The organism is Vibrio sp. 811 (genome assembly GCF_033339195.1).
The window spans coordinates 1-42,641 of the sequence record NZ_JAWOUB010000029.1; the positions used below are offsets into that span (position 1 = coordinate 1).

A 42,641-nucleotide genomic window follows, 5' to 3' on the forward strand; every position below is an offset into this window, starting at 1 on the left:
TTTGAATTGACTGTGCTGAATCTTTCGATTCAATGGTCACTTCGTTTCATTGAAACCTAATTTGATACCGAAGTATCTAATTGGATTATCATCAACGAGTGCCCACACAGATTGATAGGTCTATATTGTTAAAGAGCAACTCTTCTTTGTGATTGACATCACTTCAGAAGAGGCGGCCATTCTAGCGAGATAATTTATTGTGTCAAACACTTTCTTCAAATTATTTCGTTTTTCTTTTCAGCCTTGTCAACTTCGCTTAAACCCTTGTGAGGCCTTGCCCTGTCGACGAGGAGGCATTATAGAGATCGCGTTCACATTGGCAAGTGTTATTTTTCAAAAATTGCAAAAACAATGGTTAAACGATGAGTTTTCGATCAAACCTTTATTTATTCAACTTTACCCCAAACTATCACACAACTTATCCACAGGGTTGTTCTTTGAGACGTATTTTTCAAGTACCATAAATAAAGAAAGCTGCTTTATTGCAGCTATCTTTATTAAACTTAACCTAAACTCTATTTAAAGAGTATTATGGCTATATGCCAGACCCATCTTGTTCGGAGCCATCATCTTCGTGTAGGCCACATTCTCGCTTTAAGCCAAAGAATCGAGTTTCTTCCTCTGACATTCCCGGCTCCCATTTACGAGTGGTATGTGTATCACCAACTGAAAGGTAACCTTCATCCCACAATGGGTGGTATTTAAGGCCGTGTTGTTCCAAGTAGTAATGAACGTCTTTATTAGTCCAATCAATTACTGGTAGAAATTTAAACACACCGTTCTGAATTGATAGAATCGGTAAACCTGCACGAGATTTACTTTGCTCTCGACGCAGTCCAGAGAACCACGTTCCAACATTAAGCTCTTTTAACGCTCGACGCATCGGCTCAACTTTATTGAGCTTGTTGTATTTTTCAATTCCCTCTACACCCTGCTCCCATAATTTTCCATATCGAGCTTCTTGCCAATTCGCACTTTCTTTGGCTCGATAAACTTTTAAATTTAGGTTGAGAGCATCTGTCAGCTCATCGATAAATCGGTACGTCTCAGCAAACAGGTAACCAGTATCGGTTAGAATGACGGGGATGTCCGTTTTGGCGCGAGTAACTAAATGAAGCATAACCGCGGCTTGAATACCAAAACTAGAAGAAACCGCGAACTCGCCTTCTAGATTATCTAAAGCCCACGCTACTCTCTCTTGTGCTGAAAGCTTTTCGAGCTCGACATTAATTTGAGCAAGACGGAGGATTTGCTCCGTCTTTGTTAATGTCAGTAACTCTGTGAGCTCCAGCTTGGATGCTACAGAATCAAGCATGAAAGTCCCTCTTTGATACGAGCACTTCTTGGATAATGCCAGCACGAATAGTGAAATCGCCAAAGGCTTCGCCTTCTTCACGCTCTTTCGACCATCGGGCCACCAGCAGATCAATCTCTTCTAAGATTTGCTTATCCGTGATGTTCTCTTTATACATTTTTGGTACTCGAGTACCGGCACGGTTACCACCTAGGTGCAAGTTGTAACGACCCGGCGCTTTGCCAACTAGACCAATTTCAGCCAACATTGCGCGACCACAACCATTTGGACACCCAGTTACACGCAAAATGATGTTGTCATTTTCTGGTAGGTTGTGCTTCTCCAGAATCCCCTCAATATCAGTAACAAACTGAGGAAGGAAACGTTCAGCTTCTGCCATCGCTAGCGGACAAGTTGGAAAAGCAACACAAGCCATTGAGTTCTTACGCTGTTCACTTACGCCGTCGTCCATTAAGCCATGTTCACGAGCGATCTTTTCAATCTTCGCTTTTTCGTTTTTAGGTACACCCGCAACAATTAGGTTTTGGTTTGCTGTCATGCGGAAATCGCCTTTGTGGATTTTGGCAATTTCAGCAACACCCGTCTTAAGTGGTTTACCTGGAAAGTCTAATAAGCGACCATTTTCGATGAAAAGCGCTAAATGATATTTACCATCAATTCCTTCTACCCAGCCAATACGGTCACCACGTTCTGTGAATTCATATGGACGGCTTTGCTCAAACTTAACACCAGCACGTTTCTCGACTTCCGCTTTAAACACATCGCTACCTACACGATCTAACGTGTACTTCGTTTTCGCATTTTTGCGGTTTGAACGGTTACCCCAATCACGCTGAGTTGTTACTACAGCTGCGGCAACATCAAGTGTCTTGTCCAGCGGAATAAAGCCAAAGTCGTCAGCGCGGCGCGGATAAGTTGATGTATCGCCATGCGTCATCGCTAAGCCGCCGCCGACCAGGACGTTAAAACCAACCAGCTTGCCGTTATCTGCAATCGCTACGAAGTTGAGATCGTTAGCGTGTACATCTACGTCATTTTGCGGTGGGATAACCACTGTGGTTTTAAACTTACGTGGTAAGTAGTTCTTGCCTAGAATCGGTTCGTCTTCTTCTGTGCTTTCTACTTTTTCACCGTCTAGCCAAATCTCTGCATAAGCGCGCGTCTTTGGTAATAGATGCTCACTGATCTTCTTCGCCCATTCGTAAGCTTCTTGGTGTAACTCTGACTCCACTGGGTTAGTGGTACACAACACGTTACGGTTTACATCACCCGCGGTTGCAATCGAATCAATGCCAATACTGTTGAGCGTTTGATGCATCAACTTAATATTCGGTTTTAATACCCCATGAAACTGGAACGTTTGGCGAGTCGTCAGACGAATACTTCCATATAAAGAGTGCTCCGTTGCGAACTTGTCGATCGCTAACCATTGCGTTGGCGTGATGATGCCTCCAGGCATACGAGCACGAAGCATCACATTATGTAATGGTTCCAGTTTTTGCTTTGTGCGTTCATTACGGATATCACGATCGTCTTGTTGATACATACCGTGGAAACGAATCAACTGGAAGTTGTCGGCAGTAAAACCACCAGTAATACGGTCCTGTAAATCTTGCTCAATGGTGCCACGTAATAAGTTGCTTTCTCGCTTCAGGCGCTCGTTATCAGATAGCGGCCCTAACTCTTCACCTAATACAACCTGCTTATTATTGTCCGTAGAAAAAGTCATTAGTACACATCCCTCTGATAACGTTTCGCTTTACGTAGGTCATTAATAAATTGTTCTGCATCGTCACGCGGCATCTTGCCTTCTTGTTCAGCAACGATAACCAATGCGTCGTGCACATCTTTTGCCATACGCGTTGCATCACCGCAGACATAGATATAAGCGCCTTCTTGGATCCACTGCCACACTTGAGCTGCGTTTTCTAAAATGCGATGTTGTACGTAAACCTTTTCTACTTGGTCACGACTAAAGGCAACATCCAATCGGCTTAGTACTCCTGACTTGAGATACTTTTGCCATTCCACTTGGTACAAGAAGTCTTGAGTGAACGTGCGATCACCAAAGAACAACCAGTTTTTGCCTTCAGCATCGCGGTTTTCACGTTCCTGAATAAAGCTACGGAATGGTGCGATCCCTGTGCCAGGACCAACCATGATAATTGGAGTGCTATCATCTTCCGGCAGTTTAAAGTTGTTGTTATGCTCAACAAATACTTTAACTTCATCTCCCTCTTCGAGACGCTGTGCTAAGAAACTAGACGCACCACCATATCGTTTTTCGTCGTTTTGTTCGTACTCAACCAAAGCAACCGTTAGGTGTACTTCTTCATCGACCTCTTCTTGGCTTGATGCAATAGAGTAAAGGCGTGGAGTAAGACGACGAAGCAAACCAATCAACTCATCTGCGGTTAACTTGGTTTTCTTTTCTGCCAGTACATCAACGATTTGAGTATTTGCAGAGTACTCGCGAAGCTTATCTTTATCTTCAACTAACTTTTGTAGCTTCTTGCTACCGGATAACTCGGCAAACTTTGTGATGAGCTGCGGGTTAGATGTTGTGATTTCATATTTACTCACAAGAGCACTGTGGATTGACAAGCTTTCACCATCAACGTCAACAGTCTCAACCCCAGACAAACCGACCTTACCAAGAATGGCATTTGCAAGTTCCGAGCTATTTTCAAACCACACACCTAGTGCATCACCTGGCTGATACGTTAAGCCCGAGCCTTCTAAGTCGATTTCTATATGACGAACGTCTTTTCCAGAGTCACGGCCCGTGATTTTTTGACTGGTCAGTAACGTCGCAGTGTACGGATTTTGTTTATTGTAAGGAGAGTGCGCAGTCGCAGCTTGACCCACAGGAAGTTGAACCACATCCGCTTCAGAGCCAGAAGAAAGTGTATCTTTTACCTTGTCTAACGCATTCTTACGCCATTCAGTTGCGCGGGCTTCATAATCCACATCGCAATCAAGACGCTCGATAAATGGAGTCGCGCCTAGCTTTGATAGGTAAGTGTCGAAGTCTTTACCGGTCTGACAGAAGAACTCGTAGCTAGAATCTCCCAATGCAATAACACCATATTGCAGGTTTGGCAGCTTAGGAGCCTTCTTCGATTGCAAAAACTCATGTAGCTCAATGGCATTGTCTGGCGCTTCGCCTTCGCCGTTAGTCGATGCCACAATAATGACATGCGTTTCTTTGGCTAAGTTTTTACCTTTGTAATCGCTTGCATCAAAAAGTTCGACTGCAATTCCTTCTGCTTTTGCTTCCTGTTCCAGAGCTTCAGCAACACCTTTAGCATTGCCCGTTTGGGAAGCAAAAATAATACTCAACTTACCTGCTGGCTTCGCTGATACGGCTGCCGTTGCTTGTGCAATTGGCGTTACCGCTGTGTTTGGTTGATTTTGAGCTAATCCCCAAAAATACCCACTGACCCAAGCAAGTTGCTGTGAAGACAACTCAGAGACAGTTTGTTGGAGTGAGCTAATTTGTTGGTCATTCAGAGGGCTTGCGATTGGAGGATTTCCTCCTTGCCCATTATTATCTTCAGACACATTCTTGTGAGAATACTCATTCTTTTGAAAAGACATTATCACGACATCCCTATTCATTGCGTGACGATAGAGTACCCACTCTCCTTAATAACAAGAAAGAATAGAAGTGAATGTTTTATAACTTTTTGGAAGTAAGAACGGCTTACTTTTTGCTCATCGATCTTCAATGCGGACTTGTTGAAAGCCTACTGCCATTGCCGATTTTGACGCAGTATCCAAATCTTCATAAAGACATTCTTCGCCGTGACTGTCCGTTAGAAAAACAAAACCACCGCGCGCATGTCTGAACTCTACAACCCAACCACCCTCTTGGATTGCAGGCTCAATAATCGCTTCGATAAGCTGATTTTCACGGAATAGATGTCTTAGTTCATTTATTGTCATCGCTATCCCTGCTTTAACTTTCACATTGCTCCTAGGTAAGCATGGTCTAAGTCAGCCAAATAGGGAGAAATTTCGATTAGATATAATGAAGTGATATAAAAAAACGCCGCTTATAAAGCGACGTTTTAAGTAAATCGAATATCTAACATGGCTGAATTTAGAACGCGTATTCCGCACTCACAAAGAAGCCGTTAGCAAAAATAAACTCTTTCCCTAGATCCGACATGAATTTATCGGACTCTAAATCAATCACACGGTAACCTCCACGAAAAGCCAGTCGAGCTTTTTCGAGCGGTACATTGTATTGAACACCTGCCATGAAATCGGTGCTTTTGATACCTTTGTTGTCACCAAAGTTTATCTCACCAATCACATCAAAGTTTGTATCCGGAACTTGAATTTCTGCGTAACCATACCAAGCCCAAATCAGCTCATCAAATTCTTCTACACGCCAGCTTGAGCCAGCATCAATGTATTTAGTGTCACTTAAATTACTGAACGTGAGACCCGCATCAAAGTGCAATAAATCATGCTCTAGAACGTGGTAATACAAGGTTAAATCGAGCTTATCGAACCCCATGTAATCCGCATCAACACTTGAGTAACGAAGGCGCGCATTAGGGACATATTTAACATCATGTTCAATCGCCGCGTAAAAAGTGCCTGCGGTACTGCTATCTCGTCTCACTTCATTAACTTTAGTGTCGGCAGCCCATACCTCTGCGCCGACTTTTGTCGATACAGAGTACTCTGCAAAAACAGGAAAAGATACTGCCAACGATAATGCCGTTAAAGCGATGTTCGCTTTATTTGTCATGTAGTATTTACTCCGAGATAGCTGATATTCACGTAGAGGACGTGAGAGGAAATATACCATATTCTCACGCCTCTCCATCAACTAAATGATGTTACTCATTATTTATAGCGGGGCTGAGCAACGTAATTCTTGAAGAACCAAATACCCAATGCAATCACGATTAACCATGGTAATAGTTTGAGTACCGCTCCAACCATTCCCAGTAAAAACATCACAACTAACGCAATACCAGTTGCTGCGAATACGGTCATCATTGTGATACCCGTAACCAACAAGGTCGCCGCAAAGACTAAAATAAAGATTAGCTCCAACATAATCACTTCTCCATTTGTTTTCAATAAACAGAGCAGTTTCCATACCAACTTACAGAAATGAATTTAAGACTATGATTTTTAATAAAAAAACAAAGCCAGAGGCATTTCTGCACTCTGGCTTTATCATTCTTTAGTTGGTAATTTTAGCCATTCACTGGCGAATTTTACACATTCAATTCTTTTGGAATCTTAGCTAGCGCGTCTTGCAATACTTCTAGACCAGAACCTGGTTTGTGCGCATTTTCACTGATATGACGACGCCATTGACGAGCACCGGGCATGCTTTGGAACAAACCTAACATGTGGCGGGTAATATGACCAAGGTACGCACCTTTCGCTAATTGCGCTTCAATGTATGGGTACATCTCTTCAACAATTTCGCTGCGTTTCTTCACTGGAGCATTAGAGCCAAACAACTCTTGGTCTACCGATGCCAGTAAATATGGGCTTTGGTATGCTTCACGACCAATCATCACACCGTCAAGATGCTGAAGATGTGCTTTTGCTTCTTCTAATGATTTCACGCCACCGTTAATCGCAATCGTTAGGTGTGAGAAGTCTTGCTTCAATTGGTAAGCGCGTGGGTAATCCAATGGTGGGATCTCGCGGTTTTCTTTTGGGCTTAGACCACTTAACCATGCTTTACGTGCGTGGATAGTGAACTGCTCACAGCCACCCTTTTCTGAAACAATAGAAACGAAATCCGTTAGGAACTCGTAGGAGTCTTGATCATCAATACCAATGCGAGTCTTTACTGTTACAGGGATATCGACCACGTCTTTCATTGCTGCGACACAATCCGCAACTAACTGCGGTTCAGCCATTAGGCAAGCACCGAAGCGACCATTTTGTACGCGGTCAGATGGACACCCCACATTTAGGTTAATCTCATCGTAGCCACGCTCTTGCGCTAGCTTGGCACACGTAGCCAAATCTGCTGGGTTTGAACCACCAAGTTGAAGGGCTAACGGATGCTCTTCTTCGTTATAAGCCAGGAAATCTCCTTTTCCATGAATGATCGCACCTGTCGTCACCATTTCAGTGTACAGCAGGGTTTCTTTGGTCATTAAGCGATGGAAGTAGCGACAATGACGATCAGTCCAGTCTAACATTGGTGCTACGGAGAGCCTGCAAGAATGAGTCATGATATAAACACCCGTTTTTATGTTGCCAAGGTCGAGCGCAGCAGTACGCTCAAAAAATAAGTCGGGTATTGTATACCCAAGCACCTCTGGGTGCTAGTTTCAGCGAGAATGATTTGGTTGGCTGACTAGCCAAGTGCTTAGGAATACGCAGAAGTAATACGAATCTGTCATTCGTTGATTCATTCTGTGATGATTATTCCGCCTTCACACCACCACCGACTTGCTTTAATTCATGATTTTCGTTCTGATAGTGGGTAAAATGAAGCATTTCTAAACGAACTTCGTATAGAAATGATTTATCATAGAGCACGTCCGATAGTTATGGTGAAAGGTTTGAACCCAACAATCATTGAACAAATTGAAAGTATCTGCGCAGAGCGTGGAGTACGACTGACTCCGCAACGCCGACGCGTATTTGAACTCATTTGTTCTAATCGCCGCGCCTCAAGTGCGTATGAGCTATTGGAGCAACTAAAAGAGAGTGAGCCTCAGGCTAAGCCGCCCACTGTTTATCGAGCATTAGATTTTCTCCTAGAGCAAGGCTTCATCCACCGAGTGGAATCGACAAATAGCTTTATTACTTGTTGTTCTTTCAATACTCAGCAGCACTTTTTCCAATTACTAATTTGCGATAAATGTGGTGATGTCGTTGAACTCGAAGATGAGACGCTGATATCCTTGTTAGCCGAAAACGCCGAGAAGCATGGATTCAAACTGACCAACCAAGTTATTGAAACTCATGGTGAATGCCAGGCCTGTTCCTCCGAGACGAAAGAAAAAGTATAGAAGAACGTTATGCGCGCTGAATTTGTAAACCCGTTTTTAGCTTCTTTAATGAACGTGCTAAAAACTATGGCTTCTCTTGAGCTGAAGCCACAAAAACCGCGAATCAAAAAAGATGAGATCGCACGAGGTGACGTTTCTGGTCTGATTGGTATGGTAGGCCCACAAACTCGTGGTTCAATGTCGATCACCTTTGATGAAGCACTCGCCCTAGAAATCATGCAGAACATGCTTGGTGAACGTCCAAATGGGCTCAATGAAGAAGTGACCGATATGGTGGGTGAGATCACCAACATGGTTACTGGTGGTGCGAAACGCATTCTGGCAGAAAGTGGTTTTGACTTTGATATGGCAACACCGGTTGTGGTTTCGGGCCGAGGTCATACGATTCGCCACAAGTGTGAAGGCTCAATTATTATCATGCCTTTCTCTTCCCAATGGGGAAATGCCTTTATCGAAATTTGCTTCGAATAAAAGAGAAAAAATAGGTTGGCACTGGCCAACCTATTTTGTTTTTGCCTCAGGCAATAAAAAGGTCAGCATTTGCTGACCTTTTCTTTATCTATTCAAACATTAAGCTTTGAACGCTTTAAATGCGTTGATTAGACCGTTTGTTGAGCTGTCATGCGAGCTGATTTGAGACTCGTCTGCAAGCTCAGGTAGGATTTGGTTAGCCAGTTGTTTACCTAGCTCCACGCCCCACTGGTCAAAGCTGAAGATATTCCAGATAACACCTTGTACGAAAATTTTGTGTTCGTACATTGCGATCAAGTTACCTAGCGTACGAGGCGTGATTTGCTTCACTAGAATAGAGTTTGTTGGACGGTTACCTTCAAACACTTTGAATGGCGCAATCGCTGCCACTTCTTCAGCATTCTTACCTACTTTCACCAACTCTTCTTTCACGGTTTCTTCATTTTTACCAAACGCTAGAGCTTCAGTTTGCGCGAAGAAGTTAGACATCAGTTTTTGGTGATGATCGCTAGCTGGGTTGTGGCTAATTGCAGGTGCAATGAAGTCACATGGGATAAGCTTAGTACCTTGGTGAATTAGCTGGTAGAACGCGTGCTGACCGTTGGTACCTGGTTCACCCCAAATGATTGGGCCTGTTTGGTAAGTTACAGCATTGCCGTCACGGTCAACGTATTTACCGTTTGATTCCATGTTGCCTTGCTGGAAATATGCTGCAAAACGGTGCATGTATTGATCGTAAGGTAGGATAGCTTCTGACTCCGCACCGTGGAAGTTGTTGTACCAAATACCAATCAAAGCAAGAATCACTGGAATATTGCTTTCTAGATCTGTTGATACGAAGTGCTTGTCCATCTCGTGAGCACCATCAAGCAACTCAACAAAGTTGTCGAAACCTACTGCTAGTGCAATTGATAGACCGATCGCAGACCATAGTGAGTAACGGCCACCAACCCAGTCCCAGAATTCAAACATGTTCGCTGTATCGATACCAAATTCAGACACGGCTGTCGCGTTTGTTGAAAGCGCAGCAAAGTGTTTAGCCACATGAGCCTGATCACCCGCAGATTCTAGGAACCAATCACGAGCAGTGTGCGCGTTAGTCATGGTTTCTTGCGTTGTAAACGTCTTAGACGCGATCAAGAATAACGTCGTTTCTGGGTTAACTTTCTTCAACGTTTCAACGATGTGTGTACCATCAACGTTAGATACGAAGTGAAGGTTTAGATGATTTTTGTATGGCGCTAGAGCTTCCGTCACCATGTAAGGGCCAAGGTCAGAACCGCCGATACCGATGTTCACAATATCAGTAATTGCTTTGCCTGTGTAACCTTTCCATTCACCGCCGATAACGCGCTCAGTGAATGATTTCATTTTTTCTAGAACCGCGTTCACTGCTGGCATTACGTCTTCGCCGTCTACCATAACTGGAGTATTAGCGCGGTTACGTAGTGCAGTGTGAAGAACAGCGCGACCTTCTGTTTGGTTGATCGCTTCACCACTGAACATCGCTTCAATTGCAGATTTCAGCTCGGTCTCTTTCGCAAGAGCAAACAGGTGCTTCAGAGTTTCCTCATTGATGAGGTTCTTTGAGTAATCGACTAGGATGTCTGAGCCGAAACGTGCAGAGTATTTGTCGAAACGCGCTGCGTCTTGAGCAAACAGCTCTTTAAGATCCATATCTTGTGCAGATTCGAAATGCGCCGTTAGCGCTTTCCAAGCTTGTGTTTGCGTTGGATTGATATTTTTCAACATGGTCTTTATCCCGATGTTACAGTAGGTTCCATTCCTTACAGTCTAGCGAAAACTGTGGAATCCCCGATTTAGCAAATAGAATATAAATTAGATGTTTGGGCAAATTGCCACAAAACAAGTCTTTGTAATTTTTTTTCAGGCGCCAATTATGACCGAGAGCTTTTACACTCACATTGAGTTAGGTCACGTTCCCTGCCCTGAAATTGAACAATTCATTTACGATGACAAGAATCATATCATTTACTAATGACAGGCTCTAATTGGAATAGGATAGACGCCAATTTATAAATTTCCAAAGGAACACGTATGTGGGCACAAAAAACACTGCAATTAAAAGCGAGAAGCCGCGGTTTTCACCTGATAACTGATGAAATTGAACAACAATTACCACAAATAAACGAACTTTCAGTAGGTTTATTACACTTATTTATTCAGCACACCTCCGCCAGTTTGACCTTAAATGAGAATGCTGATCCAACCGTGCGTATGGACATGGAAGCGCACTTCAATAAGTTTGTGCCAGAGCGTGCTCCTTATTATCAGCACACCTATGAAGGTGACGACGACATGCCGGCACATATTAAAGCATCACTGCTTGGCAGTAGTGTGACGGTACCAATCCAAAATGGTCGATTAGCTTTAGGAACATGGCAAGGTATTTACTTGGGTGAGCATCGAGACTTTGGTGGCGGCCGCCGCGTTATTGCTACGATTAACGGTGAGTAGATAAAACAAAGGCTAACCTTGGGTTAGCCTTTCGTTGTTTACTTGGAGTATTCCATCTCGACGCGAGGCGTTAGCTTAGTCACGAGTTCATACGCAATCGTACCAATGTGACCCGCCACTTCTTCTACTGGGAGCTCTTTCCCCCAAAGAATCGCTTCGTCGCTGACTTTATCCGTTGCGTCTGGTCCCAAATCGACCGTCAGCATATCCATGGAAACTCGACCTGCAATAGGTACTTTACGGCCATTAACCCACACCGGCGTACCGTTTGGAGCACTTCTTGGGTAACCGTCGCCATACCCTACAGCGATGACCCCAACTTTTGTATCTCGCTCACTGGTCCAAATACCACCATAGCCAACACTTTCGCCCTTCTTCACTTCACGTACCGCAATAAGGTGGGATTTAAGTGTCATGACAGGCTGATACCCAAGATCTTGCGCCGTTTTGTCATCGAATGGCGACACACCATACATGATAATACCCGGACGAACCCAATCTAAATGGCTTTGAGGCCATGCCAATAACCCCGCAGATGCCGCCAGTGAACGTTCCCCTTGGCAACCAGAAGTCAACGATTTAAACAGCTCAATCTGTTGTGGGGTAATATCGCTATCCAGCTCATCTGCACAGCCAAAGTGGCTCATGTAACGCAACGGTTTCGCTACATTTGGACACTCCTTCAGCCGCGTTACAAACTCGTCATATTGTTCAGGACGAACCCCAAGGCGGTGCATGCCACTGTCAATCTTCAGCCACACGACAACCGGAGTTTCAAGGTCTGCTTGCTCCAAGGCGATAAGCTGCTCTTCACAGTGCACCACGGTTTGGATGTTGTTCGTCACAAGAACAGGTAAATCACCAGGAGAGTAAAAACCTTCTAGCAATAGAATCGGCTTTACTACTCCACAAGCGCGCAGTTGCAATGCTTCTTCAATGCGAGCCACGCCAAACGCATCCGCATGGTTAGCATGTTTTGCGACATGACGTAATCCGTGACCATAACCATTGGCCTTGACGACAGCCATCACTTTACTTTGTGGCGCTTGAGCTTTTACGCGCTGTAAGTTGTGCTGCAACGCAGACAAATCAATGCACGCCTTGGCCGCTTTCATATAGCTCATGGAATTACTCATCATCAATATCGAATGCAGGACCCGCGTAGTTGTCGAAACGCGAATGTTGACCTTGGAAAGTGAGGCGAACAGAGCCGATAGGACCGTTACGCTGTTTACCAATAATGATTTCGGCCGTACCTTTGTACGGACTATCTGGGTGATAAACCTCATCACGGTAGATGAACATGATCAAGTCGGCATCCTGCTCGATGGAACCGGATTCACGCAAGTCCGAGTTTACTGGTCGTTTATCCGCACGTTGCTCTAGGGAACGGTTTAGCTGCGACAGTGCCACAACAGGCACATTTAGCTCTTTTGCCAGCGCCTTAAGAGAGCGAGAGATCTCAGCAATCTCAAGAGTACGGTTATCGGTTAACGAAGGCACGCGCATCAACTGAAGGTAGTCGACCATGATCATAGATAGACCGCCATGTTCACGAGCGATACGGCGAGCGCGCGAACGCACTTCGGTCGGAGTTAGACCAGAGCTATCATCAATGTACATATTTTTCTTCTGCATCAGGATACCCATAGTAGAAGAAATACGCGCCCAATCTTCGTCATCTAGCTGACCCGTACGGATCTTGGTTTGGTCAACACGAGACAAAGAGGCCAACATACGCATCATCAACTGTTCAGCTGGCATCTCTAACGAGAAAATAAGTACGGGCTTTTCTTGTTGCATGGCCGCATTTTCACACAAGTTCATTGCAAAGGTCGTTTTACCCATCGATGGACGCGCTGCGACAATCACCAAATCAGAGCCTTGCAAACCTGCGGTTTTCTTATTGAGATCGGTGAAACCGGTATCGACCCCGGTAACACCATCTTGTGGCGTTTTATACAACAACTCGATACGTTCTAACGTCTTTTCGAGGATGTTGTCGACGTTTTGTGGTCCTTCGTTTTCACTAGTTCGAGACTCGGCGATAGCAAAAACTTTACTCTCCGCCATGTCTATTAAATCTTCAGAACTGCGACCTTGAGGGTCATAGCCCGCGTCCGCAATTTCATTCGCGACACCAATAAGGCCACGAACAATCGCGCGCTCAGCGACAATATCAGCATACGCATTGATGTTAGCTGCACTTGGCGTATTCTTCGCCAAGTCAGCGAGGTAAGCAAAACCGCCTACATCTTCTAACAACTCGTGACGCTCTAGATATTCCGATAAAGTAATAAGATCGAGAGGTTTACCCGCTTCAAGAATGGTTTTTACACCTTCAAAAATCAGGCGGTGTGGACGACTATAGAAATCACTGCTCACAACACGTTCGGCAACGGTGTCCCAACGTTCATTATCCAGTAAAAGACCACCAATTACTGATTGCTCGGCTTCTAGTGAGTGAGGTGGCACTTTGATTGCGTCGACCTGACTGTCTGAAGGTTTGCGATTTCTGTTTTCCGCCATGACTTTGCTCGATAACTACTATTGACCCACGATTATAACCTTAACCTAGCTGAGATGCTTCCCCGAAGCGACAATTACTTGTTAAGAAATCATCATGTGAACCATCCGGGTAATAGCCTGGTTCTTCCGCCTAGCTCTAATAAAAATTAACCTACCATTGACCCAACCAAATATCTGTATCAGTATCATGCCCCTCCTTTTTGATTACGTTCGAGGTTGATGTGTCCCGATACTGGTTACTTAGCTTTAGCCTACTGTGCGCTAGTGCATCGTATGCTGACGAATCAGTACAGCCAGAGCAAAATATTGATGTACCCGACCCACTAAAAACCGAGGTGGAGTTCGGCTATCAAGCTCACACAGGTAACACGGACTCTCGTTCCCTGAATGCTCGTTTGAGTGCTGAATATACGTCAGGTCGACACCGTTCTAATGGTGAATGGAAGTACTACAACTTGTACAAAGACGGTGAAGAAGACAAACGCTCATCCACCTACTCCCTACAGAGTGACTACAAGTTAGGCCCTAAGACATATTTGTATGGCAGCTTTAAAGGGGTGGATTCTCGCTACAGTGCTTATTTTAAAGACTATACGTTGTCAGGTGGTTTGGGTTACCAGTTCTCCTACACTGAGAACTTCATTTTAGAGGTAGAGGTAGGCCCTGGTTTTCGCTATCAAGAGCCAAACTTAGACGAAATAGATGATGACGATATTGTCTTTCCCGATATCGTTAGAGAAGGCATTTTTCGAGGAAATATCAACACAACTTGGCATGCGTTGGATAATTTAAGTTTCGCAGCTGATATTACGTTGGTAACAGGTAGAAGTAACACACGTACTGATAGTGAACTCAGTGTAACCAATGATATTACTGAAGATATTGCACTGAAACTGGCGCACTCTCGTCAGTATCACAATAAAGTGCCTGAAGGCTTAAGCAAAGCGGACAGCGTATTTTCCGTTAATTTACTTTTCGCTTTTTAACCCTTTTTCTCTCAGTTTTAGAAATAAAAAAAGCACCTCCAAGGAGGTGCTTTTTAGTATTTCGTCTTGATACTGAATTACTCAGCAGCAACAACTTGTAGGTTAACTGTCGCGAAAACTTCAGAGTGAAGTTGAACGCTGATCTCGAACTCACCAGTGTTACGTAGAGCACCTTCAGGAAGGCGAACTTCGCTCTTAGCAACTTCAACGCCTGCAGCTGTGATAGCGTCAGCGATGTCACGAGTACCGATAGAACCGAATAGTTTGCCTTCGTCACCAGCTTTAGAAGCGATAACTACCGCTTCTAGAGCGTTAACTTTCTCTGCGCGAGCTTCTGCAGCAGCTAGTTGCTCAGCAACTTTAGCTTCTAGTTCAGCACGACGAGCTTCAAACATTTCAACGTTAGCTTTAGTTGCCATAACTGCTTTACCTTGTGGGATAAGGAAGTTACGAGCGTAGCCAGATTTAACGTTTGCAGTATCGCCAAGACCACCTAGGTTACCAATTTTATCAAGTAGAATAACTTGCATTGCTTAATCCTCTTTCTTAATAAAATGAACCGATTACTGATGCTTGTCAGTGTACGGTAGTAGAGCTAGGTAGCGTGAACGCTTGATAGCACGTGCTAGTTGACGCTGGTACTTAGCGCTTGTACCAGTGATACGGCTAGGTACGATTTTACCAGCTTCAGTGATGTAGTTTTTAAGAGTTGCTACGTCTTTGTAATCAATCTCTTGTACGCCTTCTGCAGTGAAACGGCAGAATTTACGACGACGGAAGAAACGAGCCATGGGCTATCTCCTGATCTTAAATTTGAGTAATGTTGTCGGCGTGTAACACTAATTTTCCCACGCCATTTCGGCCGGTTTGATAAGTGACAAAACCACTTACCTTAATGTTACTGCCTTGAACTAAATTCTGAGTTAGTGCTTGTGACCCAAGCCCGCTGACGACTACCGGCATACGACAATAAACTTGTCGAGGTAAGTCAGCTTCGATAATAGTAGAGCGATGCTCCAGCCAAAACCGACAGTGTTCAATGCCACCAGGGCTTTTACTACGAATGGGCGGTTTGGCAATGGTGCCGCTCAGCTCCATTCGATTGGCCATAAGAAAACTTACTCAGCAGCTTCTGACTTAGCTTCAGGCTTAGCTTCAGAACGCTCTTCACGACGTGGAGCACGCTCTTCTTTTTGCTTAAGCATGATAGATTGCTCAGTGATCGCTGCTTTAGTACGCATGATCATGTTACGTAGAACTGCATCGTTGAAACGGAAAGCAGTTTCTAGCTCATCAATTACAGCTTGGTCAGCTTCAACGTTCATAAGAACGTAGTGAGCTTTGTGAAGCTTGTTGATTGGGTAAGCCAGTTGACGACGGCCCCAGTCTTCTAGACGGTGGATTTTACCGCCAGCTTCAGTGATTGAACCAGTGTAACGCTCGATCATGCCAGCAACTTGCTCGCTTTGATCTGGGTGCACCATGAATACGATTTCGTAATGACGCATTGGTTGCTCCTTACGGATTATTCAGCTTCCACAAATGGCTCAGTCGTCCAGAGGAAGCAAGGAACTAAAGATAATTGACTGAGTTTAAGGAGCACGAATAGTACAGAAAGGGCGTAAAATAGGCAAGTGATTATTTGCTCAGCGCAGCGGATATTTAATTTCTTCTAATACTAGAAAACACAAAGGCTGCCAACAAGCTAGCAGCCTTTAAAATCAGCGTGTTATTGCGTTGGCTTATCGGTGCTTATTTAACTTCAGCCAGTTCAGCGCGCATTTGATCGATCACTTGTTTGTAATCTGGCTCACCGAAAATCGCCGAGCCTGCGACAAACATGTCTGCGCCCGCTTCTGCAATTTCACGAATGTTGTCAACCTTCACACCGCCATCGATTTCTAAGCGGATATCACGGCCAGACTCGTCAATCATCTTACGAACGGCACGCAGTTTATCTAGTGTATGAGGAATGAATGATTGACCACCAAAACCAGGGTTTACCGACATCAGTAGAATCATGTCGACTTTATCCATAATAAACTCAAGACTTGCAAGTGGCGTTGCTGGGTTTAGTACCACACCAGCCTGACAGCCGTGCTCTTTAATTAACTGCAGTGTACGGTCTACATGATCAGAAGCTTCTACATGGAACGTAATCATCGACGCACCCGCTTTTGCGAAATCAGGAATAATACGGTCAACGGGTTTCACCATTAGGTGAACATCGATTGGCGCTGTGATGCCATAATCGCGTAGTGCTTTACACACAGGCGCACCAAAAGTCAGGTTTGGTACATAGTGGTTATCCATAACGTCGAAATGCACCACATCCGCACCCGCTGCGAGTACTTTTTCTACATCTTCACCGAGACGAGCAAAATCTGCCGATAAAATGGATGGAGCAATAAGAAAATCTTTCATACCTGACCTCAGTAGTAATGAGCAAACAATCTGCGCGCAATTCTACCGAAGCCAGTGGGGAGATCCACTATTTAGATATAATAGTGTGAGAATTAAGAGCTTGATTTATCCATGTCTGGGGCATGAAAAAGCGCAAGTAGCTCATCAACTTTATTACGACCGTTACCATTACGGCTAATGGTACGCTTTACTTTTACCACATTAAGATCCGCACCGTGATACAACCGACGTGTCAAGGTAGTGTCGTGGTTAGAAATCAACACAGGAATGCCACGTTCAGTCGCTGTTCTTTCAGCAATGTCGGCTAATGCAGCTTGGTCGTCCAACGTGAAACCATTACCTGCGTATGAGGTGAAATTTGCCGTATTTGAAAGCGGCGCATAAGGTGGATCGCAATACACGACGCTCCCTTTGCGCGCACGACGAAATGTTTCAGGATAACCTTCACAAACAAACGTAGCTTTTTTGGCTTTTTCTGCAAAAAACTCCAGTTCCGCCTCAGGGAAATACGGCTTTTTGTAAGAGCCAAACGGTACATTGAAGCCACCTTTTTTGTTGTAACGGCATAGGCCATTAAAACCAAAGCGGTTCATGTACAAAAACGCTAAAGAGCGGTACATCACGTCATCGGTTTTATTAAACTCAGCGCGAATGTGTAGGTAGGCTTCTTTGCGGTTGTTCTCAGCGACAAACCAACGCTTCGCTTCAGAGATATACTCTTCAGGGCGTTCTTTCAGCAGGTTGTACAGATTGATCAAATCTGGATTGATATCTGCAAGTAGATAATGGTCATAATCGGTATTCAGAAACACTGAGCCCGCACCAACAAAAGGTTCAACTAGCTTTCGAGCCGGCGGCAAATGACGTTGGATGTCTTCAACCAGTCCGTATTTTCCTCCTGCCCATTTAAGAAAGGCTCGTTGCTTTTTCATCTACTGCTCTATCTATCGACCAAAAATTAAGGCTGCGGAATGTAACATATTTTTCAGGGAAGCTCAGGTTTATTTCACTCGTTCAATTTCACGGTGAACCTGACGGAGTGATTTTGCCCAAGGACTCACCGACTTAACCGAATCTGGCAAGCTTGCGACGGCATCACGAGCCATTTGAATTGTCGGATAATCTTGATATGTGATGATATACCACTCGGTGTCATTACGAACGGTAGGATAAATTCGCACTTGATTATTCAGTTGATGCTCATTGAGAAAGGATTGTACATCTTCCATTGAGGTCATAGCTGCGAGTTGTAAAGTATAAGCTCTTGGCGATAGCGCTTTTAGTTCTTCACGGGCAAATGAAAACTTCACAACAGGTTGGTTTACGTCACCCTCTTCTGACTGAGCAGGTGCTTGCGCCATATCTTGATTCGGTTTTACGACTTTAATCAAAGGAGAGCTAGTTTCATCGGCGGTTTCTGTCTTCTCAATACCTACGACGTCATCAATCGCTTTTGTGTCTGCTGAATCAGTTTTACCTTCAAGCAATGCATCGACCACATTCGACTCAATCACCACTCTTTGTTGATTGTCATCACTGCCTACGCTCGCTACTTCTTCTGTCACTGCTGGCGGTAATGAATCAGAATCATCAACCGCACCAGACTTATCAGGACTGCTAGAGCCATCGGTTACAGGTTGCAGTGAAGACTGCGCTGCACTGATTCCTGACTCTTCAAAAGTTGGAATAGCCGTTTGCTCTAAACTGCCAGCAATTTGCTGCGCCTTATCATCAGGACTTGGTTGACTAAGCATCCACCAATAGCCACCAGCAGCAAGCAACAGTAATACTAATACCACCAACGCAATATTCAGGGGTGAACCGACAATCGAGCGGATAATGATCCTTTTTTCCACTTTCATCTCTCCTAACGCCATGATGTCCCCCGGTACTGGGTCGACTTTTTTAAATGCATCTCGAACCCGTTTCTCAGACTCATCATCGACGTAGCGCGCTACAAGTGACTCAAAGAAACGACGAGCTTCCACTTCGGACAACATATCAATATCAAGCTCAACAGGCTTTATCTCTTGTCCATAACTGAGACGTGCTAGCAAACCTTCTAAACGTCCAGACTGTGTAAACAGTAAGACATTGATGGTCCAATTTGGCTTATGGTGCGCCTCTAAGACCAGCATCCAAAGCTCAGAGATAAGTGTCTCACTCAATAAATGCGCATCATCTACAACAATTGCAATGTCACACGGCTCATCACCTAAAAGCCTTTCAAGGCTATCAAGTAAAGGCTCTTGCTGATTAAACAATGCGTCCGAAACTAGTTGACTCAAAATAAGGACGCGATGCTGCACATCGTCTTGATTAGAATGACAAAGTAACAAACATTGATTCTTGTTACTGGCACCCACTTCAAGGTATCGCTGCGCTAACCAAGATTTCCCGTACCCATCATGACCATTAATCGCAATGAGATTGGAACCAAAGTTAGTCAGTAGACCTAATCTATCAAGCAACTCGATTTGAGAATCTAATTCCAGTACGTGAGCAACACTCATCTAATAACCTTAATACACTACAAGAATGACGCCCAAAGGCGCCATTACAAGGTTAAATATCGCGACCGAAGTCTATTGCCTGCTTGAGTACGTCTTGCGTCGTATCAGCAATTACCTCGGCAGTGCCAATGCCTGTAGGCAAAACCAATCGTAATTGACCAGAGAGGACTTTCTTATCTCGCATCATGTGCTTGATGAAGTCATCGAAATTCATACTGTCTGGAGTATGCACAGGCAGTTTTGCACGACGCAAAATCGCAACAATACGCTCAAATTGCTCTTCCGAGATCAGACCACGTAGATGCGACGTTTTGGCCGCCATAACAGTGCCGGAAGATACCGCTTCACCATGCAGCCAATTGCCATAGCCAAGTTCCGCTTCAATCGCATGACCAAAGGTGTGACCTAAGTTAAGCAAAGCACGGATGCCCGACTCTTTCTCATCCTGAGCCACCACTTCCGCTTTTATTTCACAGCAACGTGCGATCGCATAAGTTAGTGCTTCTTCATCCAACGCATACAAGCGCTCAAGATTGTCTTCTAACCATACAAAAAAATCTGCATCGTAAATAATGCCGTACTTAATGACTTCGGCGATACCCGCAGCGAACTCACGTTCAGGCAACGTCGACAGGCAGTTGGTATCAATGATCACTGCTTTAGGTTGGTAAAACGCACCTATCATGTTCTTACCCAACGGATGGTTAACCGCGGTTTTTCCACCAACCGAAGAGTCCACTTGGGATAGTAATGTGGTCGGTATTTGAATAAAGTCGACCCCACGCTGGTAACAGGCAGACGCAAAACCCACAAGGTCGCCAATAACACCACCACCTAACGCGATGATCACAACATCACGAGCATAACTCCCTTCCAGTAAGAAGTTCATTACTTGATTAAATACATCCAAGTTTTTGTACTGTTCACCGTCAGGCAATTCTAACAAGGATGCACTACAACCGAGCTGCTCGAGTTGCTTTAAAATTTTGTCTGCATACAAAGGCGCCACTGTGACATTACTGATCACAACAACTTTTTGTTTTGCATTTTTGTTTGAGAGAACTTGAGAGAGGTACGCCGGGTCCTCAAATAACCCGGCGCCAATAGAGATTGGGTAGCTACGCTCAGCTAGGTTGACCGTAATCCGTTCCATCGGTTTGCTCCAATTAAAAAAAAGATAAAGACTTATCTCTCTTCTAGCATTTTTACGATCTGGTTGGCTACCACTTTTGCACTTTGATCGTCAGTGCGAACAGTGTAATCCGCTACTTCTTCATATAAAGGATTACGTTCTTCAGCTAATTGCTCCAGTACTTCGCGAGGGTTATCCGTTTGAAGTAAAGGACGCTTCTTGTCGCGGTTTGTACGCGCAAGTTGCTTTTCAATCGTCGTTTCTAAGTAAACAACAACACCACGTGCCGAAAGACGATTGCGGTTTTCTTTGCTCTTAACAGAGCCACCGCCAGTCGCAAGCACGATGCCTTGCTCTTGTGTTAGGTCTTCAAGTACCGCTTCTTCACGCTTGCGGAAGCCTTCTTCACCTTCTACATCAAAAACCCAAGAGATGTCTGCACCAGTGCGTTCTTCGATCACTGTATCGGAGTCAACAAACTCCATATGCAGTTGCTGTGCTAGATGTCTACCAATTGTACTTTTGCCGGCGCCCATTGGGCCAACAAGGAAAATATTACGTTTCTCAGCCATGTTTAGCAGTAATTTACAACATTGATTCAATAAGATCGCCACAAGAAAACACAGCTAAACTGCTGTTCTACAAGGCTTGTGGCACCAGTTCCTCACAGATAATTCGTGATAAGACCCGAAATTATCCAAGCATGGTGCCACTATTGCAACTTTATTTTTGATTTAATCAGTTTTTCCCGAGACAGAACTACTGAATCACCACCTTAGGCGTGACGAAAATTAACAGCTCACTTTTACCAACATTTTCATAACTTCGACGAAAAAGCGCACCTAATAGCGGAAGATCGCCCAACAAAGGCACTTTGTCCACCGAGTTAGTAATGCTGTGCTGAAAAATACCACCAAGAACGACCGTTTCACCGTTATTCACTAACACTTGCGTCCCGATACGTTGAGTATCAATCGCAACAGCTTCACCAGTGCCTGTCTTCACGACTTGTCCAGGTCTATCTTGCGTGACACTTAAATCCAATACTAAGCGGTTATCCGGTGTGATTTGCGGGGTTACCTTCAAACTTAATACCGCCTTTTTGAACGTCACCGTCGTTGCACCACTTGATGATGACTCAAGATAAGGAATCTCTGTACCTTGTTCAATATAGGCAGGCTTCTTATTGGTAGTGATCAAACGTGGGCTCGAGATAATCTCAGCTTTAGACTCTTGTTGCAGAGCAGAAAGCTCAAGATCCAACAAGGTGTCTGAACCTAACTTTGCGACCTGAAAAGCAATGCTGGTCGCATTCGGACTGGTTGCAGCTAAGTTTACATTTAGGAAGTCATCGATCCCTACTCCATCACCGTCACCACCGTCATCACCCCCTTCTCCATTATAGAGACCGATCGTGGCGAGGTTGTTCTCAATAGAACCGCCCACTGTATTACTGCCATTAATAGACGTAAAACCCCAACGAATCCCTAACTCGTCCATGTTACCTTCATTGATGGTCACAATACGCGCCTCAATTTGAACCTGTTTAACTGGAATATCCAAAGACTCAATAATTTCTCGAATCACCTCGATGTTTTCAGGTAACTCTCTAATCAATAACGAGTTAGTTCGCTCATCAATGGTCATACTGCCGCGCTCTGACAGCATGCTGATATTTCCTTCTCCATTGATCATCTCCGCAATGTCTGATGCTTTAGCAAAATTAACTTTGATGATTTCAGATGAAAGCTCTCCCATTTCTTCCGTCAGTTTTTGTTTTTCTAACTGCTGCTTCTCACGCAAGTCCAGCTCATCAGTCGGAGCAACTAAAATCACGTTGCCATCAACACGCTTATCTAACCCCTTAACTTGCAAAATAATATCCAGCACTTGCTGCCAAGGGACACCATCAAGACGAAGCGTGAGGTTGCCTTCCACAGAGTCGGAGACAACCAAATTGAATTGGTTGTAATCAGCAATAAGCTGCAAGACGTTTCGCACAGGAATATCTTGGAAGTTAATCGAAATAAGCTTACCTTCTCTTTCTAAAATGCTTTTATCTGGGGCTTTCTCATTGGGTTTGATCTTCGCTACTTTGATTTCCAAAAAACGCCCCGTTAAACGGTAATCATGCATGTATTCTTCATTGATGTGCGCAACCAAGCGCGTCGTCGAGGTGTCGCGAAACACTTCTACGCTCTCAACCACAGTCGAAAAATCTTTCACGTCTAGGAGATACAATTGCTCGTCTTTTACTGAAGTGTTAAGCAAATCGATACTTAACCCTTCCTGTACACGCTTGATATCTACAATCGCGGCCGGTGACGCCAATTCGACGACAATCACGGCGTCTTTATCTTTATTAGTTCGAAAGTCGATACTTTTTAGGGCATTGGACGAAACTTCTTCAGCTGCCGCTAAAGGGGCTAAAAATACAAACAACCATAAGGAGAAGAGCCCAGTAAGTATCCTTGGTGTACGTGTTAATCCTTGTCTCATTTTCATTACTCAATATCAAAAATAAATGGGGCTATCTCAAAGCCAACTTAACTTTACGTTTTTGCCAACATCCTAAGCCGTCGGGCAACGTTTCATTAATCAACAAATAGGAGTGGCTGACATGGGTCACTTTGCCATTATTGCGTCCGAGGTATTGACCCGGCTTAACTTTATAGACGGTGCCATTGGGAGCCTGAACGAGGCCAGAAACCGTGTTATCCATGCCCATGACACCTTTCAAACGTAATTGGCTTAATGGGAATTTTTCTAATTTGCCAGTTCGCCTTCTTGAGGGCGGTTGCCAACAATCTTTTCTTGCAACTGGCTGAGTCGCGATGGTGGCTTCTTTGGGTAATTCAAAGGGTGCACGCTGTACTTCCGGTGCGTACGTGACTGCAACATACTTGTCTGCGGGCTTAAGCTTCTCGACCTCTCGACGCGCCTGTGTTTCCACTCCTCGAATAAAATCCGTCAATGATTCATCATTCGCCTGGCAGCCCATCAATAGAGAACCCATCAGTACCAGCAACAAAGACTTACTTGTCATTTTTCGTCTCCTCCGGCTTAAACTGATAGGTATTAGCACGCACCCGAAAGTGCAGGGTTTCGCTCTCTTGGCTGACACGTTGCCAAGTCACATCTTTAAACGTGATGATTCGAGGTAGCGTCGCTATCGCCTGAGAAAAATGGCCGATGTCATGAAAGTCGCCCGTTAACTCAATGTTTAAAGGGAGACGATAAAGGAAGTGCTCTGATTGTTTTTCGCCCCAGTCGATTCGGGTGAAAGTCAGCTTATTGTCGATGCCAAGCTCATTCACTGAAGCGAGCATTGTAGCCAGCTCTTTTTGCGCAGGCAGTTGCTGCAGTAATAACTCGTAACGAGTGGTAAGTTCATCCAATTGAGATTGAAGCTGAGGCAACGCTGCCACTTTGTTCGCTTTGATCTTCAATGCCACCTTGAGTGTCTGCTCCTGCTGGATCAAGTGATTCAACTGTTCTTCTTTCGGTTTAAGGTAAAACCAATAACCTAAGCCTTGAATCACCATGATCAGAAGCGCGATTACCACAATTTGGGGCAACAATGGCCACTCAGCCATTTCATCTATTTCGAGATCCTGCCAATCAACCACGTTGAGCCTCCAATTTCTTCTCCGTTACTTTGAACATGAAAGACACTTTGAATGTTTGAAACTCTTTCCCAAAGCGGGCTTTGCCGTGAACGATGGAATGCATTTCTACGTCGTTCAACTTGGCCGAGCGCTCCATGTTGTCCAGCATCGTGGCAAGTTTTGGAGTGCTATCTGAGATCCCAGAGATCTCAATTTCCAGATCATTCATTTTGATCTTGTCAACATATACACCTTCAGGGATAACGGCAGGCATTAAGTTCATGAACTCGGTCGTTTTGTTTCGTCCGTTTTGTAAACCTTCAACGACCTTTAGACGTTCGAGGATTTTGCTGTGCTCTTGCTCTGCAATTTTCATTGCTTCAATACGCTGGTCGAGTTCGGCAATGTAGTGAGTGAGGTAATCGAGCCGCTCCTGTTGTTGATCTTGTTGGTACTCAAAAAACTTTCCAATACCCCACTGGATGCCAACAGCGACCAACATGCCTAATGCGACCAAACTGATGAAACGACGTCGGTGCTCTTCTCTTTGATTCTCTCGCCAAGGAAGTAAATTAATGCGATAAAGCACGGGCGCCTCCTAGCCAATGAATGCCACGAACGGCCAGTCCGGCTGCTGTTGAGAAATGCTGCCAATCCACAGCACGACGCTTACGCTTAGACACCTTCATCTCAAATAGCCCTAGCGGATTTAGTAATTCACACTCTAACGACAATTGTTGAGACAACTCCTCTGCGAGCATGGGAGTGGAGGCCCCTTCCCCTGATAACCAGATACCCTTGATGTTTTGTGAGCCATTGATTGAGGTATAGAGCTGCATCTGGCGCTTTACTCGCTCTACGATTTGACGGTTAAACAGCTCTGTTTTCTCCTGAGCATCATCGGACAGAAAATCGACTGGAGAAGCGCTGTTTGCTCCGCGTGTGCCGTAAGCAAACTCTTTGTGAAACAGTTCACCTTGTTCGGTAAACATGGTGAAGGAGCTCGATAAGGTGCCAATATCGAGTAAGCAGTATTTGTTTTTGTCAGGAAAGCGATCGGCGGTGAGCTTCCAGATATGACCAAGGCTTTGCGAATGCACGTCCACTAAAACAGGTTTTAGTCCGGACTTTTGTAATGCATCAACTCGGCCTTCTACCACATCTTTTCTTGTCGCAAACACTTGATAGCTATCACTGCCACTCTGCCCGCCCTCCGCGCGAAGACGAACGAAGTCTAAACTCAGCTCTTCGACAGGGAATGGCGATTGATGAGAAAAGGCTTGTATCACTGCAAACTCAACTTCACTCTCTTCAAGATTTTGTTCTATTTGCAGTTTCTTGCTAATTACCGAGTTATCAGGAACTGAGACCGCAACTTTTTTAGCACCAAAAGGCAGTTCTTTTTTTATCTGCTTGAGGGTCTTTACAATTTCTTGATGATTTATGGTGTTATTTTCAGCGACAATACCTTCCTTTAGTAATATTTCTTTGTAACCCAACAGAGCGTAATTGTTGCCTGTGGGTTTAAGTACTACGGCTTTGAGGCTGTTATGGCCTATATCGATGCCGGTAACGATTAGCTTATCCATCTCTTACTCTCGCTCCGAAATTTCTTCGTGCAAAGGTTGTTATTAGCATCCAAATAAGAGTTAATATCTCTTATGTGCTAAATTTTTGACCTAAGAGTACAAGGGTTTGCCGTTACACAGCCTCAACCAATCAGGGATTCTCCGGTGAAGTTCATAAAGCGTTTATTATTTTTAACATTGATTTGCATAATTCTTGGAGTCACCACAATATTTGGCTTCTATCAGTACGTGAAGCCTGAATTGCCAGATGTTGCAACTCTAAAAGACGTTGAATTACAAACACCTATGAAGGTGTTTAGTCAAGACGGGAAGCTGATCGCACAGTTCGGTGAAAAGCGTCGTATTCCTGTTACTTATGACGAAATTCCTCAAGACTTAATTCACGCGCTCATCGCAACCGAAGATAGTCGTTTCTATGAGCATCCTGGTATCGACCCTATCGGCATCACTCGTGCAGCGGTTGTTGTTGCGGTTTCAGGCTCGGCTAAACAGGGTGCAAGTACGATTACGCAACAGCTAGCTCGTAACTTCTTCTTATCTAATGAGAAGAAGATCATGCGTAAGATTAAAGAGATTTTTATTGCTATCCATATTGAGCAGCTTTTAAGTAAGCAAGAAATCATGGAGCTTTATGTCAATAAAATCTTCCTTGGTTACCGCTCATATGGCTTTGGTGCTGCCGCTCAAGTGTATTTTGGTAAGAGCCTTGATGAATTGACGTTAAGTGAGATTGCAACACTCGCTGGTATGCCAAAAGCGCCATCAACCATGAACCCAATTTACTCTCTTGAGCGCGCAACAAAACGCCGTAACGTTGTATTAATGCGAATGCTTGATGAGAAATACATTACACAAGAGCAGTATGACGAAGCACGCAATGAGCCTATTGTGGCGCGTTATCATAGCGCTGAGATTGAGCTTTCCGCACCTTACGTAGCAGAGTTGGCTCGTGCATGGGCAGTAAAAGAATACGGTGAAGAAGAAGCTTATACCTCTGGCTTGAATATCTACATGACTGTGGATTCTAAACTGCAAGATGCTGCAAATACGTCTGCGGTAAATAACCTCTTGTCATACGATGAACGTCATGGCTACCGTGGTGCAGAAAGTGTGCTTTGGAAAGAAGGGGAAGCGGCCTGGGACAATGAGCAAATAGAAAAGCACCTGAAGAAACAGCCAACTTATGGTGACCTTTACCCTGCGGTTGTGACGAAAGTCGATGATAAGACGGCACAAGTATGGGTTAAGAACCATGAAGAGCAAACCATCCCTTGGACTGGAATGCACTGGGCGCGTAAGTACATTACTGATAACCGCCAAGGCTCAACACCAAAGTCAGCGCATGATGTGCTAGCGACAGGTCAACAAGTTTGGGTTCGCGAAGTAAGTGAAACCGATGAAGATGACAACACAACACTGAGCTGGAAACTGAGCCAAGTGCCGACAGCAAACACCGCGTTTGTTGCGATGAACCCAGAAAATGGCGCGATATTGTCGCTGGTTGGTGGTTTCAACTTTGTTCACAGCAAGTTTAACCGTGCAACCATGTCAGTGCGTCAGGTTGGTTCAAGTATCAAGCCTTTCATCTACTCGGCAGCAATTGACAAAGGGCTGACTCTAGCGACTTTGATTAACGATGCGCCGATTAACAAGTGGGATGCAGGTTCTGGTTCAGCTTGGCGACCAAAAAACTCACCACCGACTTATGGTGGTCCAACGCGTCTTCGCCTCGGCTTAGCTCAATCAAAAAACGTCATGGCAGTGCGTACACTCCGTGAAGTTGGCCTCGAGGAGACACGTCAGTACCTTACTCGTTTCGGTTTTGATATTAACCAAGTACCACGCTCTGAGACCATCGCACTCGGAGCTGGCAGCTTAACACCAATGAAAGTGGCACAAGGTTACTCTGTGTTTGCGAACGGTGGTTATTACGTTGAACCATTCTATGTAGAACGCGTGGAAGATGCATTCGGTGAAGTACTGTTTAAAGCCAATCCAAAGAGTGTTTGTCATAAGGATTGCCCGCAAATGAGCGAGCAGCCAGAAAATCGCTACGCTGATGAATTTGGCGAACAAGACGTCGCAATTGATGGCCTAGCAACAGACAATGCCCTTGAAAATGATGAACCTCAATATGCACCGCAAGTTATCTCTGAACAGAATGCATTCTTAATGCGTGAGATGATGTACAGCAACATTTGGGGTGGCGGTAACTGGCGTGAAGGCACAGGTTGGAATGGTACAGGCTGGCGCGCGCAAAAACTTGGTCGTCGTGATATCGGGGGTAAAACGGGTACAACGAATGATTCCAAGGATGCTTGGTACAATGGCTATGGACCTGGTGTCGTTGCGATAGCTTGGGTTGGCTTTGATGATCACTCACGTGCACTTGGCCGCACCACTGTTAACAGCAACCTAGGGCAAGGCCAAATTTCTGGTGCCGAGTCGGGTGCGAAAACCGCAGAGCCTGCTTGGATTGACTTCATGCGTGTTGCGCTAGAAGGGACGCCGGAGCAAGGTAAAAATATTCCAGAGGATATTATTCGAGTTCGTATTGATCGCAACAGCGGTATGCTAACGCACAAGGTAGATAGCACATCAATGTTCGAATACTTTGAAAAAGGCACGGAGCCTACCGAATACGCTGGCGACCGTTTAGAAGATAGTATTTATTCTTCAGGCTCTGGCGCAGAAGAACTGTTCTAAATCACAAAAGCACAAGGGAGAGCATCAAGCTCTCCCTTTTTTATGTCTGCTTCTTATGCTGCAGCATTCAATGATGGATAAGAAGCCAACACCTCTTTAATCTTCGCTGCTAAAGCTTCAAACCTAGCTCGTAATGGTGAGCCCGGACGGTATACGAGAACGATATTACGCGAGGGGGTTGGGTTAACAGCTGGTACGTAGCATACGCCATCTTTTTGCTTCTCATTAGGGATAGAAAGCTGAGGCAATAACGTAATCCCCGCACCGGCAGCAACCATGTTGCGTAACGTCTCCAAGCTGGTGGCTTTAAAACGCTCATCGTCTTTTGCACCAGCGGCAAAACAAAAACCTAACGCTTGATCTCGCAGACAGTGGCCGTCTCCCAACGCTAAAACGGTTTTACCATTCAGCTCCAACATATCAACATGGTCGAGAGAGGCCCACTCGTGGTCACATGGCACTGCGACACTTAATGGCTCTTGATACACTTCGATCTCTTTAAATGGCGCAGTTTCATCAACCGAAGCTAAAACTAAGCAATCTAGTTTGCCTTCTTCCAATTGACGCACTAATTGATGTGTCTGAGCTTCGTGCAGAAATAGCTCCAGCTCAGGAAATGCTTCTTTTATCTGCGGCAGAATTTTGGGTAATAGATAAGGCCCAACCGTCGGGATGAAACCAATATGCATCGGTCCAGTCATGGCTCCGCTTTGACCGCTTGCCATATCTCTGAAGGTTTTCACTTCACTTAAGATGCGTTTAGCCTGCTCCACCAGCTGTAACCCTGAATCGGTAAACAAAACACGTCGGCTGCTTCGCTCTAAAAGCGTGGTCCCGAGTTCATCCTCTAGTTTACGAATTTGCCCACTCAGTGTTGGCTGACTAACAAAACATGCCTCTGCCGCTTTGCGAAAGTGCTTATGTTCCGCAAGTGCAACTAAGTACTCAAAATCTCGAATATTCATAATTCACGCTTCGCTTCTATAACAATAGCTAATACCTATCAAAACCATAACACCAAACGATTAGAGCTATCAAAGGATTTTTACAATAATGGGCTCAACAAAACGAAACAGAGCGACGAAAAACGCTAAGCTCTATACGCATAATTTAAAATAGTTAAAGGAAATCATTATGTTTGTATCTAAAGAAGGTCAACAAGTCCCTCAAGTTACTTTTCCAGTTCGTCAAGGTGACGCTTGGGTGAATGTAACGACCGATGAGCTATTTAAAGGTAAGACCGTCATCGTATTTAGCTTACCGGGTGCATTTACTCCAACCTGTTCATCAAGCCATCTACCTCGTTACAACGAATTGTTCCCTGTATTTAAAGAGCACGGAGTGGATGAGATTATTTGTGTCTCGGTCAATGATACGTTCGTGATGAATGCATGGAAACAAGACCAAGAAGCAGAAAACATTACCTTCATCCCGGATGGTAATGGTGAATTCACCGATGGCATGGGTATGTTAGTGGATAAAAATGACATCGGCTTTGGCAAACGTTCATGGCGTTACAGCATGCTAGTAAAAGATGGCGTAGTGGAAAAAATGTTCATTGAGCCAAACGAACCAGGCGACCCATTCAAGGTGTCAGACGCAGATACGATGCTGAACTACATAGCGCCTGACTACAAAACGCAAGAATCCATCACGGTGTTCACTAAACCAGGCTGCCCTTTCTGTATGAAAGCGAAACAAAATCTAATTGACCACGGTCTTCAATATGAAGAAGTGATTCTGGGTAAAGACGCAACAACAGTTAGTCTACGAGCTATATCTGGTCGCACGACTGTTCCACAAGTCTTTATCGGTGGCAAGCACATCGGTGGTAGCGAAGAGCTAGAAGCGTATCTAGGCTAAGCTGTCCATAGCCTACACCCTCGGTCTCCGGTGCCTTTGGCTCGGAGGCCAACCCTAAACCACTTCTTCTACTAGTCTAGATAAGTAGTCATCTGCCAATAAGGTGACTACTTATCCAGATTCAACTATCCAATTCACTCTCCAAGCTCAATGTAGCTAGCTTGGCTTAAAACAAAAGCGAGAGTTCACGATGAAACAAGTTAATGTCGACGTAGCGATTATTGGTGGCGGGACGGCTGGTCTTGGTGCTTATCGAGCAGCAAAAGCTCATACCAACAGCGTGGTAATGATTGAGGGCGGTCCCTACGGAACAACCTGTGCTCGTGTCGGATGCATGCCGTCTAAGCTGTTAATTGCGGCAGCAGAAAGTGTTCATCAAATCGAAAAAGCACCTGGATTTGGGATACACCCGCAAGGTGAAGTACTAATTAACGGACGAGCAGTTATGGATCGTGTAAAGCGCGAACGCGATCGTTTTGTTGGCTTTGTGCTTGAAAGTGTCGATGATATTCCCGCTGAAGACAAACTATCGGGCTACGCGAAGTTTGCCGATGACCGCACTCTCATCATAGATGATCATACTCAGGTCACCGCACAGCGCATTGTTATTGCGACAGGATCTCGTCCAGCATATCCGGCAGCTTGGAATGAACTGGGTGATCGCCTAGTGATTAACGATGATGTGTTTGACTGGGATGACTTACCAGAGTCCGTGGCAGTATTTGGCCCAGGAGTCATCGGTCTTGAATTGGGTCAGGCTTTACACCGCCTAGGGGTGAACGTGAAGCTCTTTGGCCTTGGAGGACAAGTGGGCCCACTGACAGACCCAGAGGTGATGGCGTATGCAGATAAAGCCTTTAAGGAAGAGTTCTACCTTGATGCAAATGTAAAAGTCGAAAGCATGAAACGCATTGCTTCGTCAGACAATGACGGCGAAGACAAGGTCGAAATCCAATTCATCAACCATGATGGCGAATTAGAAACTTTCGTTGTCGATTACGTATTGGCCGCAACGGGTCGTCGTCCAAACGTCGATAAGCTGGCGATCGAGAACACCAATGTGGCTCTCGATGAACGTGGCGTACCAACGGCGGATCACTATACATTGCAAACTTCGGTAGAGAGCATCTTCATCGCAGGTGATGCAAGTAACCAAATTCCACTGCTGCACGAAGCCGCTGACCAAGGCCGTATTGCTGGAGACAACGCAGGCCGTTTCCCAGATATTCGTGCGGGTCTGCGTCGCTCACCAATTTCAGCCGTGTTCTCCGACCCTCAAATTGCTATGGTTGGCGAAACATATAAACAACTAGAAACACGTCTAGGCACATGTGGATGTTTCGCAACCGGTGAAGTCTCGTTTGAAAATCAAGGACGTTCGCGCGTCATGCTTCGTAATAAAGGCATTCTGCATGTCTACGGAGAGCAAGGCACTGGACGTTTTTTAGGTGCAGAAATGATGGGCCCGAATGCAGAGCATCTTGCTCACCTTTTAGCATGGGCGCACCAAAATAGGATGACGATTTCTGAGATGTTAGATATGCCCTTCTATCACCCAGTGATTGAAGAAGGCGTCCGCACCGCTCTACGTGATTTGAATGCAAAACTACACTTAGGGCCAGAAATGGTGAAACATTGTCTTGACTGCGGCCCTGGCTGCTAACGCTTTCAGGCTTCTATCTAAATATAAAGCAAAGCCTCGTCATCAACGAGGCTTTGCTTTACTACTTCGGCGCAATGAAATCTCTCTTACGCTGCCATCATTGCATAGCGGCTGACCATACAAATCGCGACAACACCGATCATAAAGAACCCACCAGCGATACTCAGCGCAAGTTTCAACTCTGTCGACATCATTATATTTCCTGTTAAAGACTGACAGCGCACCATACATCAATTACGTGCCACAAAGCTTTTACAAAGCTAACTTTCCATTTTTGGTTGTGTCATGGCGATCTAAGCCCGTGTAAGAAACGCTTTCCACCATTTAGTTAGATATATAATCTGAAGCAACACTAATGGTTTGGAAAACACTATGACTTGTCGCCGCTGCGAAGAACATTGGTTTTGGAAAAAACTTGGACGTTGCCAACGATGCTTGGATCAATTGACGGTACTTTCTGTACTGTGTTGGATTGTATGGTGGTTTACGCTCAAAGATGATCCACAAAGCATCGAGTCGATCGCTTTGATCTTTGCCGGCTTCGCTTTCAACGTTTTGTTGTTTTTACACTTATGGATGCGTTTTGTCATCTTGCCTTGGCAGCGTCGACGGGGACAAAAAAAGGCGAATAAAAAAGAGAAAAGTGACAGATAGAAAAAAGCCCCAAAACCAATGTCAGTTCTGGGGCTCTCTTAGATTCTTCTAAGAAAAAGCAGTGGTACTTTAATAGACCGGGCTTCCTCTCAAAGGTTCCAAATTTTTTCGATTTTTTTAGCGAATACTGATGTAAGTAAGCAGGAAAATGACTATGTCATTGAATGCTAATAAAATCACTCCACAACTTCAGTTCATGCCACATGCGTTTTTTGGATCACTTGCTCCATTAAATTGATCTCAAGCGCTACCTCATCACATGCATGTTGACGTGGGCACTGATCGCAATCTTTCAGAACTTTCTCCGGCAGTAATGACTTCGATGTCGGTAAAAAGCTTTGCTTCATAAAGAACTCAGGCGTTCGTGTTAGAACAAAGACTTTCTTGATCGCCATCTGGCGCGCTTTCTCAACCAAATAGTTCACAATCGCACTGCCCTGCCCTTGGCCTTGCCAGCCCGCTTCGATACCAAGAGAGCGTATTTCAGCCAACCCTGAGTCATACACATATAGAGAAGCGCAACCCGTCACTTCACCATGATGCTCAGCCACCGCGAAAGAGCCAATATCTCTCACGAGCTCATTACGAGAGCGCGGAAGATTCTCACCAAGGTTCGCCCAGTAAGCAACCATACCTTCCAACGTTTCAATGTCCGTCAAACGTGCAGGACGCACTTTCACCGCCGAGCTATCACGTTGGCTCAGGCGCTTATCCGCTTGTTCTACCGCGTAAGCGACCTGGTGAGGCGAAACACCACCCAAAGCACAACGCTTTTCCAAACACGAATCGATAGTCAGGATGTCATACACATCCGCTTCAATGACCTCTGAGAAGGCTTTTAACTCTTCGATAGACAGTTCTTCTAGCGCACAACCTTTAGCAATAGCACCAACGACCGCGACACCGACGATGTGGTGAGCTTCACGGAATGGGATGCCTTTCGCCACTAGGTAATCAGCTAACTCCGTCGAGTTTGCGTAACCTTGTTTCGCCGCTTCTAGTGTGCGCTCGCCATTCACTTTAATACCGTCAAAACACAGAGCTGCCATTTCCATGCAGTCGTTCCATGTATCTAAAGCGTCAAACAACCCTTCTTTATCTTCCTGCATGTCTTTGTTGTACGCCAATGGCAAGGCTTTAACTGTCATCATCATGCTCGATAATGCGCCATAGACACGCCCTGTCTTACCACGGATCAACTCAAGTGCATCTGGATTTTTCTTCTGTGGCATTAATGACGAACCAGATGTCACCGTATCCGCTAACTCAATGAAGTTTGACTCGCCTGAATTGTAGAAGATCATATCTTCTGCAAGACGAGAAAGGTGAAGCATAGAAATCGACGCCACCGACATCAGTTCCATCACATGATCACGATCTGAAACCGAATCGAGTGAATTACGCGTAGCACGTTGGAAACCGAGATTATGTGCTAATTGTTCGCGGTCAATCGGATAAGCCGTTCCCGCTAACGCACCCGAGCCAAGTGGACAAGTGTCGAGACGCTGTAAGGCATCATTCAGACGAGAGTAGTCACGCTCGAACATTTCAACATAAGCCAAGCACCAGTGAGCAAAGGTTACAGGTTGAGCACGCTGAAGATGAGTATAGCCTGGCAATACGGTGCCTTGGTGCTGTTTAGCAACATGGACCATTTGTGCTTGTAGGCGATCTAAAGCAATCAACAATTGCTGACCTTGCTGACGACACCAAAGTTTCAAGTCTGTGGCGACTTGGTCATTACGAGAACGCCCAGTGTGGAGTTTTTTACCTAAATCTCCCACTTTACTGATTAGCTGCTGTTCAACCCAAGAGTGGATATCTTCTGCATCAGAGCGAAGAATTTGGTGAGGGTCTTCCATCACTTCTAACTTCAGCTCATTTAAAGCAAGTTCCAGTTTTTGCTGTTCTTCTGCCGATAGCACATCAACAGAAAGCAGAGCTTTAGACCATGCGATTGAACCTACGATGTCTTGCTCAGCCAATCGGTAGTCAAAACGCAACGAATCATTGAACTCTTTAAATCTGGTGTCTGCCGCTTGGGTAAATCTTCCGCCCCATAATGCCATTGCGTCTCTCCTGATGACTATTGCTTACTCTAACGTTCTCGAATGAGTAGTAACCAATTTGATGGTCATTTGCTCACTTTTTCTTATGGGTCAACGTTACGGCAATTTCGATAAAAAATAAAGTATAAATTCAATATTTTTACATATATATTCAAGCCAAATTTAGGTACCCGCTTTTAGAAACCAAAAGACCCGCCTATAAATGGCGGGTCTTTATTCAATCCAAGATGGATGTTAAGGGATTATTTCTTCTGGCTGTTCAATGCACGAATACGGCTTGATAGCGAGTAAAGACGGATGAAGCCACCTGCATGGCTTTGGTCGTAAACTTCATCTTCACCAAAAGTCGCGAACTCTTCTGAATACAAGCTGTTGTCAGAACGTTTTTGCGTCACTGTCGCTTGACCTTTGTAAAGCTTAACAACCACTTCACCGTTAACGTCTTGCGCTAGCTCTTCTGAAGCAGCAAGGATCGATTTACATAGTGGCGTAAACCAACGGCCATCGTATACAAGGTGAGACGCTTTTAGACCTAGCTCCTCACGGAATTCGAATGATGATTTGTCTAGCACAAGCTGCTCTACAGCGCGCAGCGCTTCCATCATGATGGTGCCTCCCGGTGTTTCATAGCAACCACGAGACTTCATTCCAACAAGACGGTTTTCCACGATATCGATACGGCCAACACCGTGCTTAGCGCCCTTCTCGTTTAGGTAAACCAGTGCGTTGTATGGTGTCATCGCTTCACCATCAACTTCGACCACTTCACCTTTTTCTACTTTCAGCGTGACGTATTCCGCTTCATTTGGCGCTTGCTCTGGGTCGACAGTCCACACCCAGCAGTCTTCGTTTGGTGCGTTCCAAGTATCTTCTAAAACGCCGCCTTCCGTCGAAATGTGCCATGCGTTTGCATCACGTGAATAGATCTTAGTAAGAGACGCAGAGCAAGGAATATTACGCTCAGCGAGGTAATCCAAACACTCTTCACGGCTCACTAGGTCCCACTCACGCCAAGGTGCAATCACTTGTAAGTCCGGTGCTAGTGCAGCGAATGCACCTTCGAAACGCACTTGGTCGTTACCTTTACCTGTACAGCCATGACACAGTGCGTCCGCGCCCACTTTACGTGCCACTTCAACCTGCGCTTTAGCAATGATTGGACGCGCCATTGATGTACCTAGCAGGTACTTACCTTCGTAGTACGCGCCGGTTTTTAGCGTTGGGTAAATGTAGTCTGCGACCATTTCTTCTTTCAGGTCAGCGATGTAGCATTCAGAAGCACCGGAGGCTTTTGCTTTCGCTTCAATGCCTTCTAGCTCTTCGGCACCTTGACCAACATCGGCAACGAAAGCCACTACTTCACAGTCGTAGTTCTCTTTTAGCCACGGGATAATTACTGAAGTATCTAGACCGCCTGAGTATGCGACTACCACTTTATTTACGTTCACTTTGCTCATGTTTTTTCTCCAAACTTAACTGGCGCTGCGCTCGGCGGTCAGTGCCAACTACGACTTCCTAATATTGAATTCTTTTGCTGATGCTTATTGAGGCAAGAATTGAGTACCAATACTTTCACCAGCGAATAACTGTGCTAATTTTTCTGGGTAACGCCAGGTCGCGACTTCAATTGGACGGCCAAGATCATTGGCGGCCTCCAAAGCGGCTTTAACTTTGACGATCATGCCATCGGTGATCACATGTCCATCGATCAACGAGTTAGCTTGCTGCTCTGACAGGGTTTTGATCAAATGGCCTTTTCCATCTAATACACCACTCACGTCTGATAACAGGACTAACTCCGCATCTAATGCGCCCGCAACCGCGACTGCTGCTTGATCAGCATTCACATTCATCATCTGGCCATCTTTGGTTAAACCAATTGAACTGATGATCGGCAGTGCACCTGTGTTTAGCACCGCTTGTAATAGTGCTGAGTCACCCGGTGATGCTTTGCCTACCGCGCCGAGTTCTGGGTCAAGTTCTTCAACAAGACACAAACCACCATCCGCAAGGCTAAGGCCCACAGCGTTAAGACCGTCCGCAATCGCTTGACCTTGAAGTAACTTATTCGCAGTGCCTGCAAGCGCGCCTGCAATCACAGGAATTTGATCGTAAGGCGTTACGCGTAAACCGTTTTTCTTAACGGTTTCAAGCTGAAGCTTTGCCATCAACTCATCAACTAGGTAGCCACCGCCATGAACGATGGCGATTTGTCGCTGTGCCGATTTTTGGTAAGCCGCAATGGCACCAAAAAGTTGGCTTAAGGTTTGAGTGCATGATAGAGCTGCACCACCTAGCTTAATGACTAAAGGAGCTTGATTGGTTTGCGTCATCGCATTTCCCTCTTTCAACGACTACAGCAACGCTGTCAGTTCTGGGTAACCGTAATGAATATTGAGACATTGCATCGCTTGACTCGATGCACCTTTAAGTAGGTTGTCGATAGCTGAAATCACAATGATGTGTTCGCCTTGTACCTTCCAGCCGATATCACAGAAAGGGGTATTTTCGACATCCTGAATACGTGGAATACCGTCGCCTTTAAGACGCACCGCAGGCTTGCCTTGATAAGCTTGTTCAAACGCCTGTGCCACTTGTGCTTCTGTCACACCTTGCGCAAGCTTCATGGTGATAGTGGCAAGAATGCCGCGTTTAAAGTTGCCGAGGTGCGGAGTAAAAATCACATCGCAACCCAAGTGCTGAGCAATCTCTGGCTGGTGACGATGGTTAAAGACACCATAAGGTTGCAAGCTCACTTCACAGAAGCTGTTAACCATGGAGGCTTTACGCCCTGCACCTGATACACCACTGGTTGCGTTGATCACTGGCCATTGGTTGGTATCGAGCAACGCATGTTCTAATAAAGGTTTGATTGCAAGCTGTGAAGCGGTTGGGTAGCAACCTGCTACTGCAATCAAAGGAGTGGTTTTTATTGATTCTTGGTTCCACTCTGCTAAGCCGTATGCTGCTTTATCTAGCCAGTTGTTATGTTGATGTTCGAAGCCATAAAAAGTGTCGTAAAAGCCTTCACTTTTCACACGGAATGCACCCGATAAATCGAATACCTGACAGCCTGCCTCCAAGAAAGTTGGGGCTAAATCATGGCTGACTTCGTGAGCCGTTGCCAAAAACACCACGTCCGATTCTTGAGCGATTTGCAGTGGATCCGTTAGTGGTAAAACTGGCATATCAATGATGCCCGCTAGCTTACCGTGCAGCTGCGCGATGCTCTTTCCCGCATCAACACTGTTGGCGGAAACGTATAAACCTGATAGCGTGAGTTGTGGGTGTTTATTAACCATTAACGCTAACTCTGCGCCGGTGTAACCGCTGGCTCCAATAATCGTGGTTTTTAGCATTGTGTAACATCCATATACTTAAAGGCTCAAATGACTATTCATATTTAATTTTTGCTTTATTTTGATTTTTTATTCATTAAATATGATTTAATATGTGTTTTACATTTTTATGGTCTGTCTGTCAACAGGAGATTTGAAGAATCCATGCAATTACCAACTTTTCTAGAGGTCTATGAAGGACTCATCAGCACCTCTTCTATCAGCTCCACGGATCCGAGCTGGGATCAGGGCAATGCAAAAGTCATCGAAAAACTCGCATCTTGGTTTAAAGATCTGGGTTTTAGCGTTGAAGTGATCGAAGTCGAGCCAGGCAAGCACAATATGATCGCACGTATGGGTGAGGGTGAAGGTGGCCTTTTACTTGTTGGCCATAGCGATACCGTGCCATTCGATCAAGGGCGATGGAATTTTGATCCGCATAAACTGACGGAAAAAGACAACCGCTTCTACGGTTTAGGCACAGCAGACATGAAAGGCTTTTTCGCCTTTATTTATGAAGCAGTGAAGAAAGTCGATTGGAGCAAGCAGAGCAAACCACTTTACGTATTAGCCACTTGTGACGAAGAGACCACCATGTTGGGCGCGCGACATTTCACAGCAAACGCCCCATTTAAGCCGGATTACTGCATCATTGGTGAACCCACCAGCCTTGTGCCAATTCGAGGTCATAAAGGGCATGTGGCAAATGCCATTCGCGTAACAGGCAAGTCCGGTCATTCATCGGACCCAGCGCTTGGCGTTAACGCTATTGAGATCATGCATGAAGTCATGTTCGCCATGATGCAACTGCGTGACAAATTGATTAAAGAATATCACCATCCGGGTTTTGCCATTCCAAGCCCTACCCTAAACCTTGGACACATTCACGGTGGTGACAGCGCTAACCGTATTTGTGGTTGCTGTGAGCTGCATTACGACGTGCGTCCTCTTCCTGGCATTAGCCTTGATGGTTTAGAGAACATGTTGCGCGGAGCATTAAAAGAAGTCGAAGCGAAATGGCCAGGGAGACTGGAGATTATTCCATTGCATGAGCCTATTCCGGGTTACGAATGCCAACATGACCACCCATTTATTGGTGGTGTTGAAGAGATTTGCCAAACTAGTTCAGAAACCGTGAACTACTGTACTGAAGCACCATTTCTACAGCAGTTGTGTCCAACCTTGGTGCTCGGCCCTGGGTCAATCGACCAAGCCCATCAACCGGATGAGTTTCTATCCTTCGACTTTATCGACCCCACAATTGATGTGCTTTCAAAGGCGATGGTCAAGTACTGCTGTTAATACGCGTTTAAGCTCGAAAGTCTGTGCAGCTCGATTGAGCTGCATCTTTTTATCTTCACAATTTAGCGCTAGTCTTAACACTTATTTAACTTGTTATTTTGTAATTAATTTTCACTTCTTACTCTATGGCTGCCGTAAATTTGCTCTAAATCAGGAGACAGCGGAATAATTGCAAACTTAGTCTGCTTTATTTGACTATAACTGGTGCTTTTCGCTAGATTGGAGTCTTAACAAGGACAATGGATGTAGTTTTTTTACGAGGCAGGACGACAATGAACGAGAAATACGCCGCACTCAAAAGTAATGTGCGCATGTTAGGCCACTTATTGGGTAACACCATTCGCGATGCCCATGGCGAAGAAATCTTCGAGAAAGTGGAAACCATTCGTAAATTATCCAAATCAGCTCAAGCAGGGAATCAAGCAGACAGGGACAGCTTGATCGAAGAAATCAAACATCTACCTGATGAGCAGCTAACGCCCGTTACTCGCGCGTTTAACCAATTTCTAAACCTCACCAATATCGCTGAGCAATACCACACGATTTCACGCCATTGTGAAGAGCACATTTGCGAACCAGACGCGATTAACTCGCTGTTTTCTAAACTGGTACAAAACGATGTGAGCAAACTGGACACTGCCCAAGCGGTTCGTGATCTAAATATTGAATTGGTATTGACGGCTCACCCAACAGAAATTACGCGCCGTACGATGATCAATAAACTGGTCAAGATAAACGAGTGCTTATCAAAGTTGGAGCTAAGCGATCTTTCTTCTAAAGAGCGCAGAAAAACCGAACGCCGCCTAGAGCAACTGATTGCCCAAGGCTGGCATTCAGACGTGATTCGACAACAACGCCCAACTCCGTTGGATGAAGCAAAGTGGGGCTTTGCGGTCGTTGAAAACTCGCTATGGGAAGCAGTACCGGACTTCCTACGTGAGATGAATGACCGTCTAAAATCTTACCTTGGAGAAGGTTTACCCATTGATGCTCGCCCAGTGCACTTCTCCTCTTGGATGGGCGGTGACCGTGACGGTAACCCGTTTGTTACTCACAACGTTACGCGTGAAGTCTTACTTTTGTCTCGTTGGAAAGCCGCCGATCTTTATCTCAATGACATCAACGAGTTGATCAGCGAGCTGTCTATGACAGTTTCAAACGATCAAGTCCGTGAACTTGCTGGCGAAGATCAGCACGAACCATACCGTGCGATCCTGAAGCAATTACGCACTCTGCTCAATGAAACCAAAGATATTCTAGATGCTAAGATCCACGGTCAAAAGCTGGCTGTTAAAGCACCACTGCAAAAAGTCGAGCAACTTTGGGAACCGCTGTATGCCTGCTACCAGTCACTAAACGAATGTGGCATGGGTGTAATAGCCAACGGCTCACTACTGGATACACTACGCCGCGTAAAAGCATTTGGTATCCATCTTGTACGTCTTGATATCCGCCAAGAGAGCACGCGTCACTCAGACGTCTTGTCTGAACTAACTCGCTACTTAGGTATTGGTGATTACGAACAATGGAGTGAGCAAGATAAGATTGCTTTTCTAACTAACGAGCTGGCATCTAAACGTCCGCTTCTCCCTCGTGATTGGGAACCGTCTGAACCCGTCAAAGAGGTTTTGGATACCTGTAAGATTGTTGCAGCACAACCGCGTGAAGCGTTTGGCGCTTACGTTATTTCAATGGCACGTACCGCTTCTGATGTACTAGCCGTTCATCTACTGCTACAAGAAGCAGGTTGCCCTTACCGCATGGATGTGTGTCCTCTGTTCGAAACGCTAGACGATTTGAACAACGCAGAATCGGTCATCAAGCAGCTTATGGGGATTGACCTTTACCGTGGTTTTATCCAAAACCACCAGATGGTCATGATTGGTTACTCTGACTCAGCGAAAGATGCAGGTGTTATGTCTGCTGGTTGGGCTCAGTATCATGCGATGGAATCGTTAGTTAAAGTGGCTGAAGAAGAAGGCGTTGAGCTAACTCTATTCCATGGTCGTGGGGGCACAGTCGGTCGCGGTGGCGCACCTGCGCATGCTGCGCTTTTGTCGCAACCACCAAAAAGCTTGAAAGGCGGTTTACGTGTAACAGAGCAAGGCGAAATGATCCGCTTTAAACTGGGACTCCCAGATGTCGCAGTAAATAGCTTTAACCTATATGCAAGTGCGATTCTGGAAGCCAACTTGTTACCGCCACCGGAGCCAAAACAAGAATGGCGCGACTTGATGGAAGTGCTATCAGAAGTAAGCTGTGAGTCTTACCGAAATGTGGTTCGTGGCGAGCCAGATTTCGTGCCTTACTTCCGCCAAGCAACACCAGAACTCGAACTCGGCAAGTTGCCACTTGGTTCTCGTCCTGCAAAACGCAACCCTAAGGGCGGAGTAGAAAGCTTACGTGCAATCCCGTGGATCTTCTCATGGAGTCAAAACCGTTTGGTACTTCCTGCATGGCTAGGCGCAGGTGAAGCGATTCAATACTCGATCGATAAAGGCCACCAAGCATTGCTCGAAGAGATGTGCCGCGAATGGCCGTTTTTCTCTACTCGTCTCGGCATGCTAGAGATGGTGTACTCGAAGTGTAATATTGATATCTCTCGCTACTACGATGAGCGATTGGTGGATGAGTCGCTCCGTCCACTCGGTGAAAAACTTCGTGCTCAGCTTCAAGAAGACATCAAAGCGGTACTGAATGTAGAGAACAATGAAAACTTGATGCAGCATGACCCTTGGGGACTCGAGTCTATTCGCTTACGCAATATCTACGTTGAGCCATTGAATATGCTACAAGCAGAGCTGCTATACCGCACGCGTCAAACCGAAGAAGCCTCTGCAAACTTGGAAGAAGCGTTGATGGTGACGATTGCTGGTATTGCTGCTGGTATGCGCAACACAGGCTAATCGTTTCATTGACCCGTCCTGATATGGGTTGACACTTTTTAACTAAAACGCTCGATGTACTTCATCGGGCGTTTTGTATTTTAAA

General features: G+C 45.3%; 39 protein-coding genes. 10 read left to right on the plus strand and 29 right to left on the minus strand.

The genetic code is table 11. From position 1 onward, the window contains the following. Positions 1-535 precede the first annotated feature (535 nt). The 7 genes from R7Q46_RS23105 to dusA form a co-directional block, all read right to left on the minus strand. Complete coding sequence (locus R7Q46_RS23105) at positions 536-1,315, minus strand: phosphoadenylyl-sulfate reductase (RefSeq protein ID WP_054729680.1); 780 nt, start codon at positions 1,313-1,315, stop codon at positions 536-538. Then, positions 1,308-3,044, minus strand: a complete 1,737-nt coding sequence (cysI, locus tag R7Q46_RS23110; RefSeq protein ID WP_213872105.1) for an assimilatory sulfite reductase (NADPH) hemoprotein subunit — start codon at positions 3,042-3,044, stop codon at positions 1,308-1,310. Before cysI ends, R7Q46_RS23105 begins: the two co-directional genes overlap by 8 nt. Further along, a complete protein-coding gene (locus R7Q46_RS23115) occupies positions 3,044-4,915 on the minus strand; it encodes an assimilatory sulfite reductase (NADPH) flavoprotein subunit (protein ID WP_017633538.1) in 1,872 nt (623 codons plus the stop codon). Before R7Q46_RS23115 ends, cysI begins: the two co-directional genes overlap by 1 nt. Before the next feature lie 117 nt (positions 4,916-5,032). Then, positions 5,033-5,263, minus strand: coding sequence for a hypothetical protein (locus R7Q46_RS23120; RefSeq protein WP_005381264.1), 231 nt, complete (start codon positions 5,261-5,263; stop codon positions 5,033-5,035). A 157-nt stretch (positions 5,264-5,420) separates the two neighbouring features. Further along, positions 5,421-6,080 (minus strand): TIGR04219 family outer membrane beta-barrel protein, encoded by a 660-nt coding sequence (locus R7Q46_RS23125; RefSeq protein ID WP_213872104.1) that lies wholly within the window; start codon positions 6,078-6,080, stop codon positions 5,421-5,423. A gap of 98 nt (positions 6,081-6,178) precedes the next feature. Next, positions 6,179-6,394, minus strand: coding sequence for an envelope stress response protein PspG (pspG, locus tag R7Q46_RS23130; protein ID WP_005381266.1), 216 nt, complete (start codon positions 6,392-6,394; stop codon positions 6,179-6,181). Between the two features lie 164 nt (positions 6,395-6,558). Further along, positions 6,559-7,539, minus strand: coding sequence for a tRNA dihydrouridine(20/20a) synthase DusA (gene dusA, locus R7Q46_RS23135; protein WP_017821727.1), 981 nt, complete (start codon positions 7,537-7,539; stop codon positions 6,559-6,561). A gap of 321 nt (positions 7,540-7,860) precedes the next feature. Here dusA and zur point away from each other — a divergent pair, with 321 nt between their 5' ends. Both zur and R7Q46_RS23145 read left to right on the plus strand, forming a co-directional pair. Continuing rightward, positions 7,861-8,325 (plus strand): zinc uptake transcriptional repressor Zur, encoded by a 465-nt coding sequence (gene zur / locus R7Q46_RS23140; protein WP_005381268.1) that lies wholly within the window; start codon positions 7,861-7,863, stop codon positions 8,323-8,325. A gap of 9 nt (positions 8,326-8,334) precedes the next feature. Beyond that, the gene (locus tag R7Q46_RS23145; RefSeq protein ID WP_005381269.1) at positions 8,335-8,796 is read left to right on the plus strand and encodes a chemotaxis protein CheX; all 462 of its coding nucleotides are present in this window, start codon (positions 8,335-8,337) and stop codon (positions 8,794-8,796) included. Positions 8,797-8,895: 99 nt separating this feature from the next. Here R7Q46_RS23145 and pgi read toward each other — a convergent pair whose 3' ends face one another. Continuing rightward, positions 8,896-10,548 carry a glucose-6-phosphate isomerase gene (gene pgi, locus R7Q46_RS23150; RefSeq protein ID WP_005381270.1) on the minus strand — a complete coding sequence of 551 codons (1,653 nt, stop codon included), beginning with the start codon at positions 10,546-10,548 and terminating at the stop codon, positions 8,896-8,898. Between the two features lie 306 nt (positions 10,549-10,854). Here pgi and R7Q46_RS23155 point away from each other — a divergent pair, with 306 nt between their 5' ends. Further along, the gene (locus tag R7Q46_RS23155; protein ID WP_005381271.1) at positions 10,855-11,274 is read left to right on the plus strand and encodes a secondary thiamine-phosphate synthase enzyme YjbQ; all 420 of its coding nucleotides are present in this window, start codon (positions 10,855-10,857) and stop codon (positions 11,272-11,274) included. Positions 11,275-11,312: 38 nt separating this feature from the next. On the opposite strand, the gene alr is transcribed toward R7Q46_RS23155, so the two are convergent. Continuing rightward, positions 11,313-12,389 (minus strand): alanine racemase, encoded by a 1,077-nt coding sequence (gene alr / locus R7Q46_RS23160; RefSeq protein WP_031777284.1) that lies wholly within the window; start codon positions 12,387-12,389, stop codon positions 11,313-11,315. A gap of 13 nt (positions 12,390-12,402) precedes the next feature. Then, on the minus strand, positions 12,403-13,803 hold the full coding sequence (locus tag R7Q46_RS23165) for a replicative DNA helicase (RefSeq protein WP_005382759.1): 1,401 nt from the start codon (positions 13,801-13,803) through the stop codon (positions 12,403-12,405). Positions 13,804-14,024: 221 nt separating this feature from the next. On the opposite strand from R7Q46_RS23165, the gene R7Q46_RS23170 reads away from it, so the two are divergent. After that, the gene (locus R7Q46_RS23170) at positions 14,025-14,789 is read left to right on the plus strand and encodes a DUF481 domain-containing protein (protein WP_213872103.1); all 765 of its coding nucleotides are present in this window, start codon (positions 14,025-14,027) and stop codon (positions 14,787-14,789) included. A gap of 77 nt (positions 14,790-14,866) precedes the next feature. Here the strand turns inward: R7Q46_RS23170 and rplI are convergent, their stop codons facing one another. The 14 genes from rplI to pilM form a co-directional block, all read right to left on the minus strand. Further along, the gene (gene rplI, locus R7Q46_RS23175) at positions 14,867-15,319 is read right to left on the minus strand and encodes a 50S ribosomal protein L9 (protein ID WP_005382760.1); all 453 of its coding nucleotides are present in this window, start codon (positions 15,317-15,319) and stop codon (positions 14,867-14,869) included. A 33-nt stretch (positions 15,320-15,352) separates the two neighbouring features. Next, positions 15,353-15,580, minus strand: a complete 228-nt coding sequence (rpsR, locus tag R7Q46_RS23180) for a 30S ribosomal protein S18 (RefSeq protein ID WP_000090472.1) — start codon at positions 15,578-15,580, stop codon at positions 15,353-15,355. A gap of 16 nt (positions 15,581-15,596) precedes the next feature. After that, complete coding sequence (gene priB, locus R7Q46_RS23185) at positions 15,597-15,899, minus strand: primosomal replication protein N (protein WP_005381298.1); 303 nt, start codon at positions 15,897-15,899, stop codon at positions 15,597-15,599. Positions 15,900-15,907: 8 nt separating this feature from the next. Continuing rightward, a complete protein-coding gene (gene rpsF / locus R7Q46_RS23190) occupies positions 15,908-16,297 on the minus strand; it encodes a 30S ribosomal protein S6 (RefSeq protein WP_005381299.1) in 390 nt (129 codons plus the stop codon). Positions 16,298-16,541: 244 nt separating this feature from the next. Continuing rightward, positions 16,542-17,213 (minus strand): ribulose-phosphate 3-epimerase, encoded by a 672-nt coding sequence (gene rpe / locus R7Q46_RS23195; RefSeq protein WP_005381300.1) that lies wholly within the window; start codon positions 17,211-17,213, stop codon positions 16,542-16,544. A 92-nt stretch (positions 17,214-17,305) separates the two neighbouring features. Next, positions 17,306-18,145 carry a Dam family site-specific DNA-(adenine-N6)-methyltransferase gene (locus R7Q46_RS23200; RefSeq protein ID WP_005382762.1) on the minus strand — a complete coding sequence of 280 codons (840 nt, stop codon included), beginning with the start codon at positions 18,143-18,145 and terminating at the stop codon, positions 17,306-17,308. A gap of 69 nt (positions 18,146-18,214) precedes the next feature. After that, positions 18,215-19,726 carry an SPOR domain-containing protein gene (locus R7Q46_RS23205; protein ID WP_064354356.1) on the minus strand — a complete coding sequence of 504 codons (1,512 nt, stop codon included), beginning with the start codon at positions 19,724-19,726 and terminating at the stop codon, positions 18,215-18,217. 52 nt (positions 19,727-19,778) lie between these two features. After that, on the minus strand, positions 19,779-20,879 hold the full coding sequence (gene aroB, locus R7Q46_RS23210) for a 3-dehydroquinate synthase (RefSeq protein WP_005381318.1): 1,101 nt from the start codon (positions 20,877-20,879) through the stop codon (positions 19,779-19,781). Positions 20,880-20,911: 32 nt separating this feature from the next. Next, positions 20,912-21,430, minus strand: a complete 519-nt coding sequence (gene aroK, locus R7Q46_RS23215; protein WP_005381319.1) for a shikimate kinase AroK — start codon at positions 21,428-21,430, stop codon at positions 20,912-20,914. 187 nt (positions 21,431-21,617) lie between these two features. Beyond that, entirely contained in the window at positions 21,618-23,363 is a 1,746-nt protein-coding gene (locus R7Q46_RS23220; protein WP_005382765.1) for a type IV pilus secretin PilQ, read from the minus strand. A 25-nt stretch (positions 23,364-23,388) separates the two neighbouring features. After that, entirely contained in the window at positions 23,389-23,904 is a 516-nt protein-coding gene (locus R7Q46_RS23225) for a pilus assembly protein PilP (protein WP_005382766.1), read from the minus strand. Continuing rightward, positions 23,894-24,487 carry a type 4a pilus biogenesis protein PilO gene (locus tag R7Q46_RS23230; protein ID WP_053350733.1) on the minus strand — a complete coding sequence of 198 codons (594 nt, stop codon included), beginning with the start codon at positions 24,485-24,487 and terminating at the stop codon, positions 23,894-23,896. The genes R7Q46_RS23225 and R7Q46_RS23230 overlap by 11 nt, the downstream gene beginning before the upstream one ends. After that, the gene (locus tag R7Q46_RS23235; protein ID WP_005381323.1) at positions 24,480-25,055 is read right to left on the minus strand and encodes a PilN domain-containing protein; all 576 of its coding nucleotides are present in this window, start codon (positions 25,053-25,055) and stop codon (positions 24,480-24,482) included. The genes R7Q46_RS23230 and R7Q46_RS23235 overlap by 8 nt, the downstream gene beginning before the upstream one ends. Further along, positions 25,039-26,055: a type IV pilus assembly protein PilM gene (gene pilM, locus R7Q46_RS23240; RefSeq protein ID WP_318077813.1), complete on the minus strand. Its 1,017-nt coding sequence runs from the start codon at positions 26,053-26,055 to the stop codon at positions 25,039-25,041. Before pilM ends, R7Q46_RS23235 begins: the two co-directional genes overlap by 17 nt. Before the next feature lie 144 nt (positions 26,056-26,199). On the opposite strand from pilM, the gene R7Q46_RS23245 reads away from it, so the two are divergent. After that, complete coding sequence (locus tag R7Q46_RS23245) at positions 26,200-28,761, plus strand: penicillin-binding protein 1A (RefSeq protein WP_005381325.1); 2,562 nt, start codon at positions 26,200-26,202, stop codon at positions 28,759-28,761. A gap of 53 nt (positions 28,762-28,814) precedes the next feature. On the opposite strand, the gene oxyR is transcribed toward R7Q46_RS23245, so the two are convergent. After that, entirely contained in the window at positions 28,815-29,726 is a 912-nt protein-coding gene (gene oxyR, locus R7Q46_RS23250; protein WP_005381326.1) for a DNA-binding transcriptional regulator OxyR, read from the minus strand. 169 nt (positions 29,727-29,895) lie between these two features. On the opposite strand from oxyR, the gene R7Q46_RS23255 reads away from it, so the two are divergent. The 3 genes from R7Q46_RS23255 (at position 29,896) to R7Q46_RS23265 (ending at position 32,941) form a co-directional block, all read left to right on the plus strand. Continuing rightward, the gene (locus R7Q46_RS23255; protein WP_053350732.1) at positions 29,896-30,624 is read left to right on the plus strand and encodes a redoxin family protein; all 729 of its coding nucleotides are present in this window, start codon (positions 29,896-29,898) and stop codon (positions 30,622-30,624) included. A gap of 190 nt (positions 30,625-30,814) precedes the next feature. Beyond that, a complete protein-coding gene (locus tag R7Q46_RS23260) occupies positions 30,815-32,287 on the plus strand; it encodes a dihydrolipoyl dehydrogenase (RefSeq protein ID WP_213872102.1) in 1,473 nt (490 codons plus the stop codon). 372 nt (positions 32,288-32,659) lie between these two features. Further along, complete coding sequence (locus tag R7Q46_RS23265; RefSeq protein ID WP_017633527.1) at positions 32,660-32,941, plus strand: DUF3624 domain-containing protein; 282 nt, start codon at positions 32,660-32,662, stop codon at positions 32,939-32,941. Positions 32,942-33,135: 194 nt separating this feature from the next. Here the strand turns inward: R7Q46_RS23265 and argH are convergent, their stop codons facing one another. The 4 genes from argH to argC form a co-directional block, all read right to left on the minus strand. After that, positions 33,136-35,010 carry an argininosuccinate lyase gene (gene argH / locus R7Q46_RS23270; protein WP_167415490.1) on the minus strand — a complete coding sequence of 625 codons (1,875 nt, stop codon included), beginning with the start codon at positions 35,008-35,010 and terminating at the stop codon, positions 33,136-33,138. Between the two features lie 242 nt (positions 35,011-35,252). Then, positions 35,253-36,467 carry an argininosuccinate synthase gene (locus tag R7Q46_RS23275; RefSeq protein WP_017821738.1) on the minus strand — a complete coding sequence of 405 codons (1,215 nt, stop codon included), beginning with the start codon at positions 36,465-36,467 and terminating at the stop codon, positions 35,253-35,255. 84 nt (positions 36,468-36,551) lie between these two features. Continuing rightward, positions 36,552-37,343 (minus strand): acetylglutamate kinase, encoded by a 792-nt coding sequence (gene argB, locus R7Q46_RS23280; RefSeq protein WP_005381333.1) that lies wholly within the window; start codon positions 37,341-37,343, stop codon positions 36,552-36,554. A gap of 21 nt (positions 37,344-37,364) precedes the next feature. After that, positions 37,365-38,369: an N-acetyl-gamma-glutamyl-phosphate reductase gene (gene argC / locus R7Q46_RS23285; protein ID WP_005382790.1), complete on the minus strand. Its 1,005-nt coding sequence runs from the start codon at positions 38,367-38,369 to the stop codon at positions 37,365-37,367. Positions 38,370-38,513: 144 nt separating this feature from the next. On the opposite strand from argC, the gene argE reads away from it, so the two are divergent. After that, the gene (gene argE, locus R7Q46_RS23290; RefSeq protein ID WP_318077814.1) at positions 38,514-39,650 is read left to right on the plus strand and encodes an acetylornithine deacetylase; all 1,137 of its coding nucleotides are present in this window, start codon (positions 38,514-38,516) and stop codon (positions 39,648-39,650) included. 272 nt (positions 39,651-39,922) lie between these two features. Then, on the plus strand, positions 39,923-42,556 hold the full coding sequence (ppc, locus tag R7Q46_RS23295) for a phosphoenolpyruvate carboxylase (protein WP_005381336.1): 2,634 nt from the start codon (positions 39,923-39,925) through the stop codon (positions 42,554-42,556). The last annotated feature ends 85 nt before the right edge of the window (positions 42,557-42,641 follow it).

Bases quoted from the DNA above. Each gene is read 5' to 3' on its own strand.
- R7Q46_RS23105 (WP_054729680.1), bottom strand. From the start codon at position 1,315: ATGCTTGATTCTGTAGCATCCAAGCTGGAGCTCACAGAGTTACTGACA.
- cysI (WP_213872105.1), bottom strand. From the start codon at position 3,044: ATGACTTTTTCTACGGACAATAATAAGCAGGTTGTATTAGGTGAAGAG.
- R7Q46_RS23115 (WP_017633538.1), bottom strand. From the start codon at position 4,915: ATGTCTTTTCAAAAGAATGAGTATTCTCACAAGAATGTGTCTGAAGAT.
- R7Q46_RS23120 (WP_005381264.1), bottom strand. From the start codon at position 5,263: ATGACAATAAATGAACTAAGACATCTATTCCGTGAAAATCAGCTTATC.
- R7Q46_RS23125 (WP_213872104.1), bottom strand. From the start codon at position 6,080: ATGACAAATAAAGCGAACATCGCTTTAACGGCATTATCGTTGGCAGTA.
- pspG (WP_005381266.1), bottom strand. From the start codon at position 6,394: ATGTTGGAGCTAATCTTTATTTTAGTCTTTGCGGCGACCTTGTTGGTT.
- dusA (WP_017821727.1), bottom strand. From the start codon at position 7,539: ATGACTCATTCTTGCAGGCTCTCCGTAGCACCAATGTTAGACTGGACT.
- zur (WP_005381268.1), top strand. From the start codon at position 7,861: ATGGTGAAAGGTTTGAACCCAACAATCATTGAACAAATTGAAAGTATC.
- R7Q46_RS23145 (WP_005381269.1), top strand. From the start codon at position 8,335: ATGCGCGCTGAATTTGTAAACCCGTTTTTAGCTTCTTTAATGAACGTG.
- pgi (WP_005381270.1), bottom strand. From the start codon at position 10,548: ATGTTGAAAAATATCAATCCAACGCAAACACAAGCTTGGAAAGCGCTA.
- R7Q46_RS23155 (WP_005381271.1), top strand. From the start codon at position 10,855: ATGTGGGCACAAAAAACACTGCAATTAAAAGCGAGAAGCCGCGGTTTT.
- alr (WP_031777284.1), bottom strand. From the start codon at position 12,389: ATGAAAGCGGCCAAGGCGTGCATTGATTTGTCTGCGTTGCAGCACAAC.
- R7Q46_RS23165 (WP_005382759.1), bottom strand. From the start codon at position 13,803: ATGGCGGAAAACAGAAATCGCAAACCTTCAGACAGTCAGGTCGACGCA.
- rplI (WP_005382760.1), bottom strand. From the start codon at position 15,319: ATGCAAGTTATTCTACTTGATAAAATTGGTAACCTAGGTGGTCTTGGC.
- rpsR (WP_000090472.1), bottom strand. From the start codon at position 15,580: ATGGCTCGTTTCTTCCGTCGTCGTAAATTCTGCCGTTTCACTGCAGAA.
- priB (WP_005381298.1), bottom strand. From the start codon at position 15,899: ATGGCCAATCGAATGGAGCTGAGCGGCACCATTGCCAAACCGCCCATT.
- rpsF (WP_005381299.1), bottom strand. From the start codon at position 16,297: ATGCGTCATTACGAAATCGTATTCATGGTGCACCCAGATCAAAGCGAG.
- rpe (WP_005381300.1), bottom strand. From the start codon at position 17,213: ATGAAAGATTTTCTTATTGCTCCATCCATTTTATCGGCAGATTTTGCT.
- R7Q46_RS23200 (WP_005382762.1), bottom strand. From the start codon at position 18,145: ATGAAAAAGCAACGAGCCTTTCTTAAATGGGCAGGAGGAAAATACGGA.
- R7Q46_RS23205 (WP_064354356.1), bottom strand. From the start codon at position 19,726: ATGAGTGTTGCTCACGTACTGGAATTAGATTCTCAAATCGAGTTGCTT.
- aroB (WP_005381318.1), bottom strand. From the start codon at position 20,879: ATGGAACGGATTACGGTCAACCTAGCTGAGCGTAGCTACCCAATCTCT.
- aroK (WP_005381319.1), bottom strand. From the start codon at position 21,430: ATGGCTGAGAAACGTAATATTTTCCTTGTTGGCCCAATGGGCGCCGGC.
- R7Q46_RS23220 (WP_005382765.1), bottom strand. From the start codon at position 23,363: ATGAAAATGAGACAAGGATTAACACGTACACCAAGGATACTTACTGGG.
- R7Q46_RS23225 (WP_005382766.1), bottom strand. From the start codon at position 23,904: ATGACAAGTAAGTCTTTGTTGCTGGTACTGATGGGTTCTCTATTGATG.
- pilM (WP_318077813.1), bottom strand. From the start codon at position 26,055: ATGGATAAGCTAATCGTTACCGGCATCGATATAGGCCATAACAGCCTC.
- oxyR (WP_005381326.1), bottom strand. From the start codon at position 29,726: ATGAATATTCGAGATTTTGAGTACTTAGTTGCACTTGCGGAACATAAG.
- R7Q46_RS23255 (WP_053350732.1), top strand. From the start codon at position 29,896: ATGTTTGTATCTAAAGAAGGTCAACAAGTCCCTCAAGTTACTTTTCCA.
- R7Q46_RS23260 (WP_213872102.1), top strand. From the start codon at position 30,815: ATGAAACAAGTTAATGTCGACGTAGCGATTATTGGTGGCGGGACGGCT.
- R7Q46_RS23265 (WP_017633527.1), top strand. From the start codon at position 32,660: ATGACTTGTCGCCGCTGCGAAGAACATTGGTTTTGGAAAAAACTTGGA.
- argH (WP_167415490.1), bottom strand. From the start codon at position 35,010: ATGGCATTATGGGGCGGAAGATTTACCCAAGCGGCAGACACCAGATTT.
- R7Q46_RS23275 (WP_017821738.1), bottom strand. From the start codon at position 36,467: ATGAGCAAAGTGAACGTAAATAAAGTGGTAGTCGCATACTCAGGCGGT.
- argB (WP_005381333.1), bottom strand. From the start codon at position 37,343: ATGACGCAAACCAATCAAGCTCCTTTAGTCATTAAGCTAGGTGGTGCA.
- argC (WP_005382790.1), bottom strand. From the start codon at position 38,369: ATGCTAAAAACCACGATTATTGGAGCCAGCGGTTACACCGGCGCAGAG.
- argE (WP_318077814.1), top strand. From the start codon at position 38,514: ATGCAATTACCAACTTTTCTAGAGGTCTATGAAGGACTCATCAGCACC.
- ppc (WP_005381336.1), top strand. From the start codon at position 39,923: ATGAACGAGAAATACGCCGCACTCAAAAGTAATGTGCGCATGTTAGGC.